This window comes from Roseibium sp. (assembly GCF_039982295.1).
Taxonomy (GTDB): Bacteria; Pseudomonadota; Alphaproteobacteria; order Rhizobiales; family Stappiaceae; genus Roseibium.
In genome coordinates, this window is the sequence record NZ_JBDWYP010000020.1 from 1 (window position 1) to 54844 (window position 54844).

The following is a 54844-nucleotide window of genomic DNA, read 5'->3' on the forward strand; positions in this document are numbered from 1 at the left end:
AGCTCGTCCCAAACGCCTTGCTCCGCCCACCTGCGAAACCGGACATAGACCGAGTTCCATTTCCCGTAACGCTCATGCATGTCCCGCCAAGGGCAGCCAACACGCAGGACATGCAACATGCCGTTCAAATAACGACGATTATCTTGAGCCGGGCGGGACTTTCGGCCACGCTCTGAAGGAAGCAATGCTTCGATCAATTCCCATTCTGCGTCAGACAAATCACCACGCGCCAAAACCGCCTCCGAAAAGACAGTCTTGAATCACAGGTCAGCTGATTTGGGAATCCACTTTGTCAACAGGGCCTAGGTGACGACGTGCTTCAATTGCCGGCCATCGGCATCCACAGCCGATGTCACATGGCATCCCCGGATGAAGTCAAAACGCCGGTCAATACAGATGTGACTTTTATACCCGAACACCGGCAGAGCGATCTGCGGCAACGGCGTGCCGTCTTGCCGGTAACGTAGTTTCCCGCCGATCTTCAGCGTCCTGCGGGCATTGGTGTCCTTCTGTGCTGCCTTGCTGGGCTCATCCGGCCAGATCTCCTTGGCCGTCTTACCTGCCTTGACCGCTTCCTTCTCGTCTTCGGTATTACGCTGCTTGGGCGCGGGAACCAGCGTCGCATCGACGATCTGGCCGGACATCGGGATATAGCCCTTCTTCTTCAGTTGCCAGTCAAACGCTTTCATCACCCGCTTCAAGGTGCCGGTCTCCGTCATCCGGTTGCGGAAGTGACGGATCGTGTTCTCATCCGGCGTGACTCCGCTCAGCTCAAAGCCCAGGAACCGAATCCACGACAACCGGTCCCGGATCATGAACTCCGTCTTGGCATTGCTCAGATTGTGCTGTGCCTGAAGGATCAGCACCTTGAACATCGAAACAGGATCGAACGGCGGGCGCCCGCCCTTGGACACATCGCCGTAGCCCAGCCCCTCAACCAGCCAGTCACGAAAATACTCAAAATCAACCGTGGTAGACAGAACCTCAAGCGGGTCGCCGTTTTTGCTCAGACGTTCAAGATGCACGGATAGACTGAAAAGGCTCATTGGCTTCATGACCGCACCTCCATGAAGCCAGTGAATCAGAAAGCGTTAATCAACGCGAGGTTTTTGCGGGTGTCCAGCTGGACCAGGAGGTAGGGATAGATTTTGTGCCCAGGCGCTGGTTTCGAGGTGTTCGGGCGGCGATAGATCGCCTCGATGCCCATCTTCTTCATCAGCGTGGCGACGTGCAGCCACCCGACACTCAGCCCATCTCCATTCGAGAGCCCTGTCAACATCCGGCTTCCCGCGAACGGGTAGTTGAGATGCAGTTCGTCGATCCGGCGCATCAAGGCCAGATCGCCGTCTGGCACCGGACGTGGAGAATACTAGACGCTGCCATGGCTGGAGCCGAGAAGCTTCGCCTGGCGCACCACGGATAGCTTATCCTCGCGGTCGATCTTTTCTTTCCGCCCAGCAATTCCGCCTTGCCCAGAGCACGGAGAAAAAATCGTTCTCCAGTGTCACTTCGCCGATCTTGGCATGCAGCGTTTTGACATAGACGGTTGGCCCCGCCGGCTCCGCCTTGGCTTCATCGCCGAAAACGCCTGTCGCGCCCTCAAGGAGCTGGTTTTCCACTGCTTGATCTGGTTGGCGTGCACGTCGAACTGCTGAGACAGCTCCACCAGCGTCTGCTCGCCTCTGATCGCGGCAAGCGCCACTTTCGCCTTGAAAGCCTGACTGTGATTCCGGCGCGGTCGTCTCGTCATGGTCTCTCATGTTCCCGGCAGCTAAGCTGAAGTCAGGCAGAAATTCCACTTATCACCCCTGTTCAAATTTCCCGAGCCAGCTCTGACCGACTATTTCCGCCGAACTACAATCGGATCTTCGAAGGAACCAGGCCGTCACTCGTGTCCGATTGTCTGAAAAAGGCAGCATCGAACACCAGGTCAAGTTGCGCTGCCGAGCGGAAGGTGTCACAGAGAACATGAGCAGGGACCAACGGGGTGTAGTGCATTGTAGGCTCGTCGAACGTGGCCGAAGCGACCGCACGCTTGAATTAAATCTGGATTGACGTTCACATGAAGATCGGACTGGCAACCTCAGGACTTTGGCAGCTCAATGAAGCCATTGAACTGATTTCCGGCTATGAGCCGCGCCGGATTGGCCTGTTCGGCTGGGGCTTAGACGCGATTGCGGGCTGGGGCCACAAACCGACCGCCGCGAGGGCGCGCAAGATCGCTGCCAAACGCGGTCTACCTTATCTGGCATTTGAGGATGGGTTCCTGCGGTCTGTTCGCCCGGGCAATGACGAGAAGCCACTCTCTCTGGTTCTGGACAAAAGCGGAATCTATTACGATGCACGCCAGCCAAGTGATTTGGAACGTCACATTCTTCAGCTGATCGCGAAGCCGACGTCGCATAACAGAGTTCACGAAGCGATCAATCTGCTCAGGTCCAAGCGACTTTCAAAATACAACAGCTTCACGGTCTCAGACATATCTGATCTCCAACTGCGGTCGGCGGACCGGCAGGACCGCGTTGTTGTAGTCGACCAGACGGCAGGTGACGCGTCGATCCCGGGTGCCTTTGCAGAAGAGCAAACATTCCTCTTGATGCTCCAGACCGCCATTCGTGAGAACCCGGAGGCAGAGATCCTCATCAAGGTCCACCCCGAAGCGATGATCGGTCGGAAGGCCGGACACTTCACGCCTGAAACCCTGCACTCAATCGAGCAGACCGACCCGGTCTGCGCCCGCGCCCTTAAAGAAAACCGGCTGCGGCTTACGCCTGAACCCATCAATCCCTGGGCCCTGCTGGAAGGCTGTTCCAAGGTCTATTGCGTCTCCAGCCAGGTGGGCTTTGAAGCCTTATTGGCCGGTTGTGAGGTTCATACGTTCGGCGTGCCCTTCTATACTGGCTGGGGCCTTACCCAGGAACGCAACACCAAGAAAGTGAACCGGCGCGAGCCGGCCTCTCTCGAGGCCTTGTTCGCAGCGGTTTACTTCGACTACAGCCATTATCTTGAGCATGATCCGGTTCGAGAAATCTCCTTCGAGGAAGCCGTCGAGCAACTGGAAACGCGTATCCGAAACGCTTCCTCCTAAAGGCCCCCGCCCCTTTCAAACCACAACATCAACCGGAACCGTCTTCGTTCTTATAATACGGCCGGGGCTATCGCCTACCGGCACTGTAAACCAGCTCGCCCAAAAAACTCCTCTTGGCCCCGAGTCTGACTCGTCCCACAAATTGTCCCTCAAACTGTCCCACAATTTTCTGGGCCGAATTTTTATCTAATTGTTTTTATTAATATTTTACCGCGCATCGACGCCTGCTGCCGGCACCACTTTCCTAAAATAGAGATCAGTGCTTCGCCTAACCACGCCCAAATCGGGCTGTTGCAGGCAGGGCTTCTGCAAGACCGATAGCTGCGGCAACACCGTCGAGTACGGGTACCTGAAACTGCTCGGAAAGCTCATTGGCAAGATCAGCCATGCCGGCGCAGCCCAGTACGATGGCACCTATGTCGTCTTCTGCCAGAGCGCAGGACATCTCCGCAGTAATCTTGCCGCGTGCATCACTGGCTGCATCTTCAAGATCCAGAACAGGAACATCTGACGCACGTACTTTTACGCAGCGACGAGCGAGGCCGTTTCGCGCGAGGTTGTCTTCGAGAACCGGGACGGAAACCGAAAGCGTCGTCACAACCGAAAAGCGCTCAACGAGCAGTGAAGCCATGTGACAGGCCGCTTCGCCGATGCCGATTACAGGCACACTGCAACGGCTTTTCAACTGCCAAACCCCTGTGTCATCAAAGCAGGCGATGATCACCGCGTCGACCGCCGGATCGTTTGAGAGCGTTGTTTCGACGAGCGCGAGTAACCCGGGAAGCGCCGCGCCTCCATCGGCCGCTCCCTGAATGGCTGCCGGACCATGGTGTGGATTGATCGCCGTGATACGGGTACGAGGTCCGGCGGCCGCTCGTGCCGCCTCACCAATCTTTCGCGTCATTGATGCGGTTGTGTTCGGATTGATCACCAAAAGATGACGTGCGTCGTGCATCATGGAGCTCACACCAGCCCCGAACCAGCGCCGGATCCACTTTTGATCCGTCGACGCCGCAGGAACACGACCACTAGCAGAAAGGTGCCAATGATCGCGAAGGAAAAGACAGTTGTAAGTGTGCCCAGCGCATAGAGAACCGGCGATGTAACGTTGGTTGTCATTCCGAAGATTTCCAGTGGCAGGGTGTTGTAGGACCCGGCCGTCAGCAGCGTGCGCGCAAATTCGTCATAGGAAAGCGTGAAGCCGAAGAGCGCCACCCCGATCAGCATCGGAGCGATGATCGGCAGAACCACATGGCGCACGGTCTGCCAGGGCGATGCGCCGAGATCGCGCGCCGCTTCCTCATAGGATTTGTCGAAGCGATTGAACACGGCGAACATGATCAGAAGGCCAAACGGCAGCGTCCATGTCAGCTGGGAGCCGAAGCCGGATGTCGCCCAGTGCACCTCAAGATCCAGAATGTTGAAGATCAGGCCGACTCCCAGGGACACAAGGATCGAGGGAATGATCAGGCTGGCGATGATCAGGTAGAAGAGTACCGTGGAGCCACGAAATCTCCGGCGGAACGCCAGCCCGCCCATGACCGACAGGACCACAGTTACACTCATGACCATAAGGCCAAGCGCAAAGGATCGACGGAAGGATCCCCAGATGTCGCCGACCGCCTGCTGCTCGAAGAGATCAAAGAACCAATGCAGCGAAACCCCGTTCATTGGGAAGGTCAGTCCGCCCCTGGGCCCCTGGAAAGACAGAATGCCGATGGTGATGACGGGACCGTAGAGAAAGATCACGAACAGCGCGAAGAAAGCTGCAAGAAGATAAAAGGACCTGGAACGCGGCTCCATCTCAGAGCTCCTTGCGAATGTCGACAAAGCGCATCATGACGCCGATCATCAGAAGAACCATGCACAGAAGCACGACGGACGAGGCAGCTGCCGCTGGATACTGCAAGAGCGAAATCTCGTTGGAAATGATCCGGCCTACAGAAGCACTCTGCCCACCGGACATGTGGCGCACGGTGATGAAATCCCCCATCACCAGCGTCACGACAAAGATCGAACCAATCATGATCCCCGGCTTGGCCAATGGAATGATGACATTTGTCAGAACCTGAAAGCCGCTGGCGCCTGCATCGCGCGCGGCTTCTATGAGTGATTTGTCGATCCGCATCATCGTGTTGAAGATCGGCACGACCATGAACAGCGCATAGAGGTGAACGAAGGCCAGAACGACCGCGAAGTCAGAATAGAGAAGCCATTCCAGCGGTTCATCGATGATGCCAAGGTGAATAAGGCTCGAGTTTGCAATTCCATTGCGGCCAAGGAACGGGATCCAGGAGATCATGCGAATGATGTTCGAGGTCCAGAACGGAATGGTGCACACCAGAAAAAGCGCGACCTGTGCCGGTAACGACTGGACGTGGAACGCCAGGAAATAGGCCACCGTAAAGCCAATCCCTGCACAGAAAACCCAGGTCAGCAGCATGAACTTCAGGGTTTTCAGGTAGGTCGCCCAGGTGACGGCCGAGGTCAGGTGAAAGGCGTAGTTGTCGAGAACGAAGTCGGGAAAAAACGACCACTCATTGTAGTTCCAGAAGCTGACCGTCACGATGGTGAGGATCGGCAGGAGCAGAAAGAACCCGAGAACACAGGTCAGCGGTGTCACCAGCAGCCAGCTGATGCGCTCTGCGCGTTTGGACGGGTCGGTCTTGGTCTTGGTCATGGGCTACAACGTCGGCCTGATTGGAAATGGGGGCCCCTGCCCGGCAACCCGCCGGACAGGGAGGCTTGAGCGTTCGAAAGGCCTTAAGCGGCGATGAACTCGTTCCACTTGCGGACCATGTACTGGTTCTCGTCCATGACGGCGTTCCAGCACGCAACAGAGCCCATACGGTCGTAGAAGGATCCGCCATCGCGCACGGCGCCGGCTTTTTCCATGACGTCGCCAAACGGGTTCTTGATGTCGCCCTCAGCAGGCTTGCCCTCGAACCAGAAGCCCCACTCGTCTTCGCTCATGAAGTTCTTGGAGGTTTCCGGCACCGCGGAGTAGTAGCCCTGGCGCATCAGGAAGCCGCCGACCCAGCCGTCGAGATACCAGTTGATGTACTCATAGGCAGCCTCAAGCTCGAGGCCGGAGAGGTTCATCGACAGACCAAGTCCGCCACCCCAGGAGCGGTAGCCTTCCTTGAGCGGCTGATAGACACACGGAATGCCCTTGGAGCGAACAGCGGTGATCGCCGGTGACCACATGGACTGGATCACGACTTCGCCTGAAGCCATCAGGTTGACGCTTTCATCAAACGATTTCCAGAACGCGCGGAACTGACCGTTCTTCTTGGCTTCCGTGAAGATGCCAAGCGTCATGTCAATCTCTTCCTTCGTCATGTTGCCCTTGTCGGGATAGGTGTACTCACCCATTGCCTCGACAACCATGGCCATATCCATGATGCCGATGGAAGAGATATCCAGGATCGACGCCTTGCCCTTGAACTCCGGATTTAACAGTTCGGCCCACGTGTCGATCGGGCGGCCGATGAGGTCAGGGCGAATACCCAGGGTATCAGCGTTGTAGATTGTCGGGATCAGCGTCATCCAGCCGGATTCTTCCTGGACGAAATCCTTGCCGTCCGGACCGGAGGTGAAGCCAACAGTATGTGGTGCTGTGCCCTGGGCAATCACGCTTTCCGGCGTCAGCTTGCCGCTTTTGAATGTGCCGACAATCTTGTCGTAGTTCTTGATCTTGGAGGTATCCATGGCCTGCAGGTTGCCTGCACCCCAGACCTTCTTGCAGATCCAATACTCGATATCGGCGATATCGAAGGACTTGGGCTGAGTGGCGGCGCGCTGTGTGACGCTGTCACTGTCGAGTGCGGTCATCTCCAGGGTAAAGCCAAGATCTTCCTTAACTTTCTGAGCGACCTCATTGATGTTGGACACGCCGGTGCCGAACTGGCGAAGGGTGACATCCTTGATGTTCTGAGCCCAGATGGTCGGGAAGCCGGTCACAGCGCCTGAACCGATGGCTGCGCCCGCAGCTGCGGCGCCGCCCTTCAAGATGCTGCGGCGGCTGAGGCCCTTGTTTTCGATCTGCTTAGTCATAACGTCTTCTCCAATTCCCCTGTTAGGTTTTTGTGCCGGCGTCCCAAGCCAGCGTTTCCGGCAGCTCACGCTGCCAAAGCATGCGCATCCTCCCGCCTCCAACCGAGAAAAACGGTGGTGCCGATTTCAATCGGATCTGCAAAAAAGGCTGCGTCCGGCAACGATGCCGTCAGATCGCCGGCACTGCCGGCGTCCAGAGCGAGATTGACAGTCGAGCCGAGGTATTCCACGTCCTTGACTGCGGCACTGAGAATGGCCTCGCCCTCTCCCGCCGTCCGGGCCACATTGAGCTTGTCAGCCCTCACTGCGACCGATGCCCCACCAACCTGCAGAACATTGTGTCCGCCAATGAACTTGGCGACGAATTCGGTCCGAGGCGCGTTGAACACATCGCGTGGCGATCCGGCCTGCTCGATCTCGCCGCCATTCATGACGATGATATCGTCGGCAAGGGCCAGAGCTTCGTCCTGGGAGTGGGTCACATGGATGAACGAGATGCCAAGCTCGCGTTGAAGGCGCTTCAACTCCAGTCGCATCTTGATCCGCAAAAAGGGATCGAGCGCCGAAAGCGGCTCATCGAGCAGAAGGACGGACGGTTCCGTGATAAGGGCGCGCGCAAGCGCGACACGCTGCTGCTGACCGCCTGACAACTGATCCGGCAGTCGGTCGGCGTAGGCCTTCATGTCGACCAGATCGAGTAGCTCCATCGCCCGCTTCAAGCGGACCGATCGCTCGACACCCTTCATCTTCTGGGAGAAGGCCACATTGTCGGCGACACTGATATGTGGGAACAGCGCATAGTTCTGGAACATCATGGCTGTGCCGCGTCCGGCGGGAGGCAAATCGGTGATGTTGGCATCACCCAGAAGGATGTCGCCCTCGCTGACATGTTCATGGCCAGCAATCATCCGCAAGGTCGAGGACTTCCCGCACCCGGAGGGGCCAAGAAGACAGGAGTAGGTTCCCGCCTGGAACTTGTGATTGATGGCGTCGACGGCGGTCGTTTCGCCGTACCGCTTTGTGGTGGCTACAAGTTCAAGGTTCAGGGTCTTTGGCATAATGTGGGGCTCTCGGGTGCCGGACAGTCAATGCCCTGCTAGATTGCAACCGCTATGCCAACTCTAATCTTTGGCCGAAACCAGCCATTTCAACACCCATCCAGCGATATCCGGGAACTCCGCCCAAGTCCCAAGTGCACAATTAATAGTCTTATCGAATACGAATTAGACAATAATTGTATACGATTAGAGATTGCGTGCATGTTTGATCGGATTATGCTGAGGTCCATGAACAACACTTCATGCAACCACGTCCCATGACCCAACCACTTCGCGATCCCAAGCACCTATCAGCCGAAGGGCTGCACGGCATCTTCCCACTCCCCGAGGGAAGAACCTTGGACATCTGCCTGAAGCTTCACACGGCGATCCTCGAGCATCGGCTGGCGCCTGGCGTGAAGTTGTCTGAAGATGAAGTTGGCGAGATTTATGGCGCAAGCCGAACGGTCGTACGCGCAGCCCTTCAGGCCCTGGCCCATTCTGGAATGGTGAGCATAGAGAAGAATCGCGGCGCATTTGTTGCCAGGCCTTCCATCCGTGAAGCGCATGAAGTGTTCGAGGCCCGCGCATTAATCGAACCGCGCATTGCACGTATGGCCGCAACGGCTGCAAGCGACGCCGACTTAAGAGAACTCCAGGCTCATATCGATGCGGAGCACGAGGCCGTTGCCGCAGGAGACATGGGCAAGGCCCTGTCACTTTCAGGCCTGTTCCATACAGCCATCGCAGACATTTCCGACCACCACGTTCTGGCCAACATGGTGCGATCCCTGATTTCGAGATCTTCACTGATTATTGCTCTTTACTGGAAGCGGCCCGATACAGCCTGCGAAAGCCACTCTCATCATGCGCTGATGAAGGCATTTGAAGAGCGCGACGCCACCGCCGCCGAAGAGATTCAGAAAAGCCACATCATTGATCTTCATTCAGGTCTCGACCTCAAAGAACGGCAAGAGCAAGACGGGTCATTGAAAGACATTCTCGCGGATACATAGAACCTGATCGCAACGGCATCAGCAGATTACAACTCCGGAACCACTTGCATCGAAGTGACACCCGATCGATGGGGGCACGGGAGGCAGCGATACCTTCCAGGATCAAATGTCGATGGAACCCGGGCCAGCCGTACGCATTACTTCTTCAAGCCCGACCGCCGATGCTCGCTTTTGACACATCCGGCGTTCGACCTGCCAAAGCTTGGAACCGAAGGCTGGGAAAATGCTTGGATCAGAGCCGTTTCAAACGGAAAAAACACTCATCTCGGACCTGTTCCGGCAGATTTTACAGCTTCTGCGCGGGGAGGTGCGCCTTGCAAAGGCGGAGGTTCAGGAAAAACTCGCCACCGCAAAAAATGGCCTGGCGCTGATCGCAGTCGCGCTTGTCCTTGCCCTGCCCGCCATTTTTATTCTGATGTTTGCCAGCGTTTACGCTCTGATCTCAGCTGGTCTTAGCCCGGCCCTGGCAGCGCTGAGCGTCGGTGCCACGGGCTTGCTGGTCGCTGGTCTTTTGACCTGGCTGGGACTGACAAAGCTATCGCTTGAGCATCTGACACCGACCCGCACGCTTGATCAGCTCAAGCAGGACCGGGCGTTGATTGAGGAGTTGGTCAAATGAAGCCGATGCAGAACCTTTCACCAGAGTCACTCGAAGCCGAGCTGGAGAGCACCCGTCGCAATATCGCCGCACTCGCCTCGATCGCAACCGAGCAACTGGCTCCCCGCGCGGTGGCGGCAAGGGCGGTCAAGTCCGAGGCGCGCCGTCGGGCAGATCGTTACACAGAAAATGTGAAAAGTATCCTTGGCGACCATCCAGTCGCAAGCGCTCTCGCTTTTTGTTCTCTCGGCGCCATGATTTACCTGGGCGCGCGAGACAGAAAGGGACGTAGTCCCGATCGACTTCAAAGAAATGCATTATAAATCAAGCCAAAAGCGCTAGATCTCGAAAAACAAAAAGAAAGCCCAGGCAAAACGTCTGGGCTTTTTTACTTCACGATCAAAACATAAAGGACACAGATTAAATTTAAAAATCAGGAACCTCTCTCGCCAACCAACGTTTACCTGTCACAACAGGAGGACAGAGAGATGACTGACACAGCTCCACATCGATCAACACATTCTGAAAACCGGCATACGAATGAGGCGAACGCAGATCCTCTGGGCCCTCTTTTGGAGACGGCCCGCTCTGAAGCGCTTGGCCTGGCTCAGACCCTGAAGAGCGAATCCCTCCGCTTCGTCCAGGGTCAGCAGAACAGATCATCCGCCATACTGGATGACCTAGCCCACACGCTTAGAGAGCGTGAGGTGGGCAAGAGTGATGCTCCCGCGGCTATCAGCCTGACCGCCGCCGATTATATCTCCGCGTCTGCGGACAAGATCCGCGAAGTGGATGCAGCAGCTTCCATCGAAACGCTTGGCGCAACCGCTCGCAAGCACCCCGTCCCACTTGCCATCGGGGCAGCCGCCATCGGCTTTCTTGCCGCACGTTTCATTTCCTCCACCGACCAATAAAGGAGACGACAATGTCTGATTACATTCGCACCCCGGAACCTTCCACGACGCCCGAGAGCCGTACTATTGCTCCCACACCACATTCCGACGCGTCCGGAAAAAAGGGCACAGCAAAACGGGCGAAGGCCGCACTGAAGTCGTCGCGCGAACGCGCAGCGCAGACCCTGAACGATGCTGCTGAAACCACCAGCCGTGTTGTTGACGAGAAGCGCCATGACCTTGAAAAGGCTTACCGCCAGACAGCAACGCGGACATCAGACTTTGCTCGCGAACATCCGTTTGCAGTCGGTGCCATGGGACTGGTCGCAGGTTTTGCGCTTGGCGCCCTCCTGCCACGCACGAAGATGGAAAATGGCACCGTCGGCGCGACGCGGGACGATCTTCTTCAAAAGGCGAGCGAAGTCGGCAACCAGGCACTCAAGGAAACGCGGCGCGTGGCCGAGGAAACCGTTCAGAAGATGAATGGGAGCGACTCGCAAAAACAAAACGATGACGAAGACGCATTGGAGGAAGGTCTCGAAGACAGCTTTCCTGCCAGTGATCCGATCTCCGTGACAAGCGTCTCGAAAGCAAGCTGACGCTCTCACTCGACCAGACCGAAAAGACCGGCGCATTCCAAAGCCATGCGCCGGTCTTTTTGTGTAAATGAACCTTCTGAACCGTGCAAACGAGGAGATAGGGATCCGCCCTTGAACAGTCCTCGTGTCAGGCTAGGCGTCAGCCTTCGTCGCGCCAATCTCGTCATCAGACAGGTTCTGCAGGATGCTCAGGAAATCCGTTCCCATCGACTTCTCTTCCAGGTTCTTCAGAAAGGACGACGCCCACCAATCAACATCTTCGTTCAAGACATTTGCGAGCATGGACGAGTGCCGCTCGACCCGCTCGGCGCGCTCCATGGAGAGGGCACGAGCAATACAATCTGCCATTTGCGCAGCATCGTAAGGATTGGCGATCAGAGCATGATCTCCAAGCTGCTCGGCTGCGCCGGCAAAATTTGAAAGGATAAGCACTCCCGGATCGGTCGGATCCTGTGCGGCGACATATTCCTTCGCCACAAGGTTCATCCCGTCGGCCAAAGGCGTTACCAGCCCAACCTGAGCATGGCGATAAAGGCCGGCCAGACGCTCTCGGTCAACCATCCGGTTGATATATTGGATCGGTGTGTAGTTGATGTCAGAAAACCGGCCGTTCACGGAACCGGAAAGCTGCTCCAGTTGTTCTCGGATCTCGCGATACGCCTGAACATCTTCACGGGTCGGCGATGCGATCTGAACGAACGACACCTCGCCACGCAAAGCCTCTTGTGTTTCAAGCAGGTATCCGAACGCCTTGAATCTATGTGGAAGCCCTTTGGAGTAGTCGAGACGCTCGGCACCGATAATCAATTTCTGCGGCCCGCGCTCTGCTCTGGGCAACGGTTCGGCGTTTTGCGCAATTGCCTGAAATGCCCTTGCCTCGATCCCGATCGGGAAGCTCTTGAGATCGACCGTCCGATCGCGATAGCGAACAGAACCATCCATCAAGAATTCACTTTCCTTCAAGGTTCGGAACACCTCGAGGCAGGAGGCCACGTCTCGGTTTGTCTGCAGTCCAACGAGATCATAGCTGGACAACCATTCGGCGAGCTCTCCTGCATTGGAGAGTGCCCCGACATTGGCCGACGACGGAAAGGGAATATGCAGGAAAAATCCGATCGGATTGAACACACCCTTGCGGCGCAAAGCATCCGCCAGGGGAAACAGGTGATAGTCATGGACCCAGACGATATCGTCAGGGTGAAGCTCCCGCGCAAGCGCATCGGCAAGCTGTCGATTGACCTCCAGATAGGCCTCCCGGAAACTCAGTCGCAAATCCAGCAGGTCGGTTCGGCCGTGGCACAGCGGCCAAAGCACCGAATTGGCGTAGCCGAGATAGTAGTCGTCATAGAGCGACGCCTCGATGGAGCAGCTTTTTCGCTCGAACGGACCGCCAGGATGATCTTGCAGCTCCGATATACGGGACTTCACGACACCGGCAGATGGCGCGTCCTCCCGGGTAATACCCACCCAGAGGCCGCCCCGCTCTTCCATGATATCCTTCAAGGCAACAACAAGCCCCCCGGATGGCTTATCGCCAAGCGGCATGCGGTTCGAAACAACGACCAATCGCGACATCGGAACTTCCCCAAGATCTGAGCGGCAGTGACCGCATGGAATTCTCAGGCAATGCATCCCTGCTGCGGACACATCACACCGGCATGTAAACCGGAAAGCAGCCGGTTGGTTCCGACGCGCTGTCAAATCTCGCCGGACCGACCTGCGCTCCGGTCACGATGTCAATTTTTTCTGGAACTTTAGACCCGGTCGCCCGTTTCCCCTGCGACACCGAACGCTGCGTAGGCTTTTGGACCAACGCTAAGACGGAGTTGAGTTATGACCGAGCCAAAGCTCGAAAAGACCGCCACCGAAGCCCGGCAGGCGGAACGTGGCAAGCCGATCCTCGCGATTCTGACGGTCAGCATTGCCCTGGTCGTTTGTGCCTTTGTGGCAATCGGCCTGCTGAATGCGGACGGCGACATGCTGTCCATCGGCCTGATTGAACCTCAGAGTGAAACCGCAACCAACTAGCGGCTTTCTGAAACCAGTCGACCCGACACCGGAACTATCAAGGGACCAAGCCAGAAATGGCTTTGTCCGTAGAGAAGCCGTGCAATTTTGCGAACCAATGGAGACCTCACAATGGCCAACACAAATGTCTTGAATGTCACCACGAAAAAGTCCGAGAAGATCAACACCGGCATCGAAAAGGACGTGCGTGAGCAGATCGCGAAACACCTGTCCGTCATTCTCGCCGACACCTATCTGCTCGTCATCAAATCACACCTCTACCACTGGAATGTGGTTGGACCCCTGTTCAAATCGATCCATGACCTGACTGAAGAACATTACGAAGACATGTTTGCGGCGGCTGACGACATCGCAGAGCGTATTCGTGCACTTGGCCACCGTGCTCCGGTAAATGCGGCCGAGATCAGCATGGATCTCAAGATCGTCACGCCTCAAAATGGCATGCCGAATGCCCACTCAATGGTTGAAGATCTGGTCAAGAGCCACGAGCGTATTTCGGCAGAAATGCGCGACATGGCCGAGTATGCCGGCGACAACGCGGACGTGGTCACGGAAGACATGCTGACCGCACGCATTGCCTTCCACGAAAAGGCTGCTTGGATGCTGCGGGCCCTGATCGCGGAATAAAACCAATATCGGCAAGGTAGGTTCGCCTGCCTTGCCCTTCCAACCTAGCCCCTGGAATGAAGCAACGCTCGGTCAATGCCCAATCCGAAGACCTTCGCCGGATATGCGTCTCCTGAGGCGATCCTGCAGGACGTCTCCCTAAGCACGCGCCAGAAACAGACCGCCCTTCTCCACTGGCGCGGCGCGCTTGCCCGCATGGCGCGGATAAAACCAATCAATCAAGAACGCCAGAAACAGCTCACCGTTGAAATCGACGAGGCGCTCATCGCTCTCGAAAATCAGGAGCAGGCGGCTTACGGCCGTTGGCTCGATTCCGCCGACAATGAAAACGAAATCCTGCCGCGAGATCTTGTTTTGTCTGCTGATTTCGCAACGGTCGAAGACGTGCTGGCCTCCGACCTTAAAGCCAGTGAAAAAGCGACAATCCTGAGGACGTGGCTTGGCGACCTGAAGGGCTCACACAGCAAAGCCACACTCGTCTTGCGTCAGGACATCAAAATAGCGCTCATACGTTTGTCGAAATAACCAATAGTCGCCCAGCGAAAAAAACCGGACATCTCACGATGGCCGGTTTTTGTGTTGCCGAGGGATTATTTAGGGGTCGCCAGTTGGCTTTCCGGGAATTTGATCTTGCAGCGCAAACCATCCGGATCAAAAGACAGAGTGACATCACCATCGAGAGACGCTCCCACCAGTCTTTCCAGCAGAACCCGTCCGAAACCGCGCCTGTCGGGAACCGCAGCGACGGGCGGACCGTCCCGTTCCTTCCAGTCAAGCGTCACCTGGCCTTCCACCCGTCTCCATTCAATGTCGACCTTGCCGCTCGGAACCGATAGCGCGCCATATTTCAAGGCGTTGGTGGTCAACTCGTGCAAGGCAAGTCCAAGATTTTGCGCAGCATCTGCCGTCACCTGTAGCGGTTCGCCCTCCATGTGGATCTGCGGGCTCGACGGATCCATGGTCTGGGCCAGATGGGCACGTACAAGTTCACCGATTTCCGCGCCATACCAGGAGTGTGAGACGAGCAGGTCGTGAGAAGCTGCAATCGCCTGCAAACGCGCGGAAAAACTGGACACGAACTGTTCTTTGTCCGCAGTGCGCGCAGCTGTCTGGCGGGCCATGGCCTGAATGACGGCAAGCAGGTTCTTGGAGCGATGGGTCAGCTCGCGCATCACCAGGTGCATCTGCTTTTCGTTCTCGCGCTTGTGGGTCAGATCCACCGCAATACCGATCACCCCCACGATCTCGCCCTCACTGGTGGTCTTGGGCTCCAGCTGCAGATCATAGTGGCGTTGCTTATCATCTACGGTGACATCAATCTCGAGTTCCTGAACCTCCCCTGTCTCGAAAACCTGACGCTTGGCCGAAACGACCTTGAGCTGATCCTCCTCATCAAAGAGATCAAAGTCCGTTTTTCCAAGGAAGTCCTCCGCCACGGTGTCAGGCGGCGGGTTGACGATGTGAACATAGTTCAGGTCGAGATCCTGTTCGAAAACAGTAATCAGTGAACCCTGCAACGCGGCTTCAAACCGGCGATTGGCGTCGGCCAGCTGTGATGCCATAGACGCAAGCCGTACTTCGAACAGGTTCTGCTCGGTCATATCCAGAACCGTACACAAGATGCCATCGATCTTGCCGTCGTCGCCGCGCGTTGGATTGATGGTCAGATCCAGATAGAGCGTTCCCTCATCGTCAGTCTCGACAGCAAGATAGGTCGAGCGGGTCTCTCCTGTATCCAGCACCTCCTGTTTCAAGGGAATGGTTATCGCCGCTGCGTCGGCCGGCATAAGCTGGGTATCAGTGCGGCCGATCACCTCCTCGATCGTATTGCCGAGCCTAGGGTGATGAATCCACGTGTAGCGAAGTTCCGTGTCTTGGGTGAAGACGGTGATATTCGATCCCGTCAGAGCAGTCTCAAATCTCTCATTTGCACGATCCAACTCCGCCGTGCGCCCCGCCAGCGCCTTATCGAGCGCACTATTTGCCTGAGAGAGCGATGCATTCACTTCCTCAAGCTCGCCAGCAGAAGGAGTGGCCAAAATCTTAGGGATTTCCGGCCAAATGGCCAGCGCAGTCAGTATCGCAGCGATCGCCGTAATAGCCTTTATGAAACCGATCGAACCGTACAGCGACGCCGAGGCATCTGCAGGCACCAGCAACGTCACAACCACGGCGAAATGCGCGACCGCGTTTGCGGCCATGAAGGCGATGAAGAGATAAGCCAATCTGAGCCCACCGCTATCGAGGTTTTTCCGCCGGCTCACAAACACTAAGACAGCTGACGAAAGCACGATCAGGGCAACGCCGATAAGGACATCGGAAATGGTAAGAAGAGCGGTCAGCTCGCGCGAAACATCCAGGGCAGAAGCGAACGATACTGATCCCTCCCCGCCCTCAAAAAGCTCAAGTAATTCATTCATTGCGCGCTCAAATCGGAATGCGTGGGCTATTGGACGCCTCTGAACCAGAGACAGACAGGAAACTCGCGTGTGCGCGGATCCAGTTCAAGCGAGCCGGATAAAACACAGTGCCAGAAGCTTTTCTAACGTGTCTGGATGCCATTGGTTCCAAAGAAAATTTCAGGAACTCTCAGGAGGGCCTCGCGTTTGCATTTTGTCTGACACTTCAACCCAGGAGCAAATGATGAACTGGAACCAGATCGAAGGCAATTGGAAGGAATTCAAGGGCAAGGCCCAGTCCCAGTGGGGCAAGCTCACCGACGACGAGCTGGATCGCATCGAAGGACGACAGACAGAGCTTGCAGGCCTGCTCCAGCAGAAATACGGCAAGACCGAAGAAGAGGCTCGCAAGGAAATCGACACCTGGATGTCCAACATCTGATAAGCTGACAGTCCGAACGGGGCCTGGCCTCGTTCGGCTGGGTCCAAATGTGCTCGCGAGAGAGCAGTGAGATCTTTAAGTCATGAAAAAGCCGGGCATTTGCCCGGCTTTTTCATGTTCAGGAGCTGAAACCTAAAAATCGACGCTGGACAGCATGTGCGACACGACCGCCTGGATCACCAAGAGCAGCGGCACGGCCATCAACGCACCGACCGGGCCCCACAACCAAAGCCAGAATCCCAACGACAGGAACACGAAAAAAGGCTCGATGAGCAAACTGCGTCCGAGCACGGTCGGCGTGACAAAATTTGCTTCGAGAAAATTGACGGCAAAAAAGACCAGGGCAGGCGAGATGATCTCAAGAAGCGTCCCCTCCTGCAAAAGCCCGGCACCCAGAAGCAGGAGTGTCAGCAACAGCGGTCCGACGTAGGGAACAAAGTTCAACACACCCGCGAGCGCACCCCAAAACCACGCATTGGGCAGGCCAACCAGCGCCAACAGGACCCCCGTGACCAACGCAAGGCCCATGTTGATCAAGGACACGGTCGAAAGATAGGTCGAAACGGAACTCTCAGCTGTCTCCGTGATGGTCTTGAAATTGGAAAGGCTCGGATAGGACAGCCCCGCCTCGGCGAGCTGTCGTGACAACCGGCTTCGCGACGCCAGATAAAAGAAAAGCACGCCCGAAAACAGGATTAACTGGCCGATAGTTGCCGGCACACTGACGGCAATTCCGCTGAGGATGCCCGGCGCAGACACCGCCATAGCCTCACCGGTCGCATCGATTCCTGTGGTTTCCTGCACAGCATCCGTCGCCTGCTCGATCGTCAACAACAGTTCGCGGACGCTCAGCAACTGCCTCTTGAGCGCATCATAGATCTCAGGCAGAGCGGCCGACCATTCCTCGAAGGGTATGAAGAGCAAGCGGAAAGCCCCGAGAATGGCCGACAGCAAGACCACCATGATAGCACCGGCACCAAGCGCCGGGCTGGCGCCCGAGCGCTCCAGCCAGTCTTGAACCTTTCCAAGCAGAAGGCCCGTCAAAAGGGCCGCGAAAACGGGAACGAGGAGCGCCTGGCCGAGTTTCAAGGCACCGACCAACAAAATCAGAAAGATCCCCAGAACCGCACCATTGCGATATGGAGCAATCAAAGCGGCAGCTCCGTTTTGCTGCTCACCTGCGTCCGCACCCTGGCCTTGTTGCTCGTCTTGTTCGATGGATTGACCGGGCATCACGTCACCACTCTCTTGCGAGCAATACGCTCAGGATCTCAACCAGTCCCGCGCAGAAAGCCTTCAGGACCTTGGCAAACCATCACGATGACCGGAGGTTCCATTGCCAAACAAAAAACCCCGGCCAGAAGGCCGGGGTTGGGGTTCGGACCGACAAGCGGGTTTATTTGCGGGTCGGAACCCATTGTCGATAGCAAGAGCTGGGGGGCATCAAGCTGCTATCGACGAAGTCGAATTGAAAAACAACGCCTGACTGATACCTGCCTTGACCGTGTTGGGATCAAAAGGTTTGGTGATCAGGAAGGTCGGCTCCGGGCGTTCGCCGGTCAAAAGACGCTCAGGGAAGGATGTAATGAAAATGACGGGAACGTCAAAATCACCAAGGATTTCCTTCACGGCGTCGATGCCAGACGAACCGTCGGCAAGCTGGATATCGGCCAGAACAAGGCCTGGCTTATCGGCACGCGCGGATTTGACCGCTTCTGCAGCGGTGCGTGCGACCGTAGTGACGCGATGGCCCTGCCCCTCGACAATGTCAGCCAGGTCCATGGAGATAAGCGGTTCGTCCTCAATGATTAGAACCTGGGTCGATGTCTGCCGGTCGATTTCGCTGATTGCGTCCTTGATGAGACCGGAAACTTCTTCTTCGCTCTTTCCGATGACAGCTGCGGCTTCATGAAGCTTGAAGCCCTCCAGAGTGGTCAACAGCAAGGTCTGCCGACTTTCCGGTGTCATGTCCGCCAGCCGCTGCTGGGCAGTCTGTTCGAAAATAGATGCGGTACCATCCTGCGAGGCCGGAGCAATCATGGTTGCATTCCAGAGAACATGGAAGAGGCGATAAAGACCGATCTTGGCTCCGCGGCTCATGTCGAAGGCCGAGGCATCTGCAACCATTGCCTGCAGGCATGCGCGAACATAGGCGTCCCCGCTCTTTTGCGATCCGGCGAGAGCTCTTGCATAGCGACGAAGGTAAGGAAGGTGAGGAGCAATTTCCTGAGAAAGACTACCGGGCATGAGTTCTTTTTCCTTTTCCGTCCTGTCCGGCCAATCCCAACGATTGCGGACGTCATGGGCACCAAGCCCAATGCGTAAACTTGCCTAGGAAAAAAAAGTTCCGAGCATAGGGAACTTTTTTTTTCGGCCGCCGTTTAGTCCTCAGTAGCGAGTTATTGTTCAGCCCGAAAAACAAGCCCTCTAAGGTGGACCCGGGGCCAAGGAGAAGACATGGCGCAGAAGAAAGCATCAGCCGATCCGAACCTGACAGACGGACTGATCGTCCCGAGTAAGGTCGGCAAGTCCAAGGAGGACTGGATCGGCAACCAATTGAAGCGCATCTATGATGAGGCCCTGACCGAGGACATTCCCGACGACATGATGTCGCTGCTGGACCAGCTGGACGCGACCACATCGGCGCAGAAATCCAAGTCAGAGGAGAGCACACAGTGAGTGATGCCACCTTCAAGAAGGATCTCGTCGCATCGATCCCTTCCCTGCGCGCGTTCGCAAGATCGCTCGCCGGCAACCGCGACCGCGCTGACGACCTCGTGCAGGAAACCTTGGCCAAGGCGATCGCCAAGCGTGAAAGCTACACGCCGGGCACCAACCTCATAGCCTGGCTCGTAACCATCCTCCGCAACCAGTATTATACTGAAGGCCGCAAGCGGAAGCGTGAAGTCGCCGACAGCGATGGCATACATGCAGCCAGCCTCACCGCAGTGCCTCAGCAGCCGGGCCATCTTCAGATGACCGACTTTCTGAGTGCCCTTCAGTCGCTTCCCGAAGATCAGCGCGAAGCGCTCATCCTCATCGGCGCCAGCGGATTCTCTTACGAGGAAGCGGCCGAAATTCTGGGAACGCGTGTCGGGACAGTCAAAAGCCGTGTCTCCCGAGCTCGCGTGCGCCTCGAAGAGCTGATGAATGGGTCCTCGGACTTCAAGCATGATGAAGCAGCCATCAGACAATCGGCTGAGATGCTGCAACAGGCACTTTCGGTCTGATCCTGAAAATCTCGAAAAAAGCCGGGGCAAATGCCCCGGCTTTTTGTTGTCTGCGGTCAAGCAACCGAAAAAGCTGGTGCCACGTCAACAGACATGCCACCGGCATCCTTACTTCGGCAACGCCGCCTTCGCATTTTCGAGCTGCTCAATGCAGGCTTTCTCATCGCCCTTCTCGCCTGCGATCCATGCCGCTTCAAGGTAGCGCTTGACGCTCTCATCTCCAGGCGGAACGCCAAACCAGCTTTCAGTCGGCTGAGCATCGGCCGCCGGCACTTCCACGGTCTTGCCGCCGGCTTCAACCTCGACCGTTGCCGAAGGCGCCGTCAGATCCTGTGTCAGCGTTTGGTGGGCAAGAGCTTGCCGCGCATCTTCAACCTCTTCCAGACAGGTTGCAGCTTGCGCACTCACGGCGAGAAACGTACCGGCAAAAAGGCCGCCCACTCCAACAATTAGATTTCTCGGTTTCATCGTCATCTCCTTGGGTTGTCTCGCCAGAGAACGCACGAGCGCTGAACACGTTCCGTGGAACCTTCCCTTTCGTCAGCCGTTTGACAGGGTCATACCAAGGGGGCGCAGATGGCCGAGACCAACTCAAGTCGGGAAAATGGAACCCCGAAAGATCCGACGAACACCCGCGAGATCACCGAGGAACGACTCGCCGAAAAAGGCACGAGGCTCTCCCGCGAAGACCTTGCAGAAGTCGAGGATCGGCTCCGCCTCCGCGCTGCCGTGGTCTATGAGATCATCCGCCAGGAGGGCGAGGAAGAACTGGCGCGAGATCCCGTACGCCTCTGGTGGTCAGGCCTCGCCGCAGGTCTTTCCATTGGCTTTTCCATCGTCGCCGAAGGCCTGCTGCACAGCTACCTGCCTGATGCTTCCTGGCGTCCGCTGATCGAAAACCTCGGCTACAGCGTTGGCTTCCTGATCGTGATCCTCGCCCGCCAGCAGCTCTTTACGGAAAACACGCTGACGGCCGTTCTGCCGGTCGTTGGCACGCCCAAGCTTCTCACCTTCAAACGCACTGTCCGGCTGTGGAGCATCGTATTCCTTGCCAATATGACGGGAACCCTGATCTTCGCATACGGCCTGTCCACGGGCGTCTTCTTCCCTGATTCTGCCCAAGAAGCTTTTCGAGAGATCGCCCATCACATGATGGAGATACCGTCTCCCGACATGTTCTGGCGCGGCATCATCGCAGGATGGATCATCGCGACCCTCGTCTGGCTCCTGCCCAGCGCGGAGGCCAATCCTGTCGGAGTGATCGTGGTCCTGACCTATCTCATCGCGCTTTGCGACCTCACCCATGTCATTGCCGGATCCGTGGAAGCTTTCATGCTTGCCTTCGAGGGTGCGATCAGCTGGTCTCAGGCGGTCTTCGGGTTTCTTGTCCCGACGCTCGCCGGCAACATTGTCGGCGGCAGCGCCCTGTTTGCGATCCTGGCCTATGCTCAGGTCCGAGAGGAAATTTGATGACTGCGAGCTATCATGAGAACGGTTCTGTCCAGTTCCTTCAAAAACTCTTTCGCGGTTTTCTCTTCATCCCGGTTTTGCTGGCACTCTCCGGCGCGATGATGGCATTGATCGCCATCTGGGCGGACCGATCGGGTGTCATCGAACCCGGGACAGCTCTATGGTCTTTCCTTGATATCAGCACGGACGGCGCAAGATCCGTTCTGTCCACAATTGCGGGCGCAATGATGTCAGTGATCAGCCTGGTCTATTCACTGACGCTCGTTGTTTTCACTCTGGCGGCTGGCAACATCGGGCCGCGACTGCTCGAGACCTTTGCCAACAACCGCGTCAACCAGATCACCATCGGACTGCTGGGCGCGACATTTCTCTACGCCCTGATCGTCCTCTACGTGGTCGGCGAAGAAACCGTTCCGCACATTTCTGTGGCCCTCGCGATCATTCTCGCCGTGGCCAGCTTTTTCTGGCTGGTTTATTTCGTCAATGACGTGTCACGGCGGATCATGGTCGACAATGAGATCGGCCGAACCCAGAAATCTCTCAGAACCGCGATTGATCTGCTCTTGCGGTCCGAGCCGGAAGAAAACGCCGACGACCGAAAGGTGATACCAGAAACGCCGGGCACCGAGGTCACCTCCAGCGCCAGCGGCTATGTCACCGCCATCAATGGCAAGCGTTTGATGGAACTGGCAGAAGAGAGCGATGGCTTTATTGAGGTTCTTGTCCAGCCGGGAAGTTACGTCATAGAGGGCATGGCGGTCCTGCGCCTCTACCAGGGCGCCCGGGAGATCAATCAGGAGACCCTGCGCACGGTATTTGAGACAAGTTACGCCCGCGCGCCCGAGGGCGACATTCAGTTCTCGATCCATCTCAACGTCGAGATCGCTTTGCGTGCACTGTCACCGGGCATCAACGACGCTTACACCGCGATCAGTGCCATCGATCATCTCTCCGCATCGCTTGGTCGTATCGTACAGCGTGGAGCACCCACGGCGATCATTCGCGATCAGGAGGACACCCCGCGTGTCTGGCTCAGCATCCTGTCGGTGTCGGACATTCTCGACGCGGCTCTAAATCCATTGCGTCAAGCGTCCTGCGGCAATGTTCTTGTGAGCGAGCGATTGATCCAGGCACTCGGCCGCATGGCGCTCATCTGCCTGCCCCGCCACAAGTCGATCCTCCAAAAACATGTCCGCCGCATCGCCAGCGACGCCCGTCAAAAACTTGTCAGTCACGCGGACCGCGAGGAGATCGCCAGGGCATTGTCGTCAGCCAAAAGTAAGCTCGCGCAGGTTTGACCCTGAGCCCTATTCCTCCACCAATGGCATCCGCCCATAAAAAAACCCGCAGCGCAGGCTGCGGGTCTTTTTTTGAGATTTTGGCTCGGATCAAGCCCGGCCGCGCAGCAGATGTACAAGCGCGGAGATCGCAAACAGAACAAGCGCGACCACGAAGATCAGTTTGGCGATCGAAACGGCAGTACCAGCGATACCACCGAAACCAAGAACGGCCGCGACAATGGCAACGACCAAGAATAGAATTGCCCAACTCAACATTTTACCAACTCCTGTCTGTAGATTTCAAAAATCACAATAAAACAACGAACGAACAGCTTGATCGTTCCAGTTGAATGTCAGGAATTATTGATCGACCTCGTCGCTTTTCTTAACGCGCGTATGTCCTGCCGGGCGTTCAAAGGCTCGCTTCAAATGATCACGTGTGCCGATATCCCGGTTAAGATTGCCACCTGATCGCCCGCCTTCGAGAGCAACATCTTCGGCCACGGTCAAAGGTTCCTCAAGCTGGGCCTGACGCTCACCCTTGCGATCACTGTTCTTGGCATCATTCATGGCATTCGCTCCTTTTCTCTGTCGGAGTAAAGCAAATGCGCGATCAAGAATCCGGTTCCGTGACAACTCGATGAGAATGCAATTGTCAGAACACGATCACACCGATGCATCGCGTTTGATCTGGGGCGTTCTGCCGGGAAAACAAACCACCAGGCGAGGAAAACAAAAAATCTCCCGCGTTGGCAGGAACCTTTCATGACGAAGGTCGTTGATCAATCACAACACCTGAGCAGGAGAATAAAAATGGAATATGGTATTCTTGGTCTAATTATTCTGATCGCCGATATTTATGCAGTCATCAAGACACTCTCGAGTTCAGCATCAACCGGCGCTAAAATACTTTGGGTCCTCGGCATTCTAATCTTCCCGGTTGTCGGATTCATCGTTTGGTTGTTTGCAGGACCTCGCGGAGGCACCACCTCCGTCGCTTGAGACGCAGACTAAGTTCGACCGTCACTCGACCTCAGCTCTGATCAAACCAGCTCCCGGGCAACGCTCGGGAGCTTTTTCTCGTCATGTATTCGTCGAATAAAAATTAGAAAAAATAAGTCGGAACCTTGAACGAGCTAGATCATTTACTCCCCGACGACGCAAGACAGCGTGTCATCAAAGTTCAAACACAAATGGGAGAACACACCATGCTTCGCACTATTCTTGCAACCACAGCCCTCGCAACGGTTCTGTCGACCAACGTAATGGCCGAGACCAAGCCGCTCCCCAAGGAGACACAGGTCCAGAGCGAAATGCGTGACGACAACGTCTATCTTTTCGATTTCGACACTTTGTCTGAAGGTCCTTCCCAGGGTTATCTGGCATCCAACCTCATCGGCAAATACATCTACACCTCGTCTGCTGACGACGCTGATACCGTGGGTGACATCAATGACATCGTGATCGGTGAAAACGGTGAGACCCAGGCTGTCATCGTCGGTGTCGGCGGATTCCTCGGCATCGGCGAAAAGGACGTCGCGATCGACTTCAACCGCCTGAGCATGTCCGCGAACGAAGACGACGAAATCCGCGTGACCTCTGACGTCACCAAGGAAGAGCTCGACGGCGCAAGCCAGTATGAGCGTCCTGACCACGTCCCCGGCTGGGCCAACTCCGGCTCTGTCCGTGACGAGATGGACAAGGTCGCCGGCGCCACGAAGGACACCTACAAAACCGTTCGCAACGAAGCGGCAGACAGCATGAATGGCGCTGCCGACACGATCACCATGGAAGAGCGCTGGATGGACGGCAAAACGCCGGTCCAAAACGCTGCTGTGACCACGGACAACCTGATCGGCGCGAGCGTCTACAACGCCGGCTATGAAGAAATCGGCGAAGTCAGCGAGGCCTTGGTCAAGACGGACGGCCAGATTGACGCCGCAGTTCTGGACATCGGTGGCTTCCTGGGCATGGGCGAAAAGCCTGTCGCCGTGGGTTTCGAAGACCTGAAGATTTACCAGAACGATGACGGTGACCTGTTTGTCGCCACACCGTTCACCAAGGAAGAGCTTGAGAACGCGGCGACCTATGACGCCGCAACCTACAAGCAGCAGCGCGAAAACATGCTGCTTGGATCTTAATCAGGCCATCAGGACTGAACAGGCGGCCCGCTCCAGCGGGCCGCCACTCTTCGTTCGAAGACCAATGAGGTAGATGATCAAATGTGTGGGATAGCCGGCGAAATTCGCACGGACGGAAGCTTTGCCGACGACGTTGCTGTCGCTCGAATGACCAGGTCTCTGGAGACACGCGGACCAGATGGAACCGGGGTTCATTCCCGCGGGCGAATTGCCTTTGGGCACCGGCGCCTGAGAATCATCGACACCTCGGAACTTTCTGCGCAGCCAATGGTAGATTCAGACCTCGGCCTGACCATCGTCTTCAATGGCTGCATCTACAACTACAAGGAATTGCGGGACGATCTCTCCGCAAAGGGCTACCGGTTTTTCTCCAACGGCGACACGGAAGTGATTCTGAAGGCGTTCCACGCCTGGGGACAGGGCTTTGTCGAAAAGCTCAATGGCATGTTCGCATTCGCCATTTTCGATCAGCGCAGCAATGAAATCATCCTCGGCCGCGACCGGCTCGGGATCAAGCCACTCTATATCGCCGAAATTTCCGGCGGGTTCCGATTTGCCTCGACCCTGCCAGCGCTTGTGTCCGCCGGTGGCATCGATACGTCCATCGACCGGACAGCCCTTCACCATTACATGACCTTCCATGCAGTCGTCCCGGCTCCAAGGACCATCCTGAATGGCGTGCGCAAGCTCCCTGCCGCAACTGTCAGGGTGATCTCCCCTACCGGCGAAACCAGGGACACGTGTTACTGGGCGCCGTCCTATCAGCGCAGTTCCGACGATCTGAAAAAGACCGCCGATGACTGGCGTGACGAAGTGCTCTCCAGTCTGAGAACCGCAGTGAAACGGCGCATGGTGGCGGACGTTCCAGTCGGCGTCCTGCTTTCTGGCGGAGTGGATTCGAGCATTATCACCGGTCTTCTGGCCGAAAGCGGTCAGCAAAATCTCAGCACCTTCTCGATCGGCTTCGAAGAAGCGAACGGCGAAAAGGGAGATGAATTTTTCTATTCGGACCTCATCGCCAAGACGTATGACACCAATCACGAGAAGATCTTTGTCCCGTCTTCCGATCTGATGGGCGCCCTGCCCGACACCATCGCCGCCATGTCGGAACCGATGGTGTCCTATGACAATATCGGCTTTTACCTGTTGAGCAGAGAAGTCTCGAAACACCTCCATGTGGTGCAGTCAGGCCAGGGGGCAGACGAGATCTTCGGCGGGTATCACTGGTATCCCCCCCTCACCACATCGAAGGACCTGACAACTGACTACGCCAGCGTCTTTTTCGACAGATCGCATGAAGTCCTCAAAACCCAGCTCAATCCTGACTGGATCGCCGGCGAAGATGTCAGTCGGCAATTTATCGACGACCATTTCCGCATACCCGGCGCGTCGGATCCGCTCGACAAGGCGCTGAGGCTCGACACTCAGATCATGCTCGCCGACGATCCGGTCAAGCGGGTCGACAACATGACCATGGCCTGGGGCCTAGAGGCGCGCGTGCCGTTTCTGGATCATGAGCTTGTGGAATTGGCAGCCCGGATCCCTGGTGAACACAAGTTGGCCCAGGGCGGCAAAGGCGTCCTGAAAGAAGCGGCCCGGCTCGTTGTTCCCCACGAGGTGATCGACCGCAAGAAGGGCTACTTTCCCGTTCCGCAGCTCAAGTACATCGAAGGTCCTTACCTGGATCTGGTGCGCGGCGCACTCACCAGTCAGAAGGCCCGGGAACGCGGGCTCTTTCAAGAAGCGTATCTGGACCGCCTCTTCGCAGATCCGATCGCGCACATCACCCCTCTGCGCGGCTCCGAGCTTTGGCAGGCCGCGTTGCTGGAAATGTGGCTTCAGGCGCAGGGCATCTAGGGGAAGATCATGTCGACGACACGCAAGAGCAAGACCACATCTCAAGGCGGACACCGCGAACACGCTCGCGACCGTGACGGCGCCTATGCCCATCGGTTGCGGAAGATGCGGGACAACGGGCTGAAACCGCCTATCACGGTTGGCGAGGAAGCCCAGGACGAAGGCACGAGCCGCAATGTGATCGACTGCGGCTGGGGTCGCCTGTTGTTTGCACAAGGGTTCAATTCACCGGCGGAGCTTCTCGATTGCCTGCGGGAGGAACACGACGAACAACGCGACATCGCCGTCTACGTGCGCGATCCCCAGGTGCTGCTTGGCCAGGCACCGGGAGAAGTCTTTCTCGACCCTTCCCATACCTACCGCCTGCAGCTGTCAACGTTCCGAGCCTCCCGGCATCAGCCGAAGGGGTTCTTCATCCGCCGGTTGACGTCCATTGATGATGCGGACGCCATCAATCGCCTCTATTCAGCGCGCGGCATGGTCAAGATCGAGCCCGAGTTCTTCTGGGAACAGCGTGATGCACGCTCGATCAGCTACTTTGTTGCAGAAGACAAGGAGACCGGCGAGATCATCGGCACGGCGACCGCCATTGATCATGCCAAAGCGGTTGATGACCCTGAAAACGGTTCGTCCCTGTGGTGCCTAGCAGTCGACCCGCAGGCCCGCCATTCAGGTGTGGGACGCAGCCTCGTTGGCCACCTGGCAGAATATTTCACCACCCGCGGCCGCGCCTACATGGATCTCTCGGTTCTTCATGACAATGAAGAAGCCATCGCCCTCTATGAGAAACTCGGCTTCGAACGCGTCCCCTTCTTTGCGGTGAAGCGCAAGAACACCATCAACGAGAAGCTCTTTGTCGGCCCTACAACGGACGACGAGCTGAACCCCTATGCCGCAATCATCGTGAAGGAAGCCCGTCTCAGAGGCATACATGTCGAGCTTTCAGATCCGGAACGTGGATATTTCACGCTCATCCACGGCGCACGAAGCGTTCGATGCCGTGAGAGCCTCTCAGAGCTGACGAGTGCGGTTGCCCTGTCCCTGTGCGACGACAAGGGCGCAACTCGCCGTGTCGCCGAAGCGGCGGGGGTATCGGTTCCCGCCCAGATGAATGCAGATGCCCCTGGACCCGAGCTGGAACGTTTCATCGCCGAACACGGCAAGGTGGTGATCAAACCGACAAGCGGAGAACAGGGGCGCGGTGTGTCCGTAGGCCTGACCTCTCTGGGCGAAGTGATAAGCGCCACCAAGGAGGCACGTGCGGTCTCTTCAAAGGTGATCATGGAAGAATGCATCGATGGCACCGACCTTCGTCTGGTGATCATAAATCATCAGCTGGTCGCCGCTGCGGTCCGGCAACCTCCAGAGGTCGTGGGCAACGGCCGCGACACGGTCCGGCACCTGATCGCATCGCAAAGCCGGCGACGCGCCTCGGCCACGGGAGGTGAATCCTGCATTCCCTTCGATGCGGAGACCAAACGCACCATTGCCTCGCAAGGCTGTTCTCTGGATGACGTCCTGCCCCAGGCGGACACCTTGAGGGTGAGGCGAACGGCAAACCTTCATACAGGAGGTACGATTCATGACGTCACCGACATCGTCCACGCCAAGCTCGTGGAAGATGCCGTTCGGCTGACGAGGGCGATCGACATCCCGGTTGCCGGCATCGACTTCATGATCAAGGCACCGGATCAGCCCCATTACTGGTTTATCGAGGCCAACGAACGCCCCGGTCTCGCCAATCATGAACCCCACCCGACCGCCGAGCGGTTCATAGACCTGCTGTTTCCGCTCACCGCGGCACGGTCTGCCCGCCCTTCCCTGTGAGCCCACGAGACCAGAGTGGCAAGACAGTGACACCATCCAAGGACAAGCCCCTTCCGATCGACCGGCAATACCTGGTCCAGACGCTTGAGAAGCTGCTTGAAATTCCAAGCCCAACAGGCTTCACCGACACCATCGTCCGGTTCGTCTCTGCCGAACTCGTCAAGCTCGGCCTGTCAGTCGAACTAACGCGGCGCGGTGCCATAAGGGCTGTACTGCCTGCCCCCGAAGTACGTGGTGCCAGGGCGATCGTCTCCCATCTCGACACGCTTGGCGCACAAGTTCGCCAGCTCAAAGCAAACGGAAGGCTGTCGCTGGCTCCTATCGGCCATTGGTCAGCCCGCTTTGCAGAGGGCGCCAGAGCAACGATTTTCTCGGAATCCGGGCCATCTCGCGGCACGATCCTGCCGCTGAAGGCCTCGGGCCATACGTTCAACGAGGAAATCGACACGCAGCCTGTCGGCTGGGAACACGTTGAGCTGAGGATCGATGACATCACGACGTCATTAGATGAAACGGCCGGGTTGGGCATCGAAGTCGGTGATATCGTCGCAATTGATCCCCAGCCCGAGTTTCTCGAAAATGGCTTCATCGTGTCGCGGCACCTCGACGACAAGGCCGGTGTCGCGACCACGCTTGCCGCACTCAAGGCGATCAGGCAATCCGACCTCCAGCCTCCGGTCGAAGTCCATTGGCTCTTCACCATCGCCGAGGAGGTCGGTGTGGGAGCCGCGTCGATCCTAACGCCGGAGGTCGCTTCCATGCTGACCATCGACAACGGCACAACAGCCCCAGGCCAAAGCTCCAGCGAGTTTGGCGTCACCATCTCGATGGCCGATCAGACAGGCCCTTTCGACTATCATTTGACGAAGAAGCTGAAACACCTCTGCATCGAAAATGACATTGACTATCAAAAGGATGTCTTTCGTCACTATCGTTCAGACTCCGCCAGTGCGCTGGAGGCCGGAGCAGATGTCCGAACCGCGCTGATCACTTTCGGCGTCGACGCTTCGCACGGCTACGAACGCATTCACTACGATGCGCTTGAGTCCGTCGCGCGCCTGATCTGCGCATTTGCTGCAAGTCCTGTCGAGATCGAAAGGGATCTGGAAGAGACCTCGGACATCTCCGGCTTTACCCGGCAGCCCACACAACCGCTCAGCTAGGAGTGCCCGATGTTGTGCAGGCGCTCCCTGATCTTGGCGGCAGCCTTATCGGATCATCGTGAGCCGGTCCCAATCTGCATAGTCTGGTGACCCTTCGCTGCGGATGTCCCCTGCATAGCCATATTCGACCATATGCACCATGGTGCTCGTCTCATTGGCAAGGACCACCGCATACGCCTCTGGCAGATCCGAACTGCTGAGAGAGCGTTCGGCCTTGAAGTCGGGCCATCCGGCATGATTCGTCCCGCGCGGCGCACTGAACGGAACGCCGTGCAGAGATCCGGACAGTGGCAAATGGCAATGACCGTGGAAGATATGCGCGATCTTTTCAGCGTGCCGAGCAATGACCGCAGCGAAAGCCTCTGCATCCTGCAGCATGATCTTGTCCATCGGAGCAATGCCGATTGGAACCGGATTGTGATGCATGAAAATCCAGATCTTTCCTCCGGTTGCGGCTAATTTCTCATCCAGCCAGGAAAAGCGTTTTTTACAAAAATGACCTGCGTGGCTTTCCGGGCCCCACGTGTCCAATGTGATCCCCACGCCCTGTGGTAAATCAAAGACTGACTGAACGAAACCATTCTCGTCGGCCAGATCTGGAAACACCGAAAGAAACGTCTCACGCTCATCGTGGTTGCCAATGCACAGGTGGACCGGCATCGGCACGCTGGACAGGATGTCTTTCAGACGCTGGTAGTCTTCAAGATCGCCCCAGTCGGATAGATCACCGGTGATCACCAGCGCGTCGGCATCCGAATGATTGTCCAGTGCGTGCCCGAGCGCCTTCTTGAAGTTCTCGGTCGGCTCTCGGCTTGAGATTGTCTTTCCGGGCGCCGTAAGGTGGATGTCGGTCATTTGAACGAGCTTCATGAGGCCAGTCCTATTATTTATTTTTTTAAGAAAACGCCGCCCGGAAAACCGGACGGCACTCAACTCGGACAGACTTAGTTGCCGGAAGGCAGCAGGTCCTGAACTTCTTCGGAGATCTGCTCCTGAAGTTCATTCATGTCGTCGTATTCACCTGTAACGATGCCTTCCAGACCGTCATAGATGACCTGGGTTGCAGCCAGACCGTTGTCGCCCGGGTAGGCCTGCCAGTCACGCAGAAGCGGCAGCTGACGAACAGCTGTCTCCTTGTTCGGGTTTTCCTTGTAGAAATCGGCAAGGATCACTTCGTTGGCAGCCTTGTTCGGCGGCATGTAGCCTGTGGTGCGGGCAACTTCAGCAGCACCCTGACCGGATGTGATGAACTTCAGCCATTTCCAGGCAGCGTCCAGTTCCTTCGGGTCGTCTGATGTGGAAACGAGCATAGCGGCGTTGCCGCCAGCCGGCAGGCCCTTCGGACCAGTCGCTTCAAGGCCCGGGAATTCGTTGGTCTTCAGTTCGAAGTCCCCCTTTGAACGCTCAACGGCCCCCAGAGCGGACGTCGACCAGAACATCATGCCGATTTCACCAGCAGAGAAAGATGCAAGTGCAGCCTTCCACTCAATGTTCTGCATTTCACAGCCGCGGAAGATGGATTTCATGGTGTTCAGAGCCGTCAGACCTTCATCGGAAGCCAGCTGGAACTCGTTGCCTTCCATGGTCGGCTTGTCCTGGGACCACATCAGCGCCTGAAGAAACCAGTTCCCGGTGATGTTCCAGCCCCAGAACATCGGGTTCTTGACGCCAGCTTCACGCAGCTTGCCGCAAGTTGCGACGACTTCGTCCCAGGTCTTCGGTAGCTGATCGGCAGAAGTGATGCCGGCCTTGGCCATCACGTCCATGTTGTAATAGCCCACAGGAAGGGAAACAGAGAATGGCAGACCGTGAACTTCGTTGTTGAACGTACCGAGCTTCAGCATCGCATCGTGGTAACCGTCCTTGGCGAAGTCTTCTTCGCGAACGATGAAGGGCTCGAGCGACTTGGCGATGCCTTTCTCGACCAGGATTGCCTGACGGTTCAGGCCCTGCATCGTGACATCTGGCAGTTCACCAGCAACAGCTTCACGCAGGATTGTGTTGGAAGCGTCTTCGTAGGACTCATAAGCCGCACGCATCTTCACTTCGATGTTCGGATACTTTTCGTTGAAAAGCGGCATGATCTTTTCGTAGGTGACATCGAAAAGATGGCTGTACGGGTAAGCGAATTCGATTGTGATCTTTTCTTCTGCATTTGCCGTGCCGGCGGCCAAAAGAAACGCTATTGCAGTCAGGCACTTTTTCATGGAACTCTCCGTGGTATTGCCGTGGGAGCGGTCAGGTCGCCAAACTCGCCCGTTCCCGGTTGATCCCATTCGGGATTTCGGTAGCGGGGCTGCCACGCGGCGGCCCCGAATTCTCTCTCGCTCACTTCATCCCGCTCAATGTGATGCCTTCAATGAAGCGCCGTTGCGCAATCAGGAAGGCAACGATGAGTGGTGTCACGATGATCGTCGCTGTCGCCATCATCGGACCAAAGTTGTCTCCGTCGGCATCCCCCTTGAACTCCCGCAATCCAAGTGGTGGTGTGAACAGGTCGCGGTTGCCTGTGATGACGATGCGCGGCCAGAAGTAGTCATTCCAGTGGGCCACCACCGAGAAGATGGCGAAGGCCAGGAGCGCTGGAACCGCCGTCGGCAGCATGACATTCCAGATGATCGAAAACTCGCTCATGCCGTCCATCCGCGCAGCGTCGATCAGATCGTCCGGAACCGTCATGAAAAACTGGCGCATCAGGAAAATGCCGAAAACGGAAATGCTCCAGGGCACTACGAGAGCCGCATAGGTGTTGGTGAGCCCAAGCTTGGCCAGCATGATGTAAAGCGGCAGCGCAATGGCATGGACAGGGATCAAGAGGCAAAAAAGCACCAGCCCGAACACGGCCTCCCTGCCCCAAAAACGCAGCTTGGCAAGCGCATAGGCACACGGGAGCGCGACCAGCACCTGAATGAAGAAGATGGACGCGGTGATCACGACACCGTTCAGCAGGTAGCGCAGCAACGGCGCTTTCGCGAAGGCAGTCGTGTAGTTGTAGATAGCAGGCGTCACCATGCAGTCGGCCGCGGCATTGCCGAGCTTGATGCAGTAGTCGTCGCGGAAAGCCTCCTGAAGCCCAAAAAAACCGCCGGTGTTCTGCATGATCTCAGCCGGGCTCTTCAGGCTGTAGCTCACCATGACGTAAAACGGCATCAGAACGATGATCGCGCCCAGGATCAGAACCACGTGTTTCAGTGTTTCTGTCGCAGAGAAGCGGAAAGTCAAGCGACCGGACAAACCTGAAGAGGTCATCGAAAAATCGGTCATGTGTAGTGAACCTTTCTTTCCACCAGCCATCTCTGGATGATGGTGAGGATCATGACGAAGGCGAGGAAGACGACCGTTATGGCTGCGCCAATGCCCATGAGGTTTTGTTGGATGGCCTTTTCGTAGATGGCGAACATCATCACGTAGACGGACTTCGACGGCCCGCCGCCCTGCGGATAAAAAGCCTCGACCGTGTCGAAGACCTGAAACGAGCGGATGAAGGAGATCGTCACGACGAAGACCGTCGTCGGACCAAGCATGGGCCAGGTGACGAGACGGAACCGGTCCCAACCGGATTTCGCACCGTCCATTTCGGCAGCCTGATAGAGTTCGCGCGGCACCGATGTCAGGCCGGCAAGGTAGAGCACCATATTGAAGCCGAAGCCCTGCCATACCCCGATGAAGGAGACGACCCAGATCGCATATTTGCGGTCCGTCAGCCAAAGCGGGAAGCCGCGCTCGCATCCTTGCGCGAACCAGCCCCAACTTTCCAGAAACGTTCCGCAGCCCTGCTCCAATGTGGAATTGACCAGACCGATGGTTGGATGAAGCGCGAACTCCCAGACGATCGCCATCGCAATAAGAGCGGCCATGACCGGAAGGAAATAGATGGTCTTGTAGAGATCACCAAAGCGCTTGGTGGAATGAATGAGCAAAGCAGCGCCAAGTCCGAGCCCGACCGACAGAGGCACCACCACAAAGACATATCGGAACGTCGCTCCGAACATCTTGGCGTAAGTCGACCGTGTGAAGATCTTCTCGTAGTTGTCCAGCCCGACCCAGGAAGCACCGGAGTTGCCAAGGCTGTAGTCCGTCAGGCTCAAGACCCCGGCCATGCAGATCGGCAGCAGCAGAATGACGAACATCAAGACAAGAGCCGGCCCGACAAACCACATATGCGCGTTGGAGCGGGGCATCACGCGACCTCCGGCACCTGGGTGGACATAGCGTCGGCAAGCTGAATACGTTTCCCATCTGCGCCGAAGACCATGGCCTGGCCATGCAGGCGATGGAAAGAAATATCCGATCCGAGCGAAACGGAGACACCCTCCTGCGGCGCGGTCCGAACCACCATACGATGAAGCCCGTCATCAACGGCCACGTGCAAGTAGATGTCTGCGCCAAGGTTTTCCTTGTGAACGACGCGGCCGGACAAACATCCAGGTTGATTCGCAGCACAAAGCGCCAGATGCTCGGGCCGCAAACCAATGCTCACCTTTTCGGAGGATTGTGCCGCAGTCACCCGTGACAGGACGACATCGCCACAGCGCGCGTGGCCATCACTGTCCAGACTTCCAGCGAGCAGATTGATTTTTGGCGCACCAACGAACTCGGCAACACGAATGTCCTGCGGATCGTTGTAAACCTCATCCGGAGCGCCTAGCTGCAAGATGTCACCATCCATCATCACGGCCATGCGGTCAGACATGGTCAGCGCCTCGGCCTGATCGTGGGTCACATAAACGAAGGTGGCTTGCAGGGAGCGATGGAGCTCCGCAAGCTCAGAGCGCATGTGAATGCGCAACGCCGCATCCAGGTTTGACAGCGGCTCATCCATGAGAAACGCGACCGACTTGCGAACCATCGCACGGCCGAGAGCGGCACGCTGTCGCTGCCCCCCGGACAACTGGCCTGGTTTTCTGTCGAGCAATGCCTCGATGCGCAACACCTTGGCTGTCTCCTGCACCTGCTGCAGCATCTTTTGATGTTTCGCTCGGCCCAGCATGGGGCCCACAAAAGGCAAGCGCTCAGCTGTCGACAGATCACGCAGACGAAGAGGCGTCATCATGTTCTGAGCGATCGTCAGATGCGGGTAAAGCGCATAGGACTGAAACACCATCGCCAGATTCCGGTTCGCTGGACGGACATCAGTGACAGGCTTGCCTCCGATCTCGACGTCACCGGAGCTCGGCACCTCAAGACCCGCAAGGATCCTCAAGAGCGTCGACTTTCCGCACCCCGAAGGACCGACAAGTGTCAGAAATTCTCCCGAACGAATGTCGAGATCGATCCCCTTAAGAACCGAGGTCGTGCCATAAGACTTGCCGATAGAGCGCAATTTGATCGCAGACATGACGCTATTCCCTTTGCTTTCGGGCAGCACCATATGCAGCTCAATTGAATTGCCTGTGACGTAATATTAGCGTCGCTAATGGCGGATAGAGTTTCTCATGAAGTTCAACATGGAACTGTCATGAACAACCGTCCAAGTCCCTATCAGATCAAAGCCTTCACCTATGTTGCTCGGGAAAGGAGTTTTTCCGGCGCAGCACATGTTCTGTCGGTCACCCAATCCTCAATCACCCAGCACGTCGCCAACCTGGAAAAGCGCATGGGAACGCAGCTCTTTGTGCGCAGACGCGATGGTCTTGAGATGACCCGTGCAGGAAACGAGCTTTTTCGCATCACCGACCGACTGGCTACACTTGATCAGCTCGTGACCGAGAAAGTGAATGATTACAGCGCACTGACTGATGGTCACATCCGTATCATCGCCAATGCGCCACGCCCGGCGATGCCGATCATTTCGCGCTACGGAGAACTGTTCCCAAAGGTGCAGATCGACTTCACGCTTTACAACTGGACCACTGCCATGGGGCTAGTTGCTGACCGCCATGTTGACATAGCAATTGTCACAGAACCCGAGGAAAGCGGCGCGCTTTTCACTCAGGAACTTCGCCGGACGACCTATATGGCGCACATGCGTGCGGATCACCCTCTTGCCGGGAGAAAAAGTCTTTCACTAGCCGACCTTCAGACAGGCACCTTGATCCTCCCGGAAGACGGATCACTTACCCAGAAAGTGGTCCGCGCCAAGATCAGTGAATTCGGCTTTGAGTTCCCTCGAATAATCAAGACGACGACATTTCCGATGGTCAAGGAAGCCATCCTTCATGGCCTCGGACTTGGCATCTTGCTGGAAAACAGTCTCTACCCGTCGGAAAAACTCGTCGCGGTCCCAATCGCGGAGATGCCTGAGCAATACCGGGACTGCATCGCCCTATCCGCAGACAAACGCGAGCTGCGGCTGATACAAAGTTTCCTGAACGTGGCAGTTGATGCCCGTGCGGCCGATATTTTTTAGCACCTGAAGGGCCGCTTCCCGCAAAATTTGGCTGCGACACCGCATTGAATAAAATCGGCGTTGGCGTTCAAGGGCTTCCTGCTGTTTATTAGCCGCTGAGAGACCTCTGAACATCTGTTCGGGTCCACCAATCGAGGAATGCAATGAGCCAGCACGAGGCAGAAGAAAAAAGAGCGATAAAATGCGACAAGCTCGCTTTTCTGGCCAGTGAAACGGAAGAGGCGCAAGAAGCCCTGCAGAGGCTTTCAGCCCGATATGGCAATGCCCGCGCCAAAGAAGCTGACGTCCTCGTTGCGCTCGGCGGCGACGGATTGATGTTGCAAACGCTCCACGCCTTCATGGGAACGGGAAAACCGATTTACGGCATGAACCGAGGGTCAGTCGGTTTCCTGATGAACGAATACCGTGAAGAGGACCTTCGCGAACGTCTTCAAAGCGCCGACATCACCACGATCCATCCATTGCGCATGGAAGTGGTCGATCATGCCGGCTACAGCCACGTCGCCCGAGCGATCAACGAGGTTTCCCTCATACGGCAGACATCCCAGGCTGCTCGCCTGAAGATTTCGGTCGACGACCGTGTCCGCCTGGAAGAATTGATCTGTGACGGCTGTCTTGTGGCCACGCCAGCGGGTAGCACCGCCTACAATCTTTCTGCGCACGGACCCATCCTTCCGATTTCGGCGTCGCTTCTTGCCCTGACCCCGATCAGCGCATTTCGCCCCCGCCGCTGGCGCGGTGCGCTCCTGCCGAACCGGGCAAAAGTCGACATTGAAGTCCTTGATCCGTTGAAACGCCCAGTCAGCGCCGCAGCCGATCACACCGAGATCAGAAATGTCGCAAAGGTCACGGTTCACGAGGACAGCGAGGTTGAGGGCTTGATGATGTTCGATTCCGATCACGGATGGGACGAACGAATTCTTGCGGAGATGTTTCGCTATTGAGAATTTTGTCCTTGCCAGATTCTCACTGACAAGCCCCTGTTAAGCTCCACGCGCAATAATGCCTCAACTTGTCGTGGAGAAAAGCCAGGTCGGTACATTGAACAAGTGTTCTATGGCCCCGCGAATGCTCCGGAAACGATACGAAGGATTCAAGATGTCTGCCGATTTGTTTGAGGGCGAGGAATACGAACTTGTCACACCGCCGAGTGACTTGCGAAAAAAGGTTCGCATCATGAACAAACGCGAGGCAGCCAAGTTCGACCCGGTTAAGGCGGCGGAAATCGCGCTGCAGCGCCTCTCGCAGAACTTCGGTGGCTGGATGTCAAATGAAGCAGCTGATCTTGTGGCCGCTTGGGATGTGGTTCAGAGCGAGGGACTGACAGCCGAAAACCTCGACACGCTTTACCAGACCGCTCATAACATCAAGGGGCAAGCCCTGACATTGGGCTATCCCCTGGTCGGCTCGGTCGCTGCGAGTTTCTGCCGTTTGATTGAAACAGTGCCATCGCCGTCCGCGCTGCCACTGCCTCTCGTCGAGCAATATGTCGTGGCAATCCGAGCAATGGTGGCCGAAGGCGCAAAAGACGATCAGAATGAGACGGGATCAGCGCTGCTCGATCGGCTGACAGAAGTTACTGAAGACTATCTCGCTCAACTTGAGAAATAAGGCACGCCTCTAAAGTTGGCAGGCTCCCGGCGGACTAGCGCTCTAGGCTGCGTTAAGTGCTCTTTGCGCGGTGCCATGAATATAGGCCCGCGCTTCAAGACGCGCGACTTCAAGCGCAAAGCGCCGCAGGAAGGCGAGGATGTCGCCGTCTGCGCCAAGCGCCTCATCCTGCAATTCTCCAAGCAGGCATTCCGTTAACATGCGAGCGAGATCAAGCGGAAGGTCCGCCGTCAGATCGGCCCCACCTTCCCTTGCCATGTCAATCGCAAGCAGAAATGCCTGATGAGACCGCATCGGCAGTCCGGCTTTGCGCATCACCGCCCGCAAAGCAGACGGGCGCGCGGCGATAAGCGCTCGGAAAATCCGTTCTTCCGGAACCCCTGACAAGAGCGCGAGAGAGGTCGCAAAGAACCGGAACCGGCCACAACAGACAGCGCGCAACAACAGCCGCGTATTCAAATGACCGCTGGCGCGCATATACTCTGACATCTCGAGCAGTTGGGCATGCGACGCGCCATGAACCAGGCGAAGGGCAATTTTGTCCGAGGCATCCGCCAAAAGGTTGTCGCCGTCCGCTTGATCCCTCTTCTCCCCAGCAACCGCGGTCTCACCTATGGATCTGGCATGACGAAGCAGGAGCGCATGGCGCATGTGCATCGGCAGGTCGGGACGTTTGAGCAAGGCTTCACGCAGATCGGTGACGTTCTCGAAACGCTCGGCGAGCCGCAAGAGGCTGGACGGCACGATCTTCGCGGAGCTGTTTGACAGCAGTGCCCGGCAGGCAGCTTCAGTTCCAATTTCCGCAAGCGCAGCACATACCCCAGCGGACAAGTCACTGCGGTTCGCAACAACCTGTTGCAGCTCCTCTTGCGGGTTCGCCAGAACATCGATCAGGTCGGCATCAGAAAAGAGCGGAGACGCCCCCAAAACGACGCTGGCAACCTCCTGTCTGTCGCCAGCCAGGGACAGAAGGATATGCCGTGGGGCATCTGAACTACGACATAGATTGTGCGCAATTGCCATGCGCACATCGATACAAGGGTCATCGAGGAGAACAGTCAGCGCCGCAGATGCGCCCTTGCGGCTTTCATCATCCATCGCGGAGTAAAGCCAGGCGCGCGCAAGCGCGCCCGCAGCCTCCGCTCGCGGTCCATCCGGCGCAGTCTCAACCCAGTTTAGAAAATCGTGAATGATCATGATGACGCACTTACAGCCCTAAGTCTTTGATCCCATGCTGGCATCAAAGACTTAACGTTCGGTTCACCATAAAAATGACGACGCAACGAGGGGAGCTGATTGTCGGCCCACTCAGGCCGGCGGCAGAAGGTCGTTTTGTTCCCGGTCTTCCCGGTAGGACAGAAAACGTGTCAGATCCAACGGTCCTTCATAGCCCAGTGAGGCAAATTGCTGAGCAGCAACCTTGGCATCTGACGCACCAAGAGCTGAGAATGCACTGGCCTGTTCAACCGCGGTAAAGGCCGAAGCAAATCTGGATCCCAGGGGCTTTTCATCAAAAGCATTCCCCGTTCGGAACAAGGCTTCGAACGGATCTGCCGTTTCAGTGGCCCGGAAGGCATTGATCACGCGCTGCGTCGCAAGATCCTCTCCACCCTCAAGGCCATCATTCCCGGCTCCGGGCTTCTGGTTCGGCAAGGCCGCAACATCGTTCAACGAGGGAGCTCGACCACCGGACTGCTTAGCACTTGCAATCATCGTGACATTGCTGTGCTTGCTTGTGATGACGTCATAAACCTCCGAAGTCGTCCGAGCTTCACCGTTTGAGTGGTAGAAAATCGATTTGTTCGCCCGCGCCTGGGAAGGAAACAACTTGTCGGCCCGCAACTCGGCACTGTCTTCCGACGCACGGATCAAACGGTTGGCACCGCCTGCGCCCAGGAAGTGAGCCATGTAGAGTTCACCTTCACTCGGCTGACGTCCAAGTTTGCGACTAAGATGGGCTGCGTTTTTCTGGGTAAGCGCGCCGGCCATCATCGATGCGATGTCAGGGTCCTTGCGAAGGTCCAGAATTTCCTGACGCACAGCAGGATCCGACACGCGATATTTGCCGCTGCTGGTTCGTTGAATCTGGTCCGAATATTTTTCGAGGCCATGTTTGGGGCCGGCCTCTTTCATTGTTTCCAGCCATGTGGATTCAATAAATTGAAAGAGCCCGGTGGCACTGGACGTCGCGGCTTTGGCTGTCGGATTGAAGGATGATTCGCGGGCAGCCGTCTTGACCAGGTAGTCGAAGGACGTACCTGTAGAGGTGCTTGCTGATTGAAATGCTTGCTCGATCCGAGACGCGATCGAGGCAGTGTCAGCTACGAGCATGAAACAATCTCCCCGATAAAACGATTACCAATTTCTTAATTTCGCGCCCGGAAGGTTAACAAAACCTTAACACAGTGGATCTACAGTCAGTGTCATGAGCAAGTGGCAACCGGACATTTCGAGCCGTAGCAAGCCTCGACCCGAGGTCTTCTAGAGAAAAAACAAAAAAGCCGGCGTGGATTGCACGCCGGCCTTTACGTCTCAGGCCAGTAGGAACTTGTCCCTTTAGACTGCAGGACGGCTCATCTGGAAAAGCTCGTCGACGACGGAATAGTCCTTGTATCCCAGACGGGCCAACGGGCGCACCTTGGTCAGGTCCAACAAGCCGTCGACCAAAACACTGTCATCAATATGCACCGCAACGACTTGTCCGAAGGTCACCCACGACTGGGTATCCTTGCCTTCCAGATCCTGCATGCGCACCGTCTTCAGGTGCTTGCATTCAAGAGCGGTATAGGCCGCAGCGACGCGTGGCGCCTTCACCAGCTTGGACGGGGCCATCTCGAGGCCCGCGCGCTCGAACTCGGAAACACCATGCTCAAGCGGTGCGGAAGAGATGTTCATGGCATCGCGCAGGTCATAACTCGCCATGTTACAAACGAACTCATCTGTCTCTGCGATGTTGGCCGCAGAATCCTTGAACCCGGTCGACGCGAACATCACCATGGGCGGAGTATCACCGATGCCATTGAAAAAACTGTAGGGAGCCAGGTTTGGACGCCCTTCCTTGTCGATCGTGGAGATCCAACCGATTGGACGCGGCGCAACGATCGCCTTGAAGGGGTTGTGAGGCAAGCCGTGATCGTTCTTGGATGTTTCGTAGTACATTGGGCGTCAGGTCTCCGACCAGTCAGTGCAGATATCGGCTAGATCCGGACGGGGGCGCTCAAATGGCGCCTGTGTCGGGGTACCGATGTGGATGAAACCGGCGAAGCGCTCGTCTTCGCCGCAGCCCAGATACCGGGCTGCCGTCTCGTGAAAGCAATACCATTCGCTCAGCCATTGCGAAGCGTAGCCCGCTGCACTGGCCGCACTCACCAGGTTCATGCAAACCGCACCGGCGGAAAGCTCCTGTTCCCAGACCGGGATCTTCGGGTGGATCGCAGCAGTGCTGATCACACCGATGACCAGCGGCGCACGGCTAAAGCGAATGAGTTCCTGTTCCTTGCGTGCCCCTTCGAGCGGACCATTCTCCGCTTCGCAAATCTCAAGCAGCTTTCGTCCGATGATTTCGCGCTGAGAATTGCGGTAGATAACAAACCGCCATGGTGCGAGCTTGCCATGGTCGGGCACACGAGCCGCAGCAGTCAGTATATCGCGAAGATCGGCCTCGCCAGGGCCCGGCTCAGTCATGGTCACGCAGGGGTGCGAACGACGGGTCAGCAGAAAGTCCAGAGCTTCCTGGCGCCGGGGCGAATATGTTGACATCGCAGAGCTGCCTGTCTTGAGGAATTGAGAACGACGTGCCTTTCACCTAATTCATTGACCGCAGTTGTCAACTTTCCAGTTTAAGACTTGAATTTGTCCGGTTTTCCGGCACACAAGACGGGTGCAGGGTATGGCTCTGCCATGCTATTGCTGATATTTGCATTCATTCGGAACGATGGTTGAAACCACAAGAGGCTCGCTAAGCGGCGTGAGAAGTCCGGCACATATCATTTTCCGCCTTCTGGCAATCCTTTTGCTCGCAACGCAACCTGTGGGCCTGGCCTGGGCGCAATCCGTGACCGAGGCGGCTCCCATGCCGCCGGCTCCCAAACCTGACCCGAACGCGGTCGTATCGGAGCCGGAAAAGGCAATCGAAAACCTGCTGGACCGCGCACCTGAGCCTCTGTTCTCCGACACGCTTGTGCCCTATGCGCCCTCTACGCGCAACTTGTCGGGAAGCGGCTCTGCGGCGGAGGAAGGCGCGCTTTACCTGATGGCAAAGCTGACCCGCGACAGCGAGCCCCTGAACAACGGCCTGATCTGGCGCATCTACAGCGAAACGACGAATGACGAGGGCCGTCTTGAATTGGTGGCAACAGCCCAAGGCGGCGATGCGGAATTCAGGCTCGACCCAGGCGCTTATCTCATTCACACGGCTTACGGCCACGCCACGGCGACCAATCGCATTGTCATGGGCCGCGATGTAAAATCCAAGATGGTCATCTTGAACGCAGGCGGCATCAAACTTGACGCTGCCCTGAGTGATGATGTGGCATTGGCCGACGGTCCGATCACCTTTGACATCTATGGCATGGAGTTCAACGAACGCGGCGAACGCAATCTCATTGCCAGCGACGTTCACTCCGGCAAGATCATTCGTCTCAATTCCGACACGTATCATGTCGTCAGCCGTTACGGCGCCGTCAACGCAGTGGTGCGCGCAGACATTCAGGTCATTCCCGGTAAGTTGACCGAGGCGACGATCTATCACAAGGCCGCCGACATCACCTTGAAGCTGGTCAACGCCCCCGGCGGCGAAGCCATCGCAAACACATCTTGGTCGGTCCTCAGTCCTGGTGGCGACATGGTCGTTGAAGCCAATGGCGCCTTCCCTGACTTCGTTCTGGCGGCCGGAGAGTATGAAGTCATCGCCCGCAACAATGGCGAGACGTTTCGCAGCAACTTCTCGGTCTCGTCGGGCGAGAACCGCGAAGTCGAAGTTGTCACGGCAAACAGCAAGTCACAGCTGTCGAACTGACGCCACTCGGCGAAAACCCGGATACCAGCAGCCACTTCGATTTAGCGCATCGCCCTTTCCAGCATTTGGCGACAATGACAGCAAACTCGAAAAGACCGATCAGGAAATCGGGCGGTCCGGGTTCCCCAGTTGCATGACCTGATCCTGGAGGAAATCCATGATCTCTTTCTGGTCGCGAAATCCCGATAGCGTCTCGAACGGAATGGGGGCGCCTGCACGTGCCGTAATCGCCGTGCCAAGGGTTCGCCGGAACTCACGCACATAAAGCGCCAAACGCAATGTCAGTGAAAATCGCGAAACCAGATGAAAGAGCCATGAGTTCTGGCCATCGAAATAAAGTGGCAACACGGTCGCCCGCGAGGAGCGGATCATTTTTGCGGTGAAGGTCTTCCAGGGTAGCTCTTCTGCCCGGCCGAATGGCTTTGGCGCTGTGGCCACCCCTCCGCCGGGAAACACAATGATTGTCGTGCCTTCACCAAGCAATCGCAACGCTTCCTTGCGCGTCTCCATGTTGGTTTTGAGCGCTTGCTTTGTTTCTTCGAAGTCGACCGGCAAGGAAAATGGCCGGACTTCGGGAACCTTCAGCAATTCATTGTTGATCAGGATCTTGAAAGGTCGTCCCAGCTGTTCCGCCAGCGACAGGATCGCGAGGCCGTCGCCAATGCCGTAGGGGTGATTTGCAATCAGGACCAGCGGCCCTTCTGGCAAGGCCTTCGGCGGCCACTCGCCGTGAGCGACAGAAACATTCAGATTGATAAGCCCGAGCAGGTCACTCCAGATCTGCGGCGACGTCCCGACGGTCGAGGCTTTCCAGATCTCGTAGAGATTGAGGATCTGACGACGGCCCGAGAGACCCTCGATAGAACGGATGAGCCACCGCTTCAACGGGGGGTGATCTGGATTGGCATAGCTGAATTCAGCGTAGTCCATTACGAATCCAATTCTCTCGAACGCTGCATAAAAAGATTCCGAACCGATAGCCGGTTATCTATTGCGGTTTCGTGACAGCATAGACTGAGCAAAAGAAAAGCCGCAGGAAATCCCGCGGCTTTTCGCAATTATCATCACAATTCACTTAAGATCGGGCGAAACGGCCTCGGACTTGAACGCCGCGACAGCTTCTTCCAAAGACATCGCCGTCTGATCTTTGGACCCCAATCGACGGATATTCACAGTCCGCTCTTCCGCTTCACGCCTGCCGCAAACCACGATCGCTGGAACCTTCGCAAGGGAGTGTTCACGGACTTTGTAGTTGATCTTCTCATTGCGGAAGTCCGTTTCGACGCTGAGGCCCGCCTTCTTGAGCTCGGCGGCAACTTCACGGCCATAATCATCAGCTTCGGACGTGATCGTCGCGACCACCACCTGCAACGGCGCCATCCAAAGCGGGAAATGTCCGGCAAAGTTCTCGATCAAAATGCCAAGGAACCGTTCCATGGATCCGCAGATCGCGCGGTGGATCATCACCGGCGTTTTCTTTTCGCCGTCACTGTCCACATAGAAAGCGCCGAACCGTTCCGGCAGATTGAAGTCGACCTGCGTCGTGCCGCACTGCCATTCACGGCCGATGGCGTCTTTCAAGGTGTATTCGAACTTCGGACCGTAGAAAGCGCCCTCACCCGGCAGGATGTCTGTCTTGACCCGACCATCGGACTGCTCCTCGATGGTTTTCAAAACGTTGGTCATGACCGTTTCGGCGTGATCCCAGATTTCATCCGAGCCAACACGTTTTTCAGGTCGCGTGGAAAGCTTGACCACAACTTCGTCAAAACCGAAGTCCTTGTAGACCGACAGGATCAGCTCGTTGATCTTTAGGCATTCTTCAGCCATCTGCTCTTCAGTGCAGAAGACATGTGCATCATCCTGCGTGAATCCGCGCACGCGCATCAGACCATGCATGGCGCCTGACGGTTCATAACGATGAACAACACCGAATTCCGCCATCCGCAGAGGCAGGTCGCGATAACTCTTAAGGCCATGCTTGAAGATCTGGACGTGGCCCGGACAGTTCATTGGCTTCAGCGCGAAGACACGTGTGTCTTCTGCTTCCGTGTCGGCACACTGCACCGAGAACATGTTCTCCTTGTACCAGCCCCAGTGACCTGACGTTTCCCAAAGCGAGGTGTCCAACACCTGCGGCGCGTTGACCTCCTGATAGTCGTCGGCAAGCCGGCGACGCATGTAGGAAACAAGGCTCTGAAAAAGGCTCCAGCCCTTGGAATGCCAAAAGACGACGCCCGGCCCCTCTTCCTGGAAATGGAACAGATCCATCTCGCGGCCGAGTTTACGGTGATCGCGCTTCTCGGCTTCCTCCAGCATGTGGAGATAGCCCTTCAGCTCTTTTTCAGAGGACCAGGCAGTGCCGTAGATGCGCGTCAGCATCTCGTTGTTGCTGTCTCCGCGCCAGTAAGCGCCGGCCACCTTCATCAATTTGAAGTCATTGCCGATCTGACGGGTATTGGCCATATGCGGACCGCGGCACAGATCGAGCCAATCGCCCTGCTTGTAGATCTTCAGGCTCTGATTGTCCGGGATCGCGTCAATCAGCTCGACCTTGTAGTCCTCGCCCTTCTCTGCAAAGTAGGCCTTGGCCTCATCGCGGCTCCAGATTTCCTTGGAAAAGGCATCCCCACGGCCGATGATCTCGCGCATCTTCTTTTCGATGACCGGAAGGTCCTCGGGGGTGAAAGGCCAATCTTCTTTCGTGTCCGGATGAACGCGCTTGAAGTCGTAATAAAACCCATTCTCGATGACCGGTCCGATGGTCACTTGCGTTCCTGGCCATAGGGCCTGAACAGCTTCGGCCATCACGTGAGCCGCATCGTGTCGGATCAGTTCCAGCGCACGCGGGTCGTCTCGGGTTACGATCTCGATCTTGGCGTCAGCGGAAATCGGATCGGAGAGGTCCTTGAGTTCCCCATCCAGGGCAATCGCGACGGCTTTTTTGGCCAATGACTTGGAAATACCGGCAGCCACATCGGCGCCAGTGGTGCCATCGTCATAATCGCGAACGGAATTATCGGGGAAAGTCAGGTGAATCATATTCATGTCTCCGGCTCACTCCTGCAGACAAGGCAGGTAAGCATTGGTGTTTTCAAGTGCGCCCCACATAAGGGTTTTGAGCAAGAGAGGCAACCTTGTCGGGCCATTAGGCCGCACCAAAGGCACCAGTCGCCATTACTTAAAGGTCACGCTTCCCATGCCTAACTAGGAGAGGCGACTGCTGTCTTCCATATGATCGCCGCCCCACCGGCCATAACGCCAAGGCAGATACCAACGGGCGCTTTCGGGAAGCTGGTCCGGCACCGGGTCATAGCCGGACGCCCCCCAGGGGTTGCAGCGTAGAATGCGTGCAAGACCAACCCACCCGCCAGCCCAAAGGCCAAAGCGACGAATTGCATCTCCAGTATAGTCGGAGCACGTTGGCGCATATCGACATCCCCGCCCCATGACGAGCGAGAGCGAATGGCGATAGATCCAGATCAGGAGCAGCCCGAAGCGCGCCGGAAGCGAGGGTGAGCCCTGTCCAGCCTCGTCAGAGCAGCAATGCCCCTTCTCAGAACACACGAAACCTACGCCCCCAAAAGAATGTCAGACAGTTGCGCCATCTGCCCTCTGCTGTTCGCCCGAACCGTGTTCGATCTGGTCAAGCGCATCGACCACTGCATCAAACGTGAGAAGCGTCGAAGCATGACGGGCCTTGTACTCACGCACCGGCTCGAGAAATTTCAGGTCCTCAAAACGGCCTTCAGGCGCGGGACCGTTATCCTTAAGCATCGCCCGCATGGTTTCGCGCAGCTCTCGAAGTTCGCTCGTAGACGCACCGATCACATGTTGCGCCATGATGGAGGCAGAGGCCTGACCGAGGGCGCAGGCTTTGACGTCATGGGCGAAGTCACAGACCTTGCCGTCTGCAACATTCAGATCAACCACAACGGTGGATCCGCAGAGCCGTGAATGTGCCTTGGCTGTGGCCTGCGGGGTATCCAGACGCCCCAGCCGTGGAATATTTCCAGCGAATTCAAGGATCTTCGCGTTGTAGATATCGTCGAGCATTCTCGCCTCTTCGTGATCCGGGCTTCATTGCAGCACAGCTCCTTTTACCTATATAGATCAGTCGCAAGATGATTTCTGCAAGGGGCTTGGACGTCGCAGGCTAATTTCTGCCAAGATCAGGCGCCACAACAAAAAGATCGATGCATTTACCCATGCATCCTGATCTGCCGGATAGGATGGTTCGTAGAGGCACCGTTATCATGCGGCGCTGGAAGGAGCGTCATGTATGGCAGGCAGTCACGACAAGGCAACGAGGGTCACGATGGACGCTGTTCTGAAAACAGTCGGCAAAAAGCTGGAGCGCAAATCGCAGGACGATTTGGAACGCCCAAGCCGTGAAGAAGCCGAAGCTGCAGTGAGAACGCTCCTGGCTTGGGCCGGAGACGATCCGGATCGGGAAGGTCTTCTGGATACGCCCAAACGCGTAACCAAGGCATACGGTCAGATCTTTGGTGGCTATTTCGAGGATCCGACCGAGCATCTCAAGAGGACCTTTGACGACGTTGGCGGCTATCAGGACATTGTGATGGTACGTGGCATCCCCTTCCATTCGCACTGCGAACACCACATGCTTCCCTTCGTTGGAACCGCCCACATCGCCTATTATCCCGCCGAAGGGGTTGTCGGTCTGTCGAAACTGGCTCGCGTTGTCGACATCTACGCCAAGCGCCTGCAGACCCAGGAAAACTTGACGGCGCAGATTACATCGGCCATTGACGACCAGCTCGCACCTCGCGGGCTCGCCGTAATGCTGGAAGCCGAGCATCAGTGCATGACAATGCGCGGCGTGCAGAAGCCCGGTGTTTCGACGATTACCACGCAATTTACCGGCATTTTCCAGGACGAGGCGGCCGAACAGGCCAAATTCATGTCCCTGGTACGCGGCGGGGGTCTTTGACATCCTGCCAATAGGGTAGGATGACAATGACGACGAGTCCCCTTTTCGCCGAACGCGGCGACAAATCCGAGATAGAGACCGGCACCAGCCTTCAGCCAAAATTCGACAGCGACGGCCTGATCGCAGCGGTCGTGACAGACTTTGAAAGCGGCGAAGTGTTGATGGTCGGCTACATGAATGCCGAGGCCCTGAAGCGCACCATCGATACCGGCGACGCCTGGTACTGGAGCCGCTCACGGCAAGAATACTGGAAAAAGGGCGGAACCTCCGGCCAGGTTCAGAAGGTTCAGGAGATCCGGACCGATTGCGATCAGGACGCGATCTGGCTCAGAGTATCTGTCGAAGGCAACGGAGCAACATGCCACGTGGGCTTTCGCTCCTGTTTTTTCCGAAAGATCGTCAAGCAAGACGACGGCCGTGTCGAATTGATACGCACCGAAACAGACCGCGTCTATGACCCCAAGGACGTCTACGGCAACAAATAGGCCCCAGCATCCCTTTGAGTGAGACTATCGTTCAGTAGGGCATGCGATTTCGCGTCGACAGCGGCAGGAATCCTGCCGCTGTTTTTATATCTAGGCAGTCGTGATGTAGCTGCGCATGTGCTCAGCTTCCTGCTCAACCTGGGCGATCCGGTATTTGACCACATCCCCGATGGAAATAAGGCCTGCGACCTTTCCATCCTTGACGACCGGCACATGCCGGAAGCGCCCCTGGCTCATTTTGGTCATCACGTCGTTGATGCTGTCATTGTCCACGCAAGTGACCACCGAGCGGGTCATCACGTCTCCAACCGGCAAATCCAGTGCACCTGCCCCCTGACGTCCGACCGCCTTCACCACGTCGCGCTCGGAAATAATGCCTTCGATTCGGCTTTCGTCATCGGTCACCAGGATCGCGCCGATCCCCTTTTCAGCCAGAACCTTGCAGATCACCGAAAGCAGCGTGCCGCTTTTTTCGGCGATCACGTCCCGCCCTTTTCCGTTCAAGATTGCAGCAACCGTCATCAGCGATGTCCTCCCATGGCGTTGCCGGACGCGCCATCACCCGTCCGGCCTCTCATCATGACAAAAATTCACGCTGACGCAAACAGATCCTTGCCGCTGCGTTAGCGCAGTCGGCGTGGCACAGGGTCAAACAAGGGGAACAGCAGGAGGCCCATCAGAAAACCGCCAATATGCGCTTCCCAGGCAATCGATGCGGACCCGCCGGTAACCGGGGTACTCATGATCCCGAACAGGATGTTCAGTCCGAACCAGACGGCCATGAACCCCAAAACCTGACGGTTGGCGAGGGTATCGCGCAGGCTGACCGCAGGCATCCGGTAAGCCCCAAGGTCCTGTCTGCGGAACGCTCCAAGTGGACCACCCAGCTCGAATACAAATCTCAGAGCTGCTGCCATATGCCCCGAGACCGCGGCAGAAGCGCCGATCATCGGTGTGGATTCGCCATAATGAAACAGGAGATGCGTCGCCGCCCCGGCCATGGCGCAAAGCGCCGAAAGCACCAGAAAACGCCATGTTCCGAACCGACGTGCGACCGCGCTTCCGAAGATCGCCATCCAAAGCAAATTGAAAACAATATGGGCCGCACCACCATGGAGCAGGCCATAGGTGACAAAGGCCCAGATATCAGCGGCAAGTCCGCCCGGAGCCATGCCGCTCGCAAGCAACTCAGGATCATAGCGCACTGGCCAAAAGGCAAAATACAGCAAAATCTGCGAGTTCCAGCTGTCCGGCAACACCAAAACCCGGAGAATGTGGATGCCGATCATGACAGCGCCCAGCCAGAACACCACAGATGGCAGGTTGAAGGCAGGCTGATCGACCGGACGACCGGGATTGGGAAAATGCTGGTTCATCAGAACTCCTCGAAATACTTTCCTGCCTGATGTACGTCGCTGACGCGTCCTGACAAGCCATTCCTTGTAAACAGGCTTAATAAGGCAAGAGTGTCTCGCCGACCCGTTTCTTTCGCATTGCTTGTTCAAAAACAACAAGGGCTGATCGAGGCAACCCAACGTCCCATTCATGGGCCATCTGTCTCACAAGTGCCGTCTTGAAACAGATACGCCCGCTGCCTTGTGGGCAGCGAGCGCATCAGGTCGCGTCCCCACGCGCCCCATTTCAAAAATTTGGTTGCCGCCCTGCCCGACCGCTCGGTTGGGCCTGATACCGCAGAAGCGGCTATCTGCTTAACATTTCCTTAACTTGCACATCCCCTGGAAGCCTTTGCAAGCGGTTCACCCGGTTAACCCTAACGCATCGTTTCGAAGTCGCTTTCGGCTCATTTCCAAGGGTTGGCATGCCCTCTGCTTAGTTAAGGCCACGAAAGACAACTGGAAGATCAGTGTCCCGATTTTGGACAGGAGAGAGAACTCCCCTGCCAACTGACACCGATCTCCAAGCAGAAGAAGAGGCGTTCCAGATGAAAAACGGCGTAACTCAGACACTCTACAGCTACTGGGACGATCTGCGCGGCATACGCCCGGCACCGAACCGGAGCGAAATCGACCCCGGCAGCATTCGCGCCCTTCTTGGCGACACCTTCATTCTGGAAGTCACGGATGCACAAACCGCCAGATACCGCCTTGCGGGCACGCGCCTTTGCTCGGCTCATTGCCGCGAACTGAAAGGACGCAATTTCCTGCGTGGTTGGGGCGAAAAAGATCGCGAAGCCATGTCCAGTCTGCTTGCCGCGATTACTGAGGACGCTGCAGCAGCTGTTGTCGGCATTGCCGGCCATACGGAACACGAGCACCAACTGCACATGGAAATGCTGCTTCTGCCGCTGAATGTGCCGGGCGAAGGTCGCATTCGCATCCTTGGCAGCTGCACGCCGATGGAACGCCCCTACTGGCTGGGTCTTCACCCGATCATGAAACAGTCAGTCACCAGCCTGCGCCTCGTATGGCCGGACGAACGGCCCTATTTCATGAACCGCACAGAAGGCCAAACCACCGGCGTCAATCCGATCCTGCCACGCTTCACCGCTGAAGCGATGTCCATGCCGGCCGGTGCGATGGCGCCAATGCCGCAGGGGGCAGAACGGCGCGTGGGACATCTGACTGTCTATGAAGGTGGGAAATCCTGATCAGCACACTTGGCAGCATTACCGATCATTAACACTGCATCCTCTAAAATACGTCGATCTGGGACCAGGGAGTCTCACATGCGGAACGATGGATGATCGGGCATGAATGCCGGCTTAGCGACAGAGATTGAAGGAAGCAAACCGCTTCAAGCTGCAGATCGACGGCGGCATCAGCGTGTCGCTGTCAATATACTTGGCCGTTTCATGCTGGAAGATCGCCGCGAGTACCCCTGTCAGGTTGTCGACATGTCCCCCGGCGGGCTTGCGATGATTACCCCGGTTTCGGGCCAGGTGGGCGAACGTGTTGTTGCCTACCTCGATCACCTGAGCCGCGTTGAAGGCAAAATCTCTCGCCTGATTGACGGCGGTTTCGCTATTGAACTTCGAAACACGCCACGCAAACGCGACAAGATTGCCAACATCCTGACCTGGCTCGCCAACCGCGATGAGCTCAATCTCCCAGAAGACCGTCGTCACGACCGCTTCGTCCCGAAGAATCCGATCACAAAGATCGTCTTGCCAGATGGCTCGGAACACGTCTGCCGGATCGTCGACGTGTCCCTGTCAGGCGCCGCCCTCGCCACCGATGTCGTTCCGGAAATGGGTGATAGCATTGCCCTGGGCAAGATGCGCGCGCGCGTCGTGCGCCAGATTGAAGGCGGCATAGCTGTTGAATTCGCGGCCATCCAGAACCGCGAGCTTCTGGAACACCATATCACCGGTGAAACCACATCCTGACATACCACCAGTGCAGTAAGCGCGGATAAAAGGCAGTGCGAAGGCAGCCACTGCCTTACGGGGCTTTTGCGTCCAATCGGATTGCCCTGCGGCCAGCAATGTCTGACACCAGGCATCACGTGCGCTCATAGGCTCGACCAGCACTTGTCAGCACAACATGAAGACCGCGCATGGAAGCCTTTGCGCATGACGATTGCGGCCGCGCACCGCCTCACAACAGACACCCACTGTCAAATCTATCAAGCATTCAACCAGCGTCGGCGGCTGCGTCGTTAGCGCGGCAATTTTTTTGTATTTTTTTCTCGCCCGGAAACATTTACCGCTGCGTCATATTTGGCTTTCCAACTCTCGCCAAGGCTCATCTGGGACAGAACAACCCACGCTCCTGGAAAATCAAATTCCTGTATGAATTCAACAACTTTAGTCACTTCCATAAAATTTGAAACAAATACCCTTCAAGTTTTAGTTAAAGTAAAATTAAAATAAATTAAAAACAAAATAAAATAAAACTCAAGTGCATCTATATTTTTACTTGTGTGATTATCGCGCAATAAAAAAGCATATGTCATCGTTTTGTCAGCCTTGGGGAGGGCAATACGATGAAATTACGCAATTCAACTTTCGCAATTACTGTTCTCGCACTTTCCAGCATGTCCTGGGCATCCGGCAGCTACGCTGCACCCGCCCGCTTTATGGCCATGGGAAAATCGGTGAAAGCGCCTGTGGGCCACATCCAGTTCTGCGAGGAAAACAGGAGCGCTTGCAAGGGGCGTGACAACTCACCCGTTGTGGTCAAGCTCACGGAGGAGCGCTGGAACGAGCTGATTGATTTGAACACTCGCATCAATCGGCAGATCCGACCGGTCACCGATGAAAAGCTCTTCGGCAAACTGGAATACTGGACCTATCCACGCGGTGGAGCCGGTGATTGCGAGGAATACGTGCTTGAGAAGCAGCGAGCGCTTCTGGCCGCGGGCTGGCCCAAAAGCGCCCTTCTCATTACCGTCGCAAAGGATGTGAAAAACGCCGGCCACGCGGTCCTGACCGTCAGGACGGATCAGGGAGACATGATCCTCGACAACCAGATCGAGGCCGTTCTGCCCTGGTACTCAACGCCCTATCGCTACATCAAGCGTCAGTCGACCCGCGAGCCTGCGAAGTGGACCGGCATTTCCGACACCCGTGTGACTACCGTTGGCAGCGTCGGCAACTAAACACTGAAAGGGATTTGCCTCTGTGAAGGCAAAAAGGGAAGATCCGGTCGCGTCCCCACCCTCCCCATCCCTACCACGACCGGATCCAGGGAGTCGGCCAGCCCCCGCAGGCCGGCTCCCGCTTTTTTCGATCGCAGCGGTGGCATGGAAATACGGCTAGAGCGGCTTAAGCCCGGCCTTGAAGCGGTTCCAGTTTCGAACATACCCATCGGCTGATTTGGTGATGGATTTGACGGCCGCCTCATCCAGTTGCCGCACCACTCTTCCCGGCATGCCAACGACGAGGGAGTTGTCCGGAATTTCCTTGCCTTCCGGAATGAGTGCGTTTGCACCGACAATACAATTTGAACCGATCACCGCGCCGTTGAGCACGGTCGCGCCCATCCCGATGAGAGAGTTGGAGCCGATGGTACAGCCGTGAAGGATAGCCTTGTGGCCAATCGTGCAATCCGCACCGATGGTCAGCGGGTAGCCCATGTCGGAATGAAGGACACAGCCATCCTGGACATTCGAGCGCGCACCAATATGGATAAGCTCGTTGTCACCGCGAATGACTGCTCCGAACCAGACACTGGCATCCTCATCGAGCCTCACTCGGCCAATCACACAGGCGTCAGGCGCAACCCAGCAGCGTTCAGCATTGCCGAAACTCGGCACAGTGCCTTCCAACTCGTAAACAGCCATATTTCCTCCCCCCAGCCGAAATCAGATGTAGCCTGCCAGTCCCAACGCAAAATGGGTCACAAACAGCCCGGAACACAGGCTCCACATGCCTGCTATCGTTGAAGATGCAACCAGCCAGCCAAGCGGACGTCCTTCGACTCGCCGTCCTCTGATCGCATTGCGCATGATGATGAATGGCCCTGCAAGAAGGCAAACTGTGACAACTGCAATGGCACCGAAAAGGCTTTCCACCGCGATGTTGAAACGGGGTGGCTGATCAGTCAAAAGCTGATAAAAGCTGCCAATTAGCCCCGCAGAGACGAATCCCGCTAACCCTATGTAGCAAGCGACGAAGAGGTCGAACAACACACTATTAACCTTTCGTTAACCCTTGAAGGCAGAAACTGCTTGATGAAACTCAAAGGGTCAATAGCAAACGCCGTGCCGTTTTTGATATCGGCGTTAACCTGGCAGTAACCCTGACAAATGCGAGACAACTCTCAACTCTGGCCATCCCGATACGGGACATCCGTGTCTCAACGGGACAGATACAAGGCCAAACTCATGTTTCGGGCCGCCGGATCATTTTCGCGTTGGCTGATCACATGATTCCGATCGAGCTACCTCGCGCCAGTGGCGTTCGCCCGCTTCACTTCACGATCCTTACAGGCTCACTGATCGTTCTGACGCTCGCCTATATGGCCTATGTCAGTGCGAGATGGAGCGGGTACTGGCGCGGCGAGATCGTCTGGACTGCCGACAGGACAGAGGTCGCGATCAGCGTCAACGATCAGAACCTCCTGGTCCCGGCGAGCTTGATGCGAAGCCGGATGGCAAAGATTGCACTTGGAAATGGCAGAGAGCGGCGTGCGAGCCTTGAGCTCGCAGCGATCTGGCCAGCGATGACAGCTGCACGCAACGCACAGCATCTGACATCCGCAGATCTCATGCGCGGATCCAATCTCGTCCTGGTCGACATAACCGCAAACCAGGGCACAGAGACAATGCGCGATCGGCTCGATACGGTTTATCGCCGCCTGGCACGCGGACCTGAAACAGACGGTCCTGCAGGCCTCAAGGTACTCACCCTGTCATCACCGGTCGCATTGGAACTCGATCAAGTGGTGTTCGAGCCGAACCGGGCGAACGGCTTCATTGCTCGATGCAAGGCCACCCAGGGCAAGAACGCGGTATGCCACCGAGCTGCCAGCGCTGACGGCAACCTCGCCGTCTCCTATCGCTTCGAACGCGGATTGCTGTCCAGCTGGGGACGTCTGGACCGGCGCGTGAATGATCTGATCGAAGCCCTTCGCCAGTAACGCGGGCTCATACCAGTAAGGTGTGAGAACTCGTCGCGGCCCGGCTTCAGAACGACAAAGGCACGAAACCTTGAAGGTTTCGGGCCTTTTAGAAACGGACATGATCCGCAACGTGTCAGATAGATCAGGCTTCTT

The 54844-nt window shown here is 56.7% G+C and carries 61 protein-coding genes and 1 pseudogene (1 of these 62 cut by a window edge); 29 read left to right on the top strand and 33 right to left on the bottom strand.

Annotated elements, in window-relative coordinates; genetic code table 11:
• The 3 genes and pseudogenes from ABJZ52_RS03310 to ABJZ52_RS03320 all read right to left on the bottom strand — a co-directional run.
• The coding region (locus ABJZ52_RS03310) for a transposase (RefSeq protein ID WP_348189209.1) at positions 1–233 on the bottom strand (233 nt) is incomplete at its 3' end.
• 69 nt (positions 234–302) lie between these two features.
• Positions 303–1055, bottom strand: coding sequence for a transposase (locus ABJZ52_RS03315; protein ID WP_348189211.1), 753 nt, complete (start codon positions 1053–1055; stop codon positions 303–305).
• 50 nt (positions 1056–1105) lie between these two features.
• Positions 1106–1750: pseudogene (locus ABJZ52_RS03320) on the bottom strand (IS3 family transposase); the annotation flags it as partial.
• A gap of 312 nt (positions 1751–2062) precedes the next feature.
• Between ABJZ52_RS03320 and ABJZ52_RS03325 the strand changes: the two are divergent.
• Positions 2063–3088, top strand: coding sequence for a hypothetical protein (locus tag ABJZ52_RS03325; protein WP_348189213.1), 1026 nt, complete (start codon positions 2063–2065; stop codon positions 3086–3088).
• Between the two features lie 268 nt (positions 3089–3356).
• Here the strand turns inward: ABJZ52_RS03325 and ABJZ52_RS03330 are convergent, their stop codons facing one another.
• The 5 genes from ABJZ52_RS03330 to ABJZ52_RS03350 all read right to left on the bottom strand — a co-directional run bounded on the left by ABJZ52_RS03330 (position 3357) and on the right by ABJZ52_RS03350 (position 8202).
• Entirely contained in the window at positions 3357–4046 is a 690-nt protein-coding gene (locus ABJZ52_RS03330; RefSeq protein ID WP_348189215.1) for an aspartate/glutamate racemase family protein, read from the bottom strand.
• Positions 4047–4051: 5 nt separating this feature from the next.
• Complete coding sequence (locus ABJZ52_RS03335) at positions 4052–4891, bottom strand: ABC transporter permease (RefSeq protein ID WP_348189217.1); 840 nt, start codon at positions 4889–4891, stop codon at positions 4052–4054.
• A gap of 1 nt (position 4892) precedes the next feature.
• Positions 4893–5768 (bottom strand): ABC transporter permease, encoded by an 876-nt coding sequence (locus ABJZ52_RS03340; RefSeq protein ID WP_348189219.1) that lies wholly within the window; start codon positions 5766–5768, stop codon positions 4893–4895.
• A gap of 83 nt (positions 5769–5851) precedes the next feature.
• The gene (locus ABJZ52_RS03345; RefSeq protein ID WP_348189221.1) at positions 5852–7144 is read right to left on the bottom strand and encodes a PotD/PotF family extracellular solute-binding protein; all 1293 of its coding nucleotides are present in this window, start codon (positions 7142–7144) and stop codon (positions 5852–5854) included.
• A gap of 65 nt (positions 7145–7209) precedes the next feature.
• The gene (locus ABJZ52_RS03350) at positions 7210–8202 is read right to left on the bottom strand and encodes an ABC transporter ATP-binding protein (RefSeq protein WP_348189223.1); all 993 of its coding nucleotides are present in this window, start codon (positions 8200–8202) and stop codon (positions 7210–7212) included.
• 257 nt (positions 8203–8459) lie between these two features.
• Here ABJZ52_RS03350 and ABJZ52_RS03355 point away from each other — a divergent pair, with 257 nt between their 5' ends.
• The 5 genes from ABJZ52_RS03355 to ABJZ52_RS03375 all read left to right on the top strand — a co-directional run bounded on the left by ABJZ52_RS03355 (position 8460) and on the right by ABJZ52_RS03375 (position 11287).
• Positions 8460–9197, top strand: coding sequence for a GntR family transcriptional regulator (locus ABJZ52_RS03355; RefSeq protein ID WP_348189225.1), 738 nt, complete (start codon positions 8460–8462; stop codon positions 9195–9197).
• 223 nt (positions 9198–9420) lie between these two features.
• Positions 9421–9816: a phage holin family protein gene (locus ABJZ52_RS03360; protein WP_348189227.1), complete on the top strand. Its 396-nt coding sequence runs from the start codon at positions 9421–9423 to the stop codon at positions 9814–9816.
• A complete protein-coding gene (locus tag ABJZ52_RS03365) occupies positions 9813–10118 on the top strand; it encodes a hypothetical protein (RefSeq protein ID WP_348189229.1) in 306 nt (101 codons plus the stop codon). Before ABJZ52_RS03360 ends, ABJZ52_RS03365 begins: the two co-directional genes overlap by 4 nt.
• A gap of 165 nt (positions 10119–10283) precedes the next feature.
• Entirely contained in the window at positions 10284–10709 is a 426-nt protein-coding gene (locus ABJZ52_RS03370) for a hypothetical protein (protein WP_348189231.1), read from the top strand.
• Positions 10710–10720: 11 nt separating this feature from the next.
• Positions 10721–11287 (top strand): hypothetical protein, encoded by a 567-nt coding sequence (locus ABJZ52_RS03375; protein WP_348189233.1) that lies wholly within the window; start codon positions 10721–10723, stop codon positions 11285–11287.
• A gap of 132 nt (positions 11288–11419) precedes the next feature.
• On the opposite strand, the gene ABJZ52_RS03380 is transcribed toward ABJZ52_RS03375, so the two are convergent.
• Positions 11420–12862 carry a trehalose-6-phosphate synthase gene (locus ABJZ52_RS03380; RefSeq protein WP_348189235.1) on the bottom strand — a complete coding sequence of 481 codons (1443 nt, stop codon included), beginning with the start codon at positions 12860–12862 and terminating at the stop codon, positions 11420–11422.
• Positions 12863–13120: 258 nt separating this feature from the next.
• Here ABJZ52_RS03380 and ABJZ52_RS03385 point away from each other — a divergent pair, with 258 nt between their 5' ends.
• The 3 genes from ABJZ52_RS03385 to ABJZ52_RS03395 all read left to right on the top strand — a co-directional run bounded on the left by ABJZ52_RS03385 (position 13121) and on the right by ABJZ52_RS03395 (position 14467).
• Positions 13121–13315, top strand: a complete 195-nt coding sequence (locus ABJZ52_RS03385; RefSeq protein WP_192109063.1) for a hypothetical protein — start codon at positions 13121–13123, stop codon at positions 13313–13315.
• Between the two features lie 111 nt (positions 13316–13426).
• The gene (locus ABJZ52_RS03390; protein ID WP_348189237.1) at positions 13427–13942 is read left to right on the top strand and encodes a DNA starvation/stationary phase protection protein; all 516 of its coding nucleotides are present in this window, start codon (positions 13427–13429) and stop codon (positions 13940–13942) included.
• 75 nt (positions 13943–14017) lie between these two features.
• Positions 14018–14467, top strand: coding sequence for a hypothetical protein (locus tag ABJZ52_RS03395; RefSeq protein ID WP_348189239.1), 450 nt, complete (start codon positions 14018–14020; stop codon positions 14465–14467).
• Between the two features lie 65 nt (positions 14468–14532).
• Here ABJZ52_RS03395 and ABJZ52_RS03400 read toward each other — a convergent pair whose 3' ends face one another.
• Positions 14533–16362, bottom strand: coding sequence for an HWE histidine kinase domain-containing protein (locus ABJZ52_RS03400; protein WP_348189241.1), 1830 nt, complete (start codon positions 16360–16362; stop codon positions 14533–14535).
• A 223-nt stretch (positions 16363–16585) separates the two neighbouring features.
• Here ABJZ52_RS03400 and ABJZ52_RS03405 point away from each other — a divergent pair, with 223 nt between their 5' ends.
• Complete coding sequence (locus ABJZ52_RS03405) at positions 16586–16783, top strand: CsbD family protein (RefSeq protein WP_192109059.1); 198 nt, start codon at positions 16586–16588, stop codon at positions 16781–16783.
• A 132-nt stretch (positions 16784–16915) separates the two neighbouring features.
• Here the strand turns inward: ABJZ52_RS03405 and ABJZ52_RS03410 are convergent, their stop codons facing one another.
• Entirely contained in the window at positions 16916–18016 is a 1101-nt protein-coding gene (locus tag ABJZ52_RS03410; protein WP_348189244.1) for an AI-2E family transporter, read from the bottom strand.
• A gap of 210 nt (positions 18017–18226) precedes the next feature.
• On the bottom strand, positions 18227–19030 hold the full coding sequence (locus ABJZ52_RS03415) for a response regulator (RefSeq protein WP_348189246.1): 804 nt from the start codon (positions 19028–19030) through the stop codon (positions 18227–18229).
• Positions 19031–19240: 210 nt separating this feature from the next.
• Between ABJZ52_RS03415 and ABJZ52_RS03420 the strand changes: the two genes are divergently transcribed.
• Positions 19241–19462, top strand: coding sequence for a NepR family anti-sigma factor (locus ABJZ52_RS03420; RefSeq protein ID WP_348189248.1), 222 nt, complete (start codon positions 19241–19243; stop codon positions 19460–19462).
• A complete protein-coding gene (locus tag ABJZ52_RS03425) occupies positions 19459–20013 on the top strand; it encodes a sigma-70 family RNA polymerase sigma factor (protein WP_348189250.1) in 555 nt (184 codons plus the stop codon). Before ABJZ52_RS03420 ends, ABJZ52_RS03425 begins: the two co-directional genes overlap by 4 nt.
• A gap of 108 nt (positions 20014–20121) precedes the next feature.
• Here ABJZ52_RS03425 and ABJZ52_RS03430 read toward each other — a convergent pair whose 3' ends face one another.
• The gene (locus ABJZ52_RS03430; RefSeq protein WP_348189252.1) at positions 20122–20481 is read right to left on the bottom strand and encodes a hypothetical protein; all 360 of its coding nucleotides are present in this window, start codon (positions 20479–20481) and stop codon (positions 20122–20124) included.
• A gap of 108 nt (positions 20482–20589) precedes the next feature.
• On the opposite strand from ABJZ52_RS03430, the gene ABJZ52_RS03435 reads away from it, so the two are divergent.
• Positions 20590–21483: a formate/nitrite transporter family protein gene (locus ABJZ52_RS03435; protein WP_348189254.1), complete on the top strand. Its 894-nt coding sequence runs from the start codon at positions 20590–20592 to the stop codon at positions 21481–21483.
• Positions 21483–22781: a DUF2254 domain-containing protein gene (locus tag ABJZ52_RS03440; protein ID WP_348189256.1), complete on the top strand. Its 1299-nt coding sequence runs from the start codon at positions 21483–21485 to the stop codon at positions 22779–22781. The genes ABJZ52_RS03435 and ABJZ52_RS03440 overlap by 1 nt, the downstream gene beginning before the upstream one ends.
• 90 nt (positions 22782–22871) lie before the next feature.
• On the opposite strand, the gene ABJZ52_RS03445 is transcribed toward ABJZ52_RS03440, so the two are convergent.
• Together ABJZ52_RS03445 and ABJZ52_RS03450 are read right to left on the bottom strand one after the other, a co-directional pair.
• On the bottom strand, positions 22872–23039 hold the full coding sequence (locus tag ABJZ52_RS03445; protein WP_192109051.1) for a DUF1328 domain-containing protein: 168 nt from the start codon (positions 23037–23039) through the stop codon (positions 22872–22874).
• An 84-nt stretch (positions 23040–23123) separates the two neighbouring features.
• The gene (locus ABJZ52_RS03450) at positions 23124–23333 is read right to left on the bottom strand and encodes a hypothetical protein (protein WP_348189258.1); all 210 of its coding nucleotides are present in this window, start codon (positions 23331–23333) and stop codon (positions 23124–23126) included.
• Positions 23334–23570: 237 nt separating this feature from the next.
• On the opposite strand from ABJZ52_RS03450, the gene ABJZ52_RS03455 reads away from it, so the two are divergent.
• The 5 genes from ABJZ52_RS03455 (at position 23571) to ABJZ52_RS03475 (ending at position 29751) form a co-directional block, all read left to right on the top strand.
• Positions 23571–23765: a PLDc N-terminal domain-containing protein gene (locus ABJZ52_RS03455; protein ID WP_348189352.1), complete on the top strand. Its 195-nt coding sequence runs from the start codon at positions 23571–23573 to the stop codon at positions 23763–23765.
• Between the two features lie 206 nt (positions 23766–23971).
• A complete protein-coding gene (locus tag ABJZ52_RS03460; RefSeq protein WP_348189260.1) occupies positions 23972–24904 on the top strand; it encodes a PRC-barrel domain-containing protein in 933 nt (310 codons plus the stop codon).
• An 81-nt stretch (positions 24905–24985) separates the two neighbouring features.
• Entirely contained in the window at positions 24986–26761 is a 1776-nt protein-coding gene (locus ABJZ52_RS03465; RefSeq protein ID WP_348189262.1) for an N-acetylglutaminylglutamine amidotransferase, read from the top strand.
• A gap of 9 nt (positions 26762–26770) precedes the next feature.
• The gene (gene ngg / locus ABJZ52_RS03470) at positions 26771–28588 is read left to right on the top strand and encodes an N-acetylglutaminylglutamine synthetase (RefSeq protein ID WP_348189264.1); all 1818 of its coding nucleotides are present in this window, start codon (positions 26771–26773) and stop codon (positions 28586–28588) included.
• Between the two features lie 26 nt (positions 28589–28614).
• Positions 28615–29751, top strand: a complete 1137-nt coding sequence (locus tag ABJZ52_RS03475) for an osmoprotectant NAGGN system M42 family peptidase (protein ID WP_348189266.1) — start codon at positions 28615–28617, stop codon at positions 29749–29751.
• Positions 29752–29796: 45 nt separating this feature from the next.
• Here ABJZ52_RS03475 and ABJZ52_RS03480 read toward each other — a convergent pair whose 3' ends face one another.
• From ABJZ52_RS03480 to ABJZ52_RS03500, 5 genes are all read right to left on the bottom strand, one after another.
• A complete protein-coding gene (locus tag ABJZ52_RS03480) occupies positions 29797–30621 on the bottom strand; it encodes a phosphodiesterase (protein WP_348189268.1) in 825 nt (274 codons plus the stop codon).
• A gap of 74 nt (positions 30622–30695) precedes the next feature.
• Positions 30696–31958: an extracellular solute-binding protein gene (locus ABJZ52_RS03485; protein WP_348189270.1), complete on the bottom strand. Its 1263-nt coding sequence runs from the start codon at positions 31956–31958 to the stop codon at positions 30696–30698.
• A gap of 121 nt (positions 31959–32079) precedes the next feature.
• A complete protein-coding gene (locus tag ABJZ52_RS03490) occupies positions 32080–33015 on the bottom strand; it encodes a carbohydrate ABC transporter permease (RefSeq protein ID WP_348189272.1) in 936 nt (311 codons plus the stop codon).
• Complete coding sequence (locus tag ABJZ52_RS03495) at positions 33012–33932, bottom strand: sugar ABC transporter permease (RefSeq protein ID WP_348189274.1); 921 nt, start codon at positions 33930–33932, stop codon at positions 33012–33014. The genes ABJZ52_RS03490 and ABJZ52_RS03495 overlap by 4 nt, the downstream gene beginning before the upstream one ends.
• Complete coding sequence (locus ABJZ52_RS03500; protein WP_348189276.1) at positions 33932–35089, bottom strand: ABC transporter ATP-binding protein; 1158 nt, start codon at positions 35087–35089, stop codon at positions 33932–33934. The genes ABJZ52_RS03495 and ABJZ52_RS03500 overlap by 1 nt, the downstream gene beginning before the upstream one ends.
• 120 nt (positions 35090–35209) lie before the next feature.
• On the opposite strand from ABJZ52_RS03500, the gene ABJZ52_RS03505 reads away from it, so the two are divergent.
• From ABJZ52_RS03505 to ABJZ52_RS03515, 3 genes are all read left to right on the top strand, one after another.
• Positions 35210–36100 carry a LysR family transcriptional regulator gene (locus ABJZ52_RS03505; protein WP_348189278.1) on the top strand — a complete coding sequence of 297 codons (891 nt, stop codon included), beginning with the start codon at positions 35210–35212 and terminating at the stop codon, positions 36098–36100.
• Between the two features lie 143 nt (positions 36101–36243).
• On the top strand, positions 36244–37044 hold the full coding sequence (locus tag ABJZ52_RS03510; protein ID WP_348189280.1) for an NAD kinase: 801 nt from the start codon (positions 36244–36246) through the stop codon (positions 37042–37044).
• A gap of 154 nt (positions 37045–37198) precedes the next feature.
• The gene (locus ABJZ52_RS03515; RefSeq protein WP_348189282.1) at positions 37199–37711 is read left to right on the top strand and encodes an Hpt domain-containing protein; all 513 of its coding nucleotides are present in this window, start codon (positions 37199–37201) and stop codon (positions 37709–37711) included.
• A gap of 42 nt (positions 37712–37753) precedes the next feature.
• On the opposite strand, the gene ABJZ52_RS03520 is transcribed toward ABJZ52_RS03515, so the two are convergent.
• The 4 genes from ABJZ52_RS03520 to ABJZ52_RS03535 all read right to left on the bottom strand — a co-directional run bounded on the left by ABJZ52_RS03520 (position 37754) and on the right by ABJZ52_RS03535 (position 41470).
• Entirely contained in the window at positions 37754–38908 is a 1155-nt protein-coding gene (locus ABJZ52_RS03520; protein WP_348189284.1) for a DUF2336 domain-containing protein, read from the bottom strand.
• Between the two features lie 111 nt (positions 38909–39019).
• Entirely contained in the window at positions 39020–40042 is a 1023-nt protein-coding gene (locus ABJZ52_RS03525; protein ID WP_348189286.1) for a transglycosylase SLT domain-containing protein, read from the bottom strand.
• 225 nt (positions 40043–40267) lie between these two features.
• Positions 40268–40870, bottom strand: coding sequence for a flavin reductase family protein (locus ABJZ52_RS03530; RefSeq protein ID WP_348189288.1), 603 nt, complete (start codon positions 40868–40870; stop codon positions 40268–40270).
• A 6-nt stretch (positions 40871–40876) separates the two neighbouring features.
• On the bottom strand, positions 40877–41470 hold the full coding sequence (locus ABJZ52_RS03535) for a nitroreductase (protein ID WP_348189290.1): 594 nt from the start codon (positions 41468–41470) through the stop codon (positions 40877–40879).
• Between the two features lie 295 nt (positions 41471–41765).
• Here ABJZ52_RS03535 and ABJZ52_RS03540 point away from each other — a divergent pair, with 295 nt between their 5' ends.
• On the top strand, positions 41766–42728 hold the full coding sequence (locus ABJZ52_RS03540; protein WP_348189292.1) for a hypothetical protein: 963 nt from the start codon (positions 41766–41768) through the stop codon (positions 42726–42728).
• Positions 42729–42827: 99 nt separating this feature from the next.
• Here ABJZ52_RS03540 and ABJZ52_RS03545 read toward each other — a convergent pair whose 3' ends face one another.
• The 4 genes from ABJZ52_RS03545 to ABJZ52_RS03560 all read right to left on the bottom strand — a co-directional run bounded on the left by ABJZ52_RS03545 (position 42828) and on the right by ABJZ52_RS03560 (position 46784).
• The gene (locus tag ABJZ52_RS03545) at positions 42828–43658 is read right to left on the bottom strand and encodes a lysophospholipid acyltransferase family protein (protein ID WP_348189294.1); all 831 of its coding nucleotides are present in this window, start codon (positions 43656–43658) and stop codon (positions 42828–42830) included.
• A 141-nt stretch (positions 43659–43799) separates the two neighbouring features.
• Positions 43800–45770 carry a threonine--tRNA ligase gene (gene thrS, locus ABJZ52_RS03550; protein ID WP_348189296.1) on the bottom strand — a complete coding sequence of 657 codons (1971 nt, stop codon included), beginning with the start codon at positions 45768–45770 and terminating at the stop codon, positions 43800–43802.
• Positions 45771–45935: 165 nt separating this feature from the next.
• Positions 45936–46295: a membrane protein insertion efficiency factor YidD gene (gene yidD / locus ABJZ52_RS03555; protein WP_348189298.1), complete on the bottom strand. Its 360-nt coding sequence runs from the start codon at positions 46293–46295 to the stop codon at positions 45936–45938.
• 24 nt (positions 46296–46319) lie between these two features.
• Positions 46320–46784 (bottom strand): iron-sulfur cluster assembly scaffold protein, encoded by a 465-nt coding sequence (locus ABJZ52_RS03560; RefSeq protein WP_348189300.1) that lies wholly within the window; start codon positions 46782–46784, stop codon positions 46320–46322.
• A 262-nt stretch (positions 46785–47046) separates the two neighbouring features.
• Between ABJZ52_RS03560 and folE the strand changes: the two genes are divergently transcribed.
• Together folE and hisI are read left to right on the top strand one after the other, a co-directional pair.
• A complete protein-coding gene (gene folE / locus ABJZ52_RS03565; RefSeq protein WP_348189354.1) occupies positions 47047–47682 on the top strand; it encodes a GTP cyclohydrolase I FolE in 636 nt (211 codons plus the stop codon).
• 20 nt (positions 47683–47702) lie between these two features.
• Entirely contained in the window at positions 47703–48167 is a 465-nt protein-coding gene (gene hisI / locus ABJZ52_RS03570; RefSeq protein WP_348189302.1) for a phosphoribosyl-AMP cyclohydrolase, read from the top strand.
• Between the two features lie 90 nt (positions 48168–48257).
• On the opposite strand, the gene ABJZ52_RS03575 is transcribed toward hisI, so the two are convergent.
• Both ABJZ52_RS03575 and ABJZ52_RS03580 read right to left on the bottom strand, forming a co-directional pair.
• On the bottom strand, positions 48258–48689 hold the full coding sequence (locus tag ABJZ52_RS03575) for a CBS domain-containing protein (protein WP_348189304.1): 432 nt from the start codon (positions 48687–48689) through the stop codon (positions 48258–48260).
• A gap of 101 nt (positions 48690–48790) precedes the next feature.
• Positions 48791–49543: a rhomboid family intramembrane serine protease gene (locus ABJZ52_RS03580; RefSeq protein ID WP_348189306.1), complete on the bottom strand. Its 753-nt coding sequence runs from the start codon at positions 49541–49543 to the stop codon at positions 48791–48793.
• 488 nt (positions 49544–50031) lie between these two features.
• Between ABJZ52_RS03580 and ABJZ52_RS03585 the strand changes: the two genes are divergently transcribed.
• From ABJZ52_RS03585 to ABJZ52_RS03595, 3 genes are all read left to right on the top strand, one after another.
• On the top strand, positions 50032–50775 hold the full coding sequence (locus ABJZ52_RS03585; protein ID WP_348189308.1) for a PAS domain-containing protein: 744 nt from the start codon (positions 50032–50034) through the stop codon (positions 50773–50775).
• Positions 50776–50877: 102 nt separating this feature from the next.
• Positions 50878–51513 (top strand): PilZ domain-containing protein, encoded by a 636-nt coding sequence (locus ABJZ52_RS03590; protein WP_348189310.1) that lies wholly within the window; start codon positions 50878–50880, stop codon positions 51511–51513.
• Positions 51514–52112: 599 nt separating this feature from the next.
• Positions 52113–52727 (top strand): transglutaminase-like cysteine peptidase, encoded by a 615-nt coding sequence (locus tag ABJZ52_RS03595; RefSeq protein WP_348189312.1) that lies wholly within the window; start codon positions 52113–52115, stop codon positions 52725–52727.
• Positions 52728–52883: 156 nt separating this feature from the next.
• On the opposite strand, the gene ABJZ52_RS03600 is transcribed toward ABJZ52_RS03595, so the two are convergent.
• A complete protein-coding gene (locus ABJZ52_RS03600) occupies positions 52884–53411 on the bottom strand; it encodes a gamma carbonic anhydrase family protein (RefSeq protein ID WP_348189314.1) in 528 nt (175 codons plus the stop codon).
• A gap of 21 nt (positions 53412–53432) precedes the next feature.
• Positions 53433–53759, bottom strand: coding sequence for a hypothetical protein (locus ABJZ52_RS03605; protein ID WP_348189316.1), 327 nt, complete (start codon positions 53757–53759; stop codon positions 53433–53435).
• 224 nt (positions 53760–53983) lie between these two features.
• On the opposite strand from ABJZ52_RS03605, the gene ABJZ52_RS03610 reads away from it, so the two are divergent.
• Positions 53984–54709: a hypothetical protein gene (locus tag ABJZ52_RS03610; protein ID WP_348189318.1), complete on the top strand. Its 726-nt coding sequence runs from the start codon at positions 53984–53986 to the stop codon at positions 54707–54709.
• A 124-nt stretch (positions 54710–54833) separates the two neighbouring features.
• Here the strand turns inward: ABJZ52_RS03610 and ABJZ52_RS03615 are convergent, their stop codons facing one another.
• Positions 54834–54844, bottom strand: the end of a protein-coding gene (locus ABJZ52_RS03615; RefSeq protein WP_153768528.1) for a DUF3126 family protein. Its footprint extends 208 nt past the window's final position; only the last 11 of its 219 coding nucleotides appear in the window; its start codon lies off the right edge, out of view; its stop codon occupies positions 54834–54836.

What these genes read in the sequence shown, in the direction of transcription:
- ABJZ52_RS03315 (WP_348189211.1), bottom strand. Translation starts at nt 1,055, where the DNA reads ATGAAGCCAATGAGCCTTTTCAGTCTATCCGTGCATCTTGAACGTCTG.
- ABJZ52_RS03325 (WP_348189213.1), top strand. Translation starts at nt 2,063, where the DNA reads ATGAAGATCGGACTGGCAACCTCAGGACTTTGGCAGCTCAATGAAGCC.
- ABJZ52_RS03330 (WP_348189215.1), bottom strand. Translation starts at nt 4,046, where the DNA reads ATGATGCACGACGCACGTCATCTTTTGGTGATCAATCCGAACACAACC.
- ABJZ52_RS03335 (WP_348189217.1), bottom strand. Translation starts at nt 4,891, where the DNA reads ATGGAGCCGCGTTCCAGGTCCTTTTATCTTCTTGCAGCTTTCTTCGCG.
- ABJZ52_RS03340 (WP_348189219.1), bottom strand. Translation starts at nt 5,768, where the DNA reads ATGACCAAGACCAAGACCGACCCGTCCAAACGCGCAGAGCGCATCAGC.
- ABJZ52_RS03345 (WP_348189221.1), bottom strand. Translation starts at nt 7,144, where the DNA reads ATGACTAAGCAGATCGAAAACAAGGGCCTCAGCCGCCGCAGCATCTTG.
- ABJZ52_RS03350 (WP_348189223.1), bottom strand. Translation starts at nt 8,202, where the DNA reads ATGCCAAAGACCCTGAACCTTGAACTTGTAGCCACCACAAAGCGGTAC.
- ABJZ52_RS03355 (WP_348189225.1), top strand. Translation starts at nt 8,460, where the DNA reads ATGACCCAACCACTTCGCGATCCCAAGCACCTATCAGCCGAAGGGCTG.
- ABJZ52_RS03360 (WP_348189227.1), top strand. Translation starts at nt 9,421, where the DNA reads ATGCTTGGATCAGAGCCGTTTCAAACGGAAAAAACACTCATCTCGGAC.
- ABJZ52_RS03365 (WP_348189229.1), top strand. Translation starts at nt 9,813, where the DNA reads ATGAAGCCGATGCAGAACCTTTCACCAGAGTCACTCGAAGCCGAGCTG.
- ABJZ52_RS03370 (WP_348189231.1), top strand. Translation starts at nt 10,284, where the DNA reads ATGACTGACACAGCTCCACATCGATCAACACATTCTGAAAACCGGCAT.
- ABJZ52_RS03375 (WP_348189233.1), top strand. Translation starts at nt 10,721, where the DNA reads ATGTCTGATTACATTCGCACCCCGGAACCTTCCACGACGCCCGAGAGC.
- ABJZ52_RS03380 (WP_348189235.1), bottom strand. Translation starts at nt 12,862, where the DNA reads ATGTCGCGATTGGTCGTTGTTTCGAACCGCATGCCGCTTGGCGATAAG.
- ABJZ52_RS03385 (WP_192109063.1), top strand. Translation starts at nt 13,121, where the DNA reads ATGACCGAGCCAAAGCTCGAAAAGACCGCCACCGAAGCCCGGCAGGCG.
- ABJZ52_RS03390 (WP_348189237.1), top strand. Translation starts at nt 13,427, where the DNA reads ATGGCCAACACAAATGTCTTGAATGTCACCACGAAAAAGTCCGAGAAG.
- ABJZ52_RS03395 (WP_348189239.1), top strand. Translation starts at nt 14,018, where the DNA reads ATGCCCAATCCGAAGACCTTCGCCGGATATGCGTCTCCTGAGGCGATC.
- ABJZ52_RS03400 (WP_348189241.1), bottom strand. Translation starts at nt 16,362, where the DNA reads ATGAATGAATTACTTGAGCTTTTTGAGGGCGGGGAGGGATCAGTATCG.
- ABJZ52_RS03405 (WP_192109059.1), top strand. Translation starts at nt 16,586, where the DNA reads ATGAACTGGAACCAGATCGAAGGCAATTGGAAGGAATTCAAGGGCAAG.
- ABJZ52_RS03410 (WP_348189244.1), bottom strand. Translation starts at nt 18,016, where the DNA reads ATGCCCGGTCAATCCATCGAACAAGACGAGCAACAAGGCCAGGGTGCG.
- ABJZ52_RS03415 (WP_348189246.1), bottom strand. Translation starts at nt 19,030, where the DNA reads ATGCCCGGTAGTCTTTCTCAGGAAATTGCTCCTCACCTTCCTTACCTT.
- ABJZ52_RS03420 (WP_348189248.1), top strand. Translation starts at nt 19,241, where the DNA reads ATGGCGCAGAAGAAAGCATCAGCCGATCCGAACCTGACAGACGGACTG.
- ABJZ52_RS03430 (WP_348189252.1), bottom strand. Translation starts at nt 20,481, where the DNA reads ATGAAACCGAGAAATCTAATTGTTGGAGTGGGCGGCCTTTTTGCCGGT.
- ABJZ52_RS03435 (WP_348189254.1), top strand. Translation starts at nt 20,590, where the DNA reads ATGGCCGAGACCAACTCAAGTCGGGAAAATGGAACCCCGAAAGATCCG.
- ABJZ52_RS03440 (WP_348189256.1), top strand. Translation starts at nt 21,483, where the DNA reads ATGACTGCGAGCTATCATGAGAACGGTTCTGTCCAGTTCCTTCAAAAA.
- ABJZ52_RS03445 (WP_192109051.1), bottom strand. Translation starts at nt 23,039, where the DNA reads ATGTTGAGTTGGGCAATTCTATTCTTGGTCGTTGCCATTGTCGCGGCC.
- ABJZ52_RS03450 (WP_348189258.1), bottom strand. Translation starts at nt 23,333, where the DNA reads ATGAATGATGCCAAGAACAGTGATCGCAAGGGTGAGCGTCAGGCCCAG.
- ABJZ52_RS03460 (WP_348189260.1), top strand. Translation starts at nt 23,972, where the DNA reads ATGCTTCGCACTATTCTTGCAACCACAGCCCTCGCAACGGTTCTGTCG.
- ABJZ52_RS03465 (WP_348189262.1), top strand. Translation starts at nt 24,986, where the DNA reads ATGTGTGGGATAGCCGGCGAAATTCGCACGGACGGAAGCTTTGCCGAC.
- ngg (WP_348189264.1), top strand. Translation starts at nt 26,771, where the DNA reads ATGTCGACGACACGCAAGAGCAAGACCACATCTCAAGGCGGACACCGC.
- ABJZ52_RS03480 (WP_348189268.1), bottom strand. Translation starts at nt 30,621, where the DNA reads ATGAAGCTCGTTCAAATGACCGACATCCACCTTACGGCGCCCGGAAAG.
- ABJZ52_RS03485 (WP_348189270.1), bottom strand. Translation starts at nt 31,958, where the DNA reads ATGAAAAAGTGCCTGACTGCAATAGCGTTTCTTTTGGCCGCCGGCACG.
- ABJZ52_RS03490 (WP_348189272.1), bottom strand. Translation starts at nt 33,015, where the DNA reads ATGACCGATTTTTCGATGACCTCTTCAGGTTTGTCCGGTCGCTTGACT.
- ABJZ52_RS03495 (WP_348189274.1), bottom strand. Translation starts at nt 33,932, where the DNA reads ATGCCCCGCTCCAACGCGCATATGTGGTTTGTCGGGCCGGCTCTTGTC.
- ABJZ52_RS03500 (WP_348189276.1), bottom strand. Translation starts at nt 35,089, where the DNA reads ATGTCTGCGATCAAATTGCGCTCTATCGGCAAGTCTTATGGCACGACC.
- ABJZ52_RS03505 (WP_348189278.1), top strand. Translation starts at nt 35,210, where the DNA reads ATGAACAACCGTCCAAGTCCCTATCAGATCAAAGCCTTCACCTATGTT.
- ABJZ52_RS03510 (WP_348189280.1), top strand. Translation starts at nt 36,244, where the DNA reads ATGAGCCAGCACGAGGCAGAAGAAAAAAGAGCGATAAAATGCGACAAG.
- ABJZ52_RS03515 (WP_348189282.1), top strand. Translation starts at nt 37,199, where the DNA reads ATGTCTGCCGATTTGTTTGAGGGCGAGGAATACGAACTTGTCACACCG.
- ABJZ52_RS03520 (WP_348189284.1), bottom strand. Translation starts at nt 38,908, where the DNA reads ATGATCATTCACGATTTTCTAAACTGGGTTGAGACTGCGCCGGATGGA.
- ABJZ52_RS03525 (WP_348189286.1), bottom strand. Translation starts at nt 40,042, where the DNA reads ATGCTCGTAGCTGACACTGCCTCGATCGCGTCTCGGATCGAGCAAGCA.
- ABJZ52_RS03530 (WP_348189288.1), bottom strand. Translation starts at nt 40,870, where the DNA reads ATGTACTACGAAACATCCAAGAACGATCACGGCTTGCCTCACAACCCC.
- ABJZ52_RS03535 (WP_348189290.1), bottom strand. Translation starts at nt 41,470, where the DNA reads ATGTCAACATATTCGCCCCGGCGCCAGGAAGCTCTGGACTTTCTGCTG.
- ABJZ52_RS03545 (WP_348189294.1), bottom strand. Translation starts at nt 43,658, where the DNA reads ATGGACTACGCTGAATTCAGCTATGCCAATCCAGATCACCCCCCGTTG.
- thrS (WP_348189296.1), bottom strand. Translation starts at nt 45,770, where the DNA reads ATGATTCACCTGACTTTCCCCGATAATTCCGTTCGCGATTATGACGAT.
- ABJZ52_RS03560 (WP_348189300.1), bottom strand. Translation starts at nt 46,784, where the DNA reads ATGCTCGACGATATCTACAACGCGAAGATCCTTGAATTCGCTGGAAAT.
- folE (WP_348189354.1), top strand. Translation starts at nt 47,047, where the DNA reads ATGGACGCTGTTCTGAAAACAGTCGGCAAAAAGCTGGAGCGCAAATCG.
- hisI (WP_348189302.1), top strand. Translation starts at nt 47,703, where the DNA reads ATGACAATGACGACGAGTCCCCTTTTCGCCGAACGCGGCGACAAATCC.
- ABJZ52_RS03575 (WP_348189304.1), bottom strand. Translation starts at nt 48,689, where the DNA reads ATGACGGTTGCTGCAATCTTGAACGGAAAAGGGCGGGACGTGATCGCC.
- ABJZ52_RS03580 (WP_348189306.1), bottom strand. Translation starts at nt 49,543, where the DNA reads ATGAACCAGCATTTTCCCAATCCCGGTCGTCCGGTCGATCAGCCTGCC.
- ABJZ52_RS03590 (WP_348189310.1), top strand. Translation starts at nt 50,878, where the DNA reads ATGAATGCCGGCTTAGCGACAGAGATTGAAGGAAGCAAACCGCTTCAA.
- ABJZ52_RS03595 (WP_348189312.1), top strand. Translation starts at nt 52,113, where the DNA reads ATGAAATTACGCAATTCAACTTTCGCAATTACTGTTCTCGCACTTTCC.
- ABJZ52_RS03600 (WP_348189314.1), bottom strand. Translation starts at nt 53,411, where the DNA reads ATGGCTGTTTACGAGTTGGAAGGCACTGTGCCGAGTTTCGGCAATGCT.